The sequence below is a fragment of the Thiohalocapsa sp. genome (assembly GCF_022340605.1).
In the GTDB taxonomy this organism is placed as follows: Bacteria; Pseudomonadota; Gammaproteobacteria; order Chromatiales; family Chromatiaceae; genus Thiohalocapsa.
The window spans coordinates 1-57,671 of sequence record NZ_JAJDNQ010000050.1 but is presented as its reverse complement, the minus strand read 5'-3'; the positions used below and the strand labels follow the sequence as shown (position 1 = coordinate 57,671).

The 57,671-nt window shown below is 67.0% G+C and carries 45 protein-coding genes (1 of these 45 running past the window's edge); 32 read left to right on the top strand and 13 right to left on the bottom strand.

Annotated elements, in window-relative coordinates; all coding sequences use genetic code 11:
• From aprA to LJE69_RS06555, 3 genes are all read left to right on the top strand, one after another.
• Window positions 1-1,640, top strand: partial view of an adenylyl-sulfate reductase subunit alpha gene (gene aprA / locus LJE69_RS06565; protein WP_296922929.1) — the 3' portion only. It extends 340 nt beyond the left edge of the window; the window shows 1,640 of its 1,980 coding nt (coding positions 341-1,980); its start codon lies off the left edge, out of view; its stop codon occupies window positions 1,638-1,640.
• Between the two features lie 268 nt (window positions 1,641-1,908).
• Window positions 1,909-2,181 carry a hypothetical protein gene (locus tag LJE69_RS06560; RefSeq protein ID WP_296922926.1) on the top strand — a complete coding sequence of 91 codons (273 nt, stop codon included), beginning with the start codon at window positions 1,909-1,911 and terminating at the stop codon, window positions 2,179-2,181.
• A gap of 206 nt (window positions 2,182-2,387) precedes the next feature.
• Window positions 2,388-2,939: a DUF1134 domain-containing protein gene (locus tag LJE69_RS06555; RefSeq protein WP_296922923.1), complete on the top strand. Its 552-nt coding sequence runs from the start codon at window positions 2,388-2,390 to the stop codon at window positions 2,937-2,939.
• Between the two features lies 1 nt (window position 2,940).
• On the opposite strand, the gene LJE69_RS06550 is transcribed toward LJE69_RS06555, so the two are convergent.
• Entirely contained in the window at window positions 2,941-3,693 is a 753-nt protein-coding gene (locus LJE69_RS06550; RefSeq protein ID WP_296922920.1) for a CPBP family intramembrane glutamic endopeptidase, read from the bottom strand.
• 711 nt (window positions 3,694-4,404) lie between these two features.
• On the opposite strand from LJE69_RS06550, the gene LJE69_RS06545 reads away from it, so the two are divergent.
• The 5 genes from LJE69_RS06545 (at window position 4,405) to LJE69_RS06525 (ending at window position 8,835) form a co-directional block, all read left to right on the top strand.
• Window positions 4,405-5,496: a trypsin-like peptidase domain-containing protein gene (locus tag LJE69_RS06545; RefSeq protein ID WP_296923061.1), complete on the top strand. Its 1,092-nt coding sequence runs from the start codon at window positions 4,405-4,407 to the stop codon at window positions 5,494-5,496.
• A gap of 256 nt (window positions 5,497-5,752) precedes the next feature.
• Window positions 5,753-6,433 carry a glycosyltransferase gene (locus tag LJE69_RS06540; protein ID WP_296922917.1) on the top strand — a complete coding sequence of 227 codons (681 nt, stop codon included), beginning with the start codon at window positions 5,753-5,755 and terminating at the stop codon, window positions 6,431-6,433.
• On the top strand, window positions 6,430-7,224 hold the full coding sequence (locus tag LJE69_RS06535) for a sterol desaturase family protein (RefSeq protein ID WP_296922915.1): 795 nt from the start codon (window positions 6,430-6,432) through the stop codon (window positions 7,222-7,224). Before LJE69_RS06540 ends, LJE69_RS06535 begins: the two co-directional genes overlap by 4 nt.
• A gap of 27 nt (window positions 7,225-7,251) precedes the next feature.
• Window positions 7,252-8,217: an arsenosugar biosynthesis radical SAM (seleno)protein ArsS gene (arsS, locus tag LJE69_RS06530; RefSeq protein WP_296922912.1), complete on the top strand. Its 966-nt coding sequence runs from the start codon at window positions 7,252-7,254 to the stop codon at window positions 8,215-8,217.
• Window positions 8,218-8,835 carry a TIGR04282 family arsenosugar biosynthesis glycosyltransferase gene (locus LJE69_RS06525; RefSeq protein WP_296922910.1) on the top strand — a complete coding sequence of 206 codons (618 nt, stop codon included), beginning with the start codon at window positions 8,218-8,220 and terminating at the stop codon, window positions 8,833-8,835.
• Window positions 8,836-8,967: 132 nt separating this feature from the next.
• Here the strand turns inward: LJE69_RS06525 and LJE69_RS06520 are convergent, their stop codons facing one another.
• Window positions 8,968-9,867, bottom strand: a complete 900-nt coding sequence (locus LJE69_RS06520; protein ID WP_296922907.1) for a mechanosensitive ion channel family protein — start codon at window positions 9,865-9,867, stop codon at window positions 8,968-8,970.
• A gap of 406 nt (window positions 9,868-10,273) precedes the next feature.
• Between LJE69_RS06520 and LJE69_RS06515 the strand changes: the two genes are divergently transcribed.
• The 3 genes from LJE69_RS06515 to LJE69_RS06505 are packed head-to-tail and all read left to right on the top strand — an operon-like array spanning window position 10,274 to window position 14,969.
• Window positions 10,274-11,251: a diguanylate cyclase gene (locus LJE69_RS06515; RefSeq protein WP_296922903.1), complete on the top strand. Its 978-nt coding sequence runs from the start codon at window positions 10,274-10,276 to the stop codon at window positions 11,249-11,251.
• Window positions 11,252-11,265: 14 nt separating this feature from the next.
• The gene (locus LJE69_RS06510; protein WP_296922900.1) at window positions 11,266-12,471 is read left to right on the top strand and encodes an ABC transporter substrate-binding protein; all 1,206 of its coding nucleotides are present in this window, start codon (window positions 11,266-11,268) and stop codon (window positions 12,469-12,471) included.
• A gap of 35 nt (window positions 12,472-12,506) precedes the next feature.
• Window positions 12,507-14,969 (top strand): ATP-binding protein, encoded by a 2,463-nt coding sequence (locus LJE69_RS06505; RefSeq protein WP_296922898.1) that lies wholly within the window; start codon window positions 12,507-12,509, stop codon window positions 14,967-14,969.
• Window positions 14,970-14,987: 18 nt separating this feature from the next.
• Here LJE69_RS06505 and LJE69_RS06500 read toward each other — a convergent pair whose 3' ends face one another.
• On the bottom strand, window positions 14,988-16,670 hold the full coding sequence (locus LJE69_RS06500; protein ID WP_296922895.1) for a hypothetical protein: 1,683 nt from the start codon (window positions 16,668-16,670) through the stop codon (window positions 14,988-14,990).
• 173 nt (window positions 16,671-16,843) lie between these two features.
• Window positions 16,844-18,697, bottom strand: coding sequence for a hypothetical protein (locus tag LJE69_RS06495; protein ID WP_296922892.1), 1,854 nt, complete (start codon window positions 18,695-18,697; stop codon window positions 16,844-16,846).
• A 280-nt stretch (window positions 18,698-18,977) separates the two neighbouring features.
• Here LJE69_RS06495 and LJE69_RS06490 point away from each other — a divergent pair, with 280 nt between their 5' ends.
• Genes LJE69_RS06490 through LJE69_RS06480 form a run of 3 tightly spaced genes read left to right on the top strand, consistent with a single transcriptional unit; the run spans window position 18,978 to window position 21,488 of the window.
• Window positions 18,978-19,373: a hypothetical protein gene (locus tag LJE69_RS06490; protein ID WP_296922889.1), complete on the top strand. Its 396-nt coding sequence runs from the start codon at window positions 18,978-18,980 to the stop codon at window positions 19,371-19,373.
• The gene (locus tag LJE69_RS06485) at window positions 19,370-20,794 is read left to right on the top strand and encodes an ATP-binding protein (RefSeq protein ID WP_296922886.1); all 1,425 of its coding nucleotides are present in this window, start codon (window positions 19,370-19,372) and stop codon (window positions 20,792-20,794) included. The genes LJE69_RS06490 and LJE69_RS06485 overlap by 4 nt, the downstream gene beginning before the upstream one ends.
• On the top strand, window positions 20,787-21,488 hold the full coding sequence (locus LJE69_RS06480; protein WP_296922883.1) for a response regulator: 702 nt from the start codon (window positions 20,787-20,789) through the stop codon (window positions 21,486-21,488). Before LJE69_RS06485 ends, LJE69_RS06480 begins: the two co-directional genes overlap by 8 nt.
• Window positions 21,489-21,926: 438 nt before the next feature.
• Here LJE69_RS06480 and sufU read toward each other — a convergent pair whose 3' ends face one another.
• The 3 genes from sufU to LJE69_RS06465 all read right to left on the bottom strand — a co-directional run bounded on the left by sufU (window position 21,927) and on the right by LJE69_RS06465 (window position 25,017).
• On the bottom strand, window positions 21,927-22,388 hold the full coding sequence (sufU, locus tag LJE69_RS06475) for a Fe-S cluster assembly sulfur transfer protein SufU (RefSeq protein ID WP_296922881.1): 462 nt from the start codon (window positions 22,386-22,388) through the stop codon (window positions 21,927-21,929).
• Window positions 22,385-23,656: an aminotransferase class V-fold PLP-dependent enzyme gene (locus tag LJE69_RS06470; protein ID WP_296922878.1), complete on the bottom strand. Its 1,272-nt coding sequence runs from the start codon at window positions 23,654-23,656 to the stop codon at window positions 22,385-22,387. Before LJE69_RS06470 ends, sufU begins: the two co-directional genes overlap by 4 nt.
• 929 nt (window positions 23,657-24,585) lie before the next feature.
• Window positions 24,586-25,017 (bottom strand): helix-turn-helix domain-containing protein, encoded by a 432-nt coding sequence (locus LJE69_RS06465; RefSeq protein WP_296922875.1) that lies wholly within the window; start codon window positions 25,015-25,017, stop codon window positions 24,586-24,588.
• Window positions 25,018-25,313: 296 nt separating this feature from the next.
• On the opposite strand from LJE69_RS06465, the gene LJE69_RS06460 reads away from it, so the two are divergent.
• Window positions 25,314-26,432 (top strand): hypothetical protein, encoded by a 1,119-nt coding sequence (locus LJE69_RS06460; protein ID WP_296922872.1) that lies wholly within the window; start codon window positions 25,314-25,316, stop codon window positions 26,430-26,432.
• 97 nt (window positions 26,433-26,529) lie between these two features.
• Here the strand turns inward: LJE69_RS06460 and LJE69_RS06455 are convergent, their stop codons facing one another.
• A complete protein-coding gene (locus LJE69_RS06455; protein ID WP_296922868.1) occupies window positions 26,530-28,095 on the bottom strand; it encodes a phosphatidylserine decarboxylase in 1,566 nt (521 codons plus the stop codon).
• 451 nt (window positions 28,096-28,546) lie between these two features.
• Between LJE69_RS06455 and LJE69_RS06450 the strand changes: the two genes are divergently transcribed.
• Window positions 28,547-30,409: a potassium transporter Kup gene (locus LJE69_RS06450; protein ID WP_296922865.1), complete on the top strand. Its 1,863-nt coding sequence runs from the start codon at window positions 28,547-28,549 to the stop codon at window positions 30,407-30,409.
• A gap of 236 nt (window positions 30,410-30,645) precedes the next feature.
• Here LJE69_RS06450 and LJE69_RS06445 read toward each other — a convergent pair whose 3' ends face one another.
• Entirely contained in the window at window positions 30,646-31,305 is a 660-nt protein-coding gene (locus LJE69_RS06445) for a DUF1345 domain-containing protein (RefSeq protein WP_296922863.1), read from the bottom strand.
• 59 nt (window positions 31,306-31,364) lie between these two features.
• A complete protein-coding gene (locus LJE69_RS06440) occupies window positions 31,365-33,581 on the bottom strand; it encodes a ClcB-like voltage-gated chloride channel protein (RefSeq protein WP_296922860.1) in 2,217 nt (738 codons plus the stop codon).
• Between the two features lie 439 nt (window positions 33,582-34,020).
• Here LJE69_RS06440 and LJE69_RS06435 point away from each other — a divergent pair, with 439 nt between their 5' ends.
• The 3 genes from LJE69_RS06435 to LJE69_RS06425 all read left to right on the top strand — a co-directional run bounded on the left by LJE69_RS06435 (window position 34,021) and on the right by LJE69_RS06425 (window position 36,146).
• On the top strand, window positions 34,021-34,908 hold the full coding sequence (locus tag LJE69_RS06435) for a YkgJ family cysteine cluster protein (protein WP_296922857.1): 888 nt from the start codon (window positions 34,021-34,023) through the stop codon (window positions 34,906-34,908).
• A gap of 67 nt (window positions 34,909-34,975) precedes the next feature.
• A complete protein-coding gene (locus LJE69_RS06430; protein ID WP_296922855.1) occupies window positions 34,976-35,344 on the top strand; it encodes an MbcA/ParS/Xre antitoxin family protein in 369 nt (122 codons plus the stop codon).
• A 109-nt stretch (window positions 35,345-35,453) separates the two neighbouring features.
• Window positions 35,454-36,146, top strand: coding sequence for an RES family NAD+ phosphorylase (locus LJE69_RS06425; RefSeq protein WP_296923059.1), 693 nt, complete (start codon window positions 35,454-35,456; stop codon window positions 36,144-36,146).
• 471 nt (window positions 36,147-36,617) lie between these two features.
• On the opposite strand, the gene LJE69_RS06420 is transcribed toward LJE69_RS06425, so the two are convergent.
• Both LJE69_RS06420 and LJE69_RS06415 read right to left on the bottom strand, forming a co-directional pair.
• Window positions 36,618-37,814, bottom strand: a complete 1,197-nt coding sequence (locus LJE69_RS06420) for an XRE family transcriptional regulator (protein WP_296922852.1) — start codon at window positions 37,812-37,814, stop codon at window positions 36,618-36,620.
• A 15-nt stretch (window positions 37,815-37,829) separates the two neighbouring features.
• Window positions 37,830-38,498, bottom strand: coding sequence for a hypothetical protein (locus LJE69_RS06415; protein ID WP_296922849.1), 669 nt, complete (start codon window positions 38,496-38,498; stop codon window positions 37,830-37,832).
• A 550-nt stretch (window positions 38,499-39,048) separates the two neighbouring features.
• Between LJE69_RS06415 and LJE69_RS06410 the strand changes: the two genes are divergently transcribed.
• The 11 genes from LJE69_RS06410 (at window position 39,049) to LJE69_RS06360 (ending at window position 54,408) form a co-directional block, all read left to right on the top strand.
• Complete coding sequence (locus LJE69_RS06410) at window positions 39,049-40,548, top strand: DUF3375 domain-containing protein (RefSeq protein ID WP_296922846.1); 1,500 nt, start codon at window positions 39,049-39,051, stop codon at window positions 40,546-40,548.
• A 1,069-nt stretch (window positions 40,549-41,617) separates the two neighbouring features.
• A complete protein-coding gene (locus LJE69_RS06405) occupies window positions 41,618-44,392 on the top strand; it encodes a molybdopterin-dependent oxidoreductase (RefSeq protein WP_296922843.1) in 2,775 nt (924 codons plus the stop codon).
• A gap of 14 nt (window positions 44,393-44,406) precedes the next feature.
• Window positions 44,407-45,024, top strand: a complete 618-nt coding sequence (locus tag LJE69_RS06400; protein ID WP_296922841.1) for a 4Fe-4S dicluster domain-containing protein — start codon at window positions 44,407-44,409, stop codon at window positions 45,022-45,024.
• 3 nt (window positions 45,025-45,027) lie between these two features.
• Window positions 45,028-45,987, top strand: coding sequence for an NrfD/PsrC family molybdoenzyme membrane anchor subunit (nrfD, locus tag LJE69_RS06395; protein WP_296922838.1), 960 nt, complete (start codon window positions 45,028-45,030; stop codon window positions 45,985-45,987).
• 15 nt (window positions 45,988-46,002) lie between these two features.
• The gene (locus tag LJE69_RS06390; RefSeq protein ID WP_296922835.1) at window positions 46,003-46,617 is read left to right on the top strand and encodes a molecular chaperone; all 615 of its coding nucleotides are present in this window, start codon (window positions 46,003-46,005) and stop codon (window positions 46,615-46,617) included.
• Window positions 46,601-47,164 (top strand): [NiFe]-hydrogenase assembly chaperone HybE, encoded by a 564-nt coding sequence (gene hybE, locus LJE69_RS06385; protein ID WP_296922834.1) that lies wholly within the window; start codon window positions 46,601-46,603, stop codon window positions 47,162-47,164. The genes LJE69_RS06390 and hybE overlap by 17 nt, the downstream gene beginning before the upstream one ends.
• 224 nt (window positions 47,165-47,388) lie before the next feature.
• On the top strand, window positions 47,389-48,102 hold the full coding sequence (locus tag LJE69_RS06380; protein ID WP_296922831.1) for a DUF4194 domain-containing protein: 714 nt from the start codon (window positions 47,389-47,391) through the stop codon (window positions 48,100-48,102).
• Complete coding sequence (locus LJE69_RS06375) at window positions 48,099-51,689, top strand: ATP-binding protein (RefSeq protein ID WP_296922829.1); 3,591 nt, start codon at window positions 48,099-48,101, stop codon at window positions 51,687-51,689. The genes LJE69_RS06380 and LJE69_RS06375 overlap by 4 nt, the downstream gene beginning before the upstream one ends.
• Window positions 51,690-52,072: 383 nt before the next feature.
• Window positions 52,073-53,524: a DUF3322 and DUF2220 domain-containing protein gene (locus tag LJE69_RS06370; RefSeq protein WP_296922827.1), complete on the top strand. Its 1,452-nt coding sequence runs from the start codon at window positions 52,073-52,075 to the stop codon at window positions 53,522-53,524.
• Window positions 53,412-53,663, top strand: a complete 252-nt coding sequence (locus LJE69_RS06365) for an SEC-C metal-binding domain-containing protein (RefSeq protein ID WP_296922824.1) — start codon at window positions 53,412-53,414, stop codon at window positions 53,661-53,663. Before LJE69_RS06370 ends, LJE69_RS06365 begins: the two co-directional genes overlap by 113 nt.
• 133 nt (window positions 53,664-53,796) lie before the next feature.
• Entirely contained in the window at window positions 53,797-54,408 is a 612-nt protein-coding gene (locus tag LJE69_RS06360; RefSeq protein WP_296922821.1) for a Uma2 family endonuclease, read from the top strand.
• Window positions 54,409-54,648: 240 nt separating this feature from the next.
• Here the strand turns inward: LJE69_RS06360 and LJE69_RS06355 are convergent, their stop codons facing one another.
• Window positions 54,649-55,401, bottom strand: a complete 753-nt coding sequence (locus LJE69_RS06355) for an ERCC4 domain-containing protein (protein ID WP_296922818.1) — start codon at window positions 55,399-55,401, stop codon at window positions 54,649-54,651.
• Window positions 55,402-55,775: 374 nt separating this feature from the next.
• Here LJE69_RS06355 and LJE69_RS06350 point away from each other — a divergent pair, with 374 nt between their 5' ends.
• Together LJE69_RS06350 and LJE69_RS06345 are read left to right on the top strand one after the other, a co-directional pair.
• Window positions 55,776-55,982, top strand: coding sequence for a hypothetical protein (locus LJE69_RS06350; RefSeq protein ID WP_296922816.1), 207 nt, complete (start codon window positions 55,776-55,778; stop codon window positions 55,980-55,982).
• Between the two features lie 111 nt (window positions 55,983-56,093).
• Window positions 56,094-57,347, top strand: coding sequence for a 6-phosphofructokinase (locus LJE69_RS06345; RefSeq protein WP_296922813.1), 1,254 nt, complete (start codon window positions 56,094-56,096; stop codon window positions 57,345-57,347).
• Window positions 57,348-57,671: the final 324 nt, after the last annotated feature.

The window sequence follows — 57,671 nt, the reverse complement described above, 5'->3', positions numbered from 1 at the left end:
AGGAATGGGGCCTGCCCATCTGGAAGCAGCCCGGCGACGAGGGCAAGCCCCTGGTCAAGGGCGGCAAGCCGGTGCGCTCCGGCAAGTGGCAGATCATGATCCACGGCGAGTCCTACAAGTGGATCGTCGCCGAGGCCGCGAAGAAGGCGCTCGGCACCGAGCGCATCCAGGAGCACGTGTTCATCGCCAGGCTGGTCAACGACAAGTACGACGACAACCGCATCGCCGGTGCCGTCGGCTTCTCGGTGCGCGAGAACAAGGTCTTCGTCTACACCTTCAAGGCCTGCCTGCTGGTGGCCGGTGGCTGCGCCAACATCTTCCGCCCGCGCTCCGTCGGCGAGGGCACCGGCCGCGCCTGGTACCCGGTCTGGAACGCCGGCTCCACCTACGCCATGGCCGTCGAGGCCGGCGCCGAGCTGACCATGATGGAGAACCGCTTCGTGCCCGTCCGCTTCAAGGATGGCTACGGCCCGGTCGGCGCCTGGTTTCTGCTGTTCAAGGCCAAGGCGACCAATGCGTTTGGTGAGGTCTACCTGGAGACCAACAAGGCGCTGCTGGACGACTTCCCGCCCTACGGCCAGGCCAAGGTACCGGCATCGTGCCTGCGTGCCCACCTGATGATGAAGGAGATGCGCGAGGGCCGTGGCCCGATCTACATGGATACCGTCACTGCCCTCGGCAAGCTCGCCGAGACCATGACACCGAAGGAGATCAAGCATCTGGAGGCCGAGGCCTGGGAAGACTTCCTCGACATGTGCATCGGCCAGGCCGGCGTCTGGGCGGGTGAGAACATCGAGCCGGAGAAGAAGAACTCCGAGCTCATACCCACCGAGCCCTACCTGCTCGGCTCGCATTCGGGCTGCTGCGGCATCTGGACCTCAGGCCCCGAGGACTTGGGCGCCCCCACCAGCGAGGACCATCCGGACAAGGACAAGATCCCCTCGCACCTGCCGCAAGGCTGGCACTGGGGCTACCGTGGCATGACCACCGTGCGGGGCCTGTTCACCGCCGCCGACGGTGTCGGCGCCTCCGGCCACAAGTTCTCCTCCGGCTCCCATGCCGAGGGGCGCATCGCCGCCAAGGCCATGGTCAAGTTCTGCATGGACAACAAGGACCACAAGCCCGAGCTGGACACCCCGGTGGAGCGGTTGGTGGAACAGATCTACCGCCCGGTGCGCAACTACGTGGACCACCAGGATTACACCACCGCCATCGACGTGAACCCCAACTACATCACGCCGAAGATGCTGCAATTGCGCCTGCAGAAGATCATGGACGAATACGTGGCCGGCGTCTCCACCATGTACCAGACCAATGCCCACATGATGGACGTGGCCGAGCAGAAGCTCGAACTGCTCAAGGAAGACGCCTTGAAGATGCGCGCCAAGGACCTCCACGAGCTGCTGCGGGCGTGGGAGAACTACCACCGTACCCTCACCGCCGAAGCACACATGAAGCACATCCAATTCCGCGAAGAGACCCGCTACCCCGGCTTCTACTACCGGATGGATTACAACTTCATCGACGAAGAGAACTGGAAATGCTTCGTCAACTCGGTCTATGACAAAGAGACCAAGACCTGGACCTGCTTCAAGCGCGCCCACGTCGACCTGGTGGATAAGTCGAAGTTGTTCAAGTAGGCCTGATCCCGCGGGATCTGCGCGCCTGACGGCCTGACCCGCGAGGGTCGGCTGTCAGGTAAACAACAGAAGGCCGGGCCAGCGCGAGGTGGTCGGGCCTTTTTCGTTGGCGCGAGCAAGTACCTCGCCGCGACGCCCCAACCCGCATCGACGCGGCAAACGCGCTGCCCCGTCCGCGCACCCTTTGCGGCGCTGACGTGTACTCCGCCCATGCGGAAACTCGCCGACACCTCGGCTGAAGATCGCCTCCGACCTCGTGCGGCGGCCGGTGGGCCACATCCGCGACAGCGTGGCCGAGCGCGGCGAGGTCAGCGTATGCACGTGCATCGTCATCGCCGCGGAACTGCCCTTCGGCGCGGCCAAGAAGAGCTCCCAGCGACTGACCGCCCAGCTTGAGACAGAGCTGGCCGCGCTGGATATCCTGCCCTTCGACGAGCCTGCCGATCGCTGCGACCCAGAAATCAGACTCAGCCTCGACAACAAGTGCCATGCCAACGAATCGCGCGGTTGGCACTTCGATTGCTTCACGAAGAGACCGTGAAAGTATTGCTCGCAACTTCGAACACGAGCGCATCGTAGGTCGGGTTAGCGCAGCGTAACCCGACGATGGGCGCCAGTCAGGGCGCGAGCAAGCCGTTGATTGTCGGGTTACGCTATCGCCAACCCGACCTACACCGAATACTCTCACAGTCACGAAGCGCACCGATCAAGCCAGACGGGCTCTGGACAAAATTTGGGAATCCCATCATGCGAAGCTCCAGTATCTTCTTGATGCTCTGCGGCCTCGTCGCCGCACCGGCCTTGGCCGCCGATAGCGAGACCTATAGTCGGCAGGAGATCCTGTCTCAGGTGGAGCAGTTCTTCGGGCACGGCGCGAAAGACCTGGCTCAGGTGGTCGAAAAAGTGTTCGCCGATCAGGGTGAGCCGGATGCGTACATCACCGGTGAAGAGGCAGGCGGTGCCGTGGGCATCGGCTTGCGGTACGGTAGTGGAACCTTGCAGACGAAGACTGGTGTTCAACGCAAGGTCTACTGGCAGGGTCCCTCGATCGGCATCGATTTGGGGGGAGCCGCGTCGAAGGTCTTCATGCTGATCTACGCGCTACGCGATCCCGACCAGCTCTTCAAGCGCTATCCCGGGGTGGAGGGTAGTCTGTACTATGTCGGCGGGATCGGGGTCAACTACCTGCGGTCCGGGAAGGTCGTGATCGCTCCGATCCGCTTTGGCGCCGGCTGGCGGCAAGGGGTTAGCGTCGGCTATCTCGACTTCACGCGCAAGCCGAGCATCAATCCGTTCTGACCTAACTTCCGACCAGAAAAGGCAGCAGCACGATGGCGATGAAGTCTTGCAGAAAGTGCATCACCATCGGCGCTATCAGGCTGCCGCGCCACAAGTAGATCAGGGCGAAGAATACCCCCATGACGCCCACCGTAGCGACCCCCACCATACCCTCATAGCCGTGTCCCAGGGCAAAGATAGCTGACGAAAGAACCACGGCCAACACCTTTCCCAGCCCGATGCCCATGAATCGGAGCAAGAGGTAGCCGCGAAAGATGGTTTCCTCTGCAATGGCGACCACAATGACGAGACCCACCGCGAGCCAAAGACTGGACTGTGCGTGTCCGGTGGGCTGGAGAAAGCCGGAAGAGGACTTTGGCGGCGAAGAGAGGCCGATGCCGGTCAGGAACTGCTCCAGCCAGTTGATCCCGAATGTCATCGGGACGAAGAGCAGGATGCCGAGGAGGACCTCCAGTGGCAGCCGCCTGAGCGTCCAGCCGAGCTGACCAAACCCCTCTCCGTTTCGCCAGACGAAGTAGAGTACCAGGCTGACAAGCGCCAGATCACGCACGATGACCAGCACGGCGGTGAGGCGAAATCCTTCGTCTCCTTCTCCCGTGATGAACAGGGACAGCACGAGTGACGGAAGCACAAGAAACAGGAATGCCCCGACTTCGAAGAGCTGGATTTTCCGGCTCACGGGCGCCTTGTCTTGGGTGCGCTTTGGGGAGCGCATTGGGGTGCGCTTCGCATCCTTGAGCGGAACAGCCGCCATCGCTAACTCCCGTTTGCTGTTCGGACGACACGGGGAGCGTGCAATGGCCCCCCTTCCTGCGGTCCAGACCGGATCTCAACCATGTCGCGGAGCTGCCGCGGCCGCCGCGGATTCTCCCCAGGCCTTGGCCCCATTCGCGGCTGCAATGACCCGTGCTTGGGGCAAATCCACCACCTCAAACGTCGTCAGGCAAGCACGCTCGGTGGGGGACCGGCATCAGTAAGCCGGCGGCGCATCGATGTTCTGCGTCTTCAGGGGAGTGGCACCGGTATTCGCCCGCATAGCTGTCCTCCCGATCTGCGGTGTCGCTTCAGGATGTCATTGGCGTGAAAGCTGCAATCCCTGTGCCGGCAGATGGTCTCGGCATCCACGGCTGTGGCTGGAAGCCACCACCGCTCGCCGACGTGCCAGGCTGCCGAGTGCTTTGCTGCGGAAATTCCGGGACTCGGCTCACTCGTTGTCGTGGTCGTAATCGCAGTCGTCATCGAAGAGCCGCACGGTTGGTAGCAAGACCACGATTACGACAACGACAACGATTACGACAACAACGACAGCGACAACGACGACCCGAGTCGGTCTCGGGACAGGGCGATCGGGCATGCCGGTGTCGACGCGTCGGCCAGGCGGTGGGGCAGGGAGACATGTTCAGGAATCGGCCCGTCCGGAAACGGACTGCAAACAGGAGACAGACTTGTGATAGCTCGCGTGTTCATGGCGTTCGTTCTGACCTTGCTGACCGTCGCGGTGGTATTCCTTGGCTATGACTATTTCCAGCGCGCGACCTGCCGCGAAGTCGCGCCGGTGGCGGTGGTCGCCCGTGGCAACCTCGCCGCTATGGAGCGGACGGCGAGTCAGGTCTTTCAGAGGGCCTCGTCGTCGGTGGTGTTTGTCACGACGGTGCAGGAATCCACGCCGAATCCCTTCGGCCCAACGACGGACGAGGTCGGCATGGGCTCGGGCATCGTCTGGGATGCCGCGGGTCACATCGTGACCAACGCCCACGTCTTGCGCGGCGCGCAGCACATCGCCGTTTCGTTTGGCAAGGGCGAGATGCATCGGGCGGCCGTCGTCGGAACGGCACCGGATTACGATTTGGCGGTGCTTTGCCTGAGTGGATCTAATCCGCAGAAAGGCTCCATTGCGATCGGCTCGTCCAAGGACTTGTTTGTCGGCCAGACGGTCTTCGCCATCGGCAACCCCTATGGCCTGACCCGAACGATGACCGAGGGCATCGTCAGTGCGCTGCACCGCAGCCTGCCGACGACTGGAGAGCGGGAGGTTCGGGGCGTGATCCAGACCGACGCGGCCATCAATCCCGGTAACTCCGGCGGCCCGCTCCTGGACTCGGCCGGACGCCTGATCGGCGTCAACAGCGCCATCATCTCCAACAGCGGCGCCTTCGCCGGTGTCGGGTTCGCGATGCCGGTCGACCTGGTCAAGGACGTGGTGACGCGGCTGATCCGCGATGGCCGCGTTCCCCGCCCGGGGATCGGCATCAGTGCCCTCGGCGCGCAGGCCGCGGCCCATCTGGGCGTGAACGGCGTCGTGGTCGCGGCTGTGCTGCCGGGGTCGCCGGCGCAGAAGGCTGGACTCGAGGGAATCGATACGAGCACCGGCCAGCTCGGGGATGTCATCACGCAGGCCGATGGTGAACAGGTCCAGGATATTGCGGACTTGGCCTCGGTACTGGAAAAGGTCGGCGTCGGCAACAGCGTCAAGCTGAGCGTCGAGCGACAGGGACAGCATCGGGCCGTCCAAGTCCAGGTGGAGGACATCTCCCAGCAGCCGGAGAGCCAGCCTTGACTGGGGCGGTGGAGAGATCAGCGACCGGTGCGCAATGCAGCCCCATATGGCCCCGTCTAGACCGGTGAGCCTCTGGTCCAGCGGCCTCGACACGACTCTCGACCAGTCGCGTGCCTTGTGGGAGTGGCGTCCTCGCCGCGAGCGGGTGCTCGTCGCGCCGAGGACGGCGCTCCCACGACACGGTCGGCACCGCGCGGGTTGAATCCGCCGCCGGGACAAGCATTTCCCCACATCCGATCGTTGCCCGCACCGTCCGATGCCGTCCCTGTCCATCATCGTCCCGACCCGCCGCTCGAGCTCGACGCTGTGTGCCAGGCTGTCGCGGCTCGCGCGGGCCTTGCCGGACGCACAGGTCATCGTCGTCGAGCCGGACGACCTGGCGCCGACCGGCGACGAGCCCGCGTTGCCCGCCCACGTCGTCCGGCTGCGCGCACCGCGCGGGCGCGGCACCCAGTGCAACGCCGGCGTGCGGATCGCCCGCGGCGAGCTGCTGATGTTCCTGCATGACGACACGGCGTTGCCTGCCGGAGCCTTTGCTGCCGTCGCGGCGGCGTTTGCCGATCCGCGCACGGCCATGACCTGCTTTCGGCTGCGCTTCGATCGTCGCCATTGGCTGCTCGGGCTCTATGGCTGGTTCTCGCGCTTCGACTCGATCTGGACGACCTTCGGCGACCAGGCGATGGTCGTTCGGCACGACCTGCTCGACGCCGTCGGCGGCCTGCCGGACTGGCCCCTGTACGAGGACGTGGAGCTGGCCCGGCGGATGCGCCGCATCGGGCGCATCGTCAAGCTGCCGCTGACCGTGACGACCTCCGCGGTGCGCTACGCACGCAACGGCATCGTCCGCCAGCAGCTCGCCAATGCCGTCGCGATCACCCGCTTCCTGCTCGGCGCCTCGCCCTGGCGGCTGGCCGCGGCCTACGAGGGCCGGCGATGACCGCGGACGCCTGGGTCGCGCTGGTGGTGCTGCCGCTGCTGTTCCTGCTGGAGGGGCTGCTACCGTTCTACGCGGGCCGCCGCGACCGGCTGCGGCACGATGCCCGCAATCTCGGCCTCGGGGTCATCAGCGGGCTGGTGGGCGCGGCCTTGACGCCGCTGTTGCTGCTGTCGATGGCCGTCGCCGCCCGGCAGGGCTGGGGGCTGGTGTCCTGGCTTGGGCTCGGCGCCGCGTCCGGTGCGCTGCTGGCCTTCGTCGGCTTCGACCTGTGGATGTATCTCTGGCACCGGGCCAATCACCGCATCCCGCTGCTGTGGCGGCTGCACCGCGTCCACCACACCGATCCGGCCATGGATGCGACCACAGCCCTGCGCTTTCATCCCGGCGAGATCCTGCTTTCCAACCTGGCCAACTGCCTCGTACTGCCCCTGCTCGGGATGACCGCCGGGCTGTTTGTGCTGTACAAGGCGGTGATGGTCGCCGTCATCCTGTTCCATCACAGCAACGTCGCCGTGCCGCCGCGGCTCGACCGCGCCTACGGGCTATTGCTCGTGCCGCCGTCGATGCACCGGGTCCACCACTCGGAGCGGCGTGCCGAGACCGATTCCAACTACGGTACTGTTTTCTCCATCTGGGACCGGCTGTTGCGCAGCTTTCGCAGGCGCGACGATGCCGAGCTGATCCGCTTCGGCATCGGCCGCTTCGCCGAGGCCGATTGGCAGCGGCCGCTATGGCTGCTGCGCCTGCCGTTCGTGAGCGATCCGGCTCCGGCCGGCGAGGTCCCGTCATGACTGGTGGGGCTGCCATCCGAGGGCACCATGCACGACCCGCTCCCGCACCTGATCGACACTGACTTTCCCGCCATCCGCCGCGGCCGGCTCAAGACCCTTCAGGTCAATCTGGGCTACCGCTGCAACCTCTCCTGCGTCCATTGCCATGTAGCCGCCGGGCCGAAGCGCACCGAGACGATGGGGCCGGAGACCATCGATGCAGTCCTCGCCGCGCTGGCGACCAATCGCATCGAGACCCTGGACCTGACCGGCGGCGCTCCGGAGCTCAATGCGCACTTCCGCACGCTGGTCCGCCGCGCCCGGGCCCTGGGCGTGCACGTCATCGACCGCTGCAACCTGACCATCCTGCTGGAGCCGGATCAGCAGGACTTGGCCTCGTTCCTGGCCGAGCAGCAGGTAGAGATCATCGCCTCGCTGCCCTGCTACCTGGAAGAGAACGTGGACGGCCAGCGCGGCAAGGGCGTCTATGCCGCCAGCATCGAGGCGCTGCAACGGCTCAACGCCCTCGGCTACGGCCGCGGCGACACCGGCTTGGTGCTGAATCTGATCTACAACCCCCAGGGCCCGGTCCTGCCGCCGCCCCAGTGCCCGCTGGAGGGCGACTACCGGGCGCGGCTTGCCGCCGACCACGGGATCGTCTTCGACCGGCTCTATACCCTGACCAACATGCCGATCCAGCGCTTCGGCAGCCTGCTGATCTCCCAGGGCGCGCTCGGAGACTACTTGGCCCTGCTCAAGTCCGCCCACCGCGACGCCAACCTGGAAACGGTCATGTGCCGCGAGTTGATCAGCATCGACTGGCAGGGCCACGTCTACGACTGCGACTTCAACCAGATGCTCCGCCTGCCGCTGCGGCAAGACGGCAAGGAACGCGTGCACCTGCGCGAGCTGGACCTGGGGCGCCTGGACGGCCTGCCGATCCGCGTCGCTGGCCATTGCTACGGCTGCACCGCCGGCCAGGGCTCGAGCTGCTCCGGCGCGCTGACCGACTGAATGGCGGACAGCCTCGACACCCGGCTGCTGGTCTTCACCCGCGCCCCGGTCCCCGGACAGGTCAAGACGCGGCTGATCCCCGCCCTCGGCGCCGACGCTGCCGCGGACCTGCACCGGCGCCTGACGGAGCAGTGCCTGCGGCAGCTCTGCGCGCCGCCGCTTGTGCCGATGGAGCTTTGGGTCACGCCCGACGCCGGGCACCCGTTTTTCACCGCCCTGGCGAAGCGTTGGCCGCTGACCCTTCAGGTCCAGCAGGGTCGTGATCTGGGGGAGCGTCTGCACCATGCCGCCCGCGCCGCCCTGACCCGAGCCGATGCAGTGATCCTGCTCGGCACGGACTGTCCCGCGCTGGACCGGGCCTATCTGGTCCGGGCCATCGCGCGCCTGGCCGGCGCCGACGCTGTCCTCGGCCCGGCCCACGACGGCGGCTACGTCCTGCTTGGTCTGCGTCGGACCGACCCGAGCCTGTTCGAGGGCATTCCCTGGGGCGGCGATCGCGTCGCGGCCGTCACCCGCTCCCGCCTCGGTGGGCTGGGATGGCGCTGGTCGGAGCTGCCCGCGCTGCCGGACATCGACCGGCCGGAGGATCTCGTCCATCTGGATGCAGCGCCCCGCTGAACGCGCTGTCCGCGCTTGGCGCAGCCCGGTGTTCGGGCCTCCTGCGTCGGCCCGATCTACGACAGCCGCGTGACACACATTCGCAACCGGGTTTCTTCACATCCCCCGGTTCTCGCGTTGTTGCCACGGCCCTCAACCATCGGACGCGGGCGGCTCTCCGCCGGGCCGTCCCTGGTCGGACTGCGCAATTGTCAACGGCTCATGGAAGGTGAGGGTGCGATAGGGGAACGGGATCTCGACACCGGCCTCGTCCAAGGCGCGCTTGATTGACGCGACGACCTCATCGCGCGAGCGGCGGATATCGACCGGGCGCGAGCGGGTCCACCAGGTGACCTCGAAGTTGATGGAGGAGTTGGCGAATTCCTGGGCGAAGACCTGAATCGGTCGACCGGCAGACAACACGGTCGAGCAGCTTTCGACCGCCTTGCGAATGATGTCGCGAGCCTGATCCACGTCCTCGCCATAGGCCACGCCGCAAATGATGGTCGCACGGCGCTGATCTAGGTCGGTGCGAATGGTCAGGGGATTCTTGAAGAGCATGCTGTTTGGAACGATCACCAGCTGACCGTCGGTCTGGCGGATGTGGGTCTCGCGCACCAGGATCTCCTCCACTTGGCCCTCCATGCCCTCGCAATGGACGTAGTCGCCGATGCGCATCTCGCGGCGCAGCAGGATGATGATGCCTGCCAGGAAGTTCTCAAAGATGTCCTTGAAGGCGAAGCCGATGGCCACCGAGCCGATGCCAAGACCGGCAAGCATCTTCGTCGGGGTGAGATTGGGAAAGGCGACGAGGGCGGCCAACATCAGGCCGATGGTCCAGGTGGCCAGAGATAACAAAATGACCAAGAGGCGCTTGAGGCTCTCGCGCAGCCGGGCGCGCCTGAAGATGCGGCGGCTGATCGCCCGGACGATAGCCGCCATCAATGCGGTCACGAGGACGAGGGCGAGCGCGATGCCCAACTGCGGCAGGACCGCGAGCGTCGCGTGCCCCATGTCCTTCAACTTGTCGGCGAAGATGTCTAACGCATTCATGCGGTCGCTGTTGGGTCGGCATGAGCGCGATCAAGCGGAAAGGCGCCGAGCAAATGCAGGGAGGCGACGCACGCGTTGAGCGCGTCTTTGCCTGCTCGCGGAGTCGCCAGGCGGTCGCCCCGAGGCCGAACGCCATCCTGTCTCCGGACTGTCATCGAGGGGAAAGCATCCACCCCGTGGGAGCGGCGTCCTCGCCGCGACGGGCGTGCGGTCGCGGCGAGGACGCCGCTCCCACCTGCGCGTTCTGCTGCCGGCCCGGCAAGCGCCTTCTCGGGTTGCCTGGCCGGACTGCGCTACCATTAGATGGTATTAGGTGATTCACCGATCACCACCATCTGGTCGCCAGGCCCGCTGGCCCCGCTCAGACGACAAGAACGCAGTTTCAAGAGCGCGACGTTCCGTGTCCATGCACCGACCGAGTGTCCTCATCGTGGACGACACGCCGGAGAACCTGGGGCTGCTGAAGCGCCACCTAGCTTCGGAAGAATATGATGTCCGCATTGCGCCGGGCGGTGCGCTTGCGCTGGAAAGCATTGCGGCAAGCCCTCCGGATCTGGTCCTGTTGGATGTCCGCATGCCGGACCTGGACGGCTTCGAGGTCTGCCGGCGGCTCAAGGACGACGAGCGCACGGCGGACATACCGGTGATCTTTCTCACCGCCCTGGACGCGGCGGACGATGAGGAGACCGGCCTGGACCTCGGCGCCGCCGATTACATCGCCAAGCCTTTCAGCCCCGCGCTGGTGCGCGCGCGGGTGCGCAACCACCTCGCCTTCGCAAATCAGCGCAAGCTGCTGGAGCGCCTGGCCCAGCTCGATCCGCTCACCGAGACCGCGAACCGCCGCAGGTTCGAAGCGGCGCTGGACGACGCCTGGATGAGCTGTCGGCGCCAGGGCAGCCATCTGTCCGTGGCGATGATGGATGTGGACGGCTTCAAGCCGTACAACGACAGCATGGGCCACCCTGCCGGCGACCGCGCCTTGCGGCTCATCGCCGCCGCCCTGTCGGGCAGTCTGCGGGGCGACAGCGACCTGGTTGCCCGCTATGGTGGCGACGAATTCGTCGCGCTGCTGCCGGCGGCTTCCCCCGAGCATGCGCTTATCGCAGCACGGCGCATGCTCCGCTCGGTACAGGCACTGGACCTTGGACTCACCGTCGATGGCGTGGTGCGCCGGCTGTCCGTGTCCATGGGCCTGGTGACCATAATTCCGGCCGATGATGGTGCGCCCGCGGCCTTGATCGAGCACGCCGATGCGAATCTCTACTGCTCAAAGCGCGCCGGGCGCTCGCGCTTGACCTGGAGCGGCGCAGACGGGCTCGGCTCCCGCACCGAGCTCATATCAGCGGATACGCCGGCTCTGGAGCCGACATCCCCGGCGCCCTGACGCGAGGACGACGGATGCCTGCCTCCCTGCGCGTGCTCGCAGTGCTGCTGATGGCGGCGCTGATCCTCCCCGCGCGCGTCGTGCCGGCGCACACCGCGGCGCCGGTGCTCATCGGTTTCGATGGCGCATACGGCGTGCTCAACAGCACGTCCGCCCAGGCGATCGAGCGCGGCATCCAGGTCGCGCTGGACGAGATCAACGCCGGCGGCGGTGTCCTGGGCGGGCGCCCGATGACGCTGGTTACCCGGGACAATCGATCCGTCCCTGCCCGCGGTGTGTTCAATATCCGCGAGTTCGCCCGAACCCCCGATCTCGTGGCCGTGGTGGGTGGGCGCTTCAGCCCGGTACAGCTTCAAGAATTGCCCGTGATCCACGAGACGGGAATCATCCTGCTCGATGCCTGGGGCTCCGCCGATGGGATCACCGCGCACGGGTACCGCCCCAGCGACACCTTCCGCCTCTCGCTGCGCGACAGCATCGGCATGCCGGTGATGATCGAGCATGCCAAGCGCAAGGGCGCGCAGACGATCGGCCTGCTGCTTCCCAACACCGGCTGGGGGCGCAGCAACCTGCAGGCGGCCGTGCGTTACGCGGCCGGCGTGGACAGGCCGGAGCTCCTGGAACCGCAGTGGTACAACTGGGGCGAGCAAGACATGCTCAGGCACTACCGCGCCCTGACCGTGGCGGGGGCAGACGCAATCATTCTGGTCGCCAACGACATCGAGGGCGGCCTGCTCGTCCGCCAGCTCGGCGCGGTGGACCCGGGCGAATGGGTGCCCATCATCTCCCACTGGGGCGTGACCGGCGGCCACATGGTGGAGGAGAGCGGCCCGACGCTGTTCGCGCTGGACTTCTCCATGGTGCAGACCTTCAGCCTCTTTCGCGCGGAGCCGGAGATGCGCGACCGGGTCATGGCCGTCGCCCAGCGGCTGTTCGGCATCGGGCGCATCGAAGACATTGCCTCACCCGTGGGGTTCGGCCAAGCCTACGACCTCACCCACCTGCTCGCGCGGGCCATCGACCGCGCTGGCACCACCGATCGCGCCGCCGTGCGCGATGCCCTGGAGCAGTTACGCGACTACCGCGGCCTGACCGGAAACTACCCGCGGCCGTTCTCCCCGGAGCGTCATGACGCCCTCGGCCAGGAACAAGTCTTCATGGCACGTTACCGGAAAGACGGCGTGATCGTGCCCTCGGAAGAGCACGGCGGCTCCCCGTGAGGCCGGCCTTCTGGGAGCGCAGCATCGGCGCCTCCTTGACCTTACAGATCGCCGCCGGGGCCGCGTTACTCGCCTTGATGACGATTCTGGTGCTGGGCACCGCGTCCTTCCTGACCATGCGACGCATGACCGCGGAGCACCTCGAGTCATCCATGACCCGCAGCGCCCGGGAGGCGGCTGCTCTCATCACCGCTCGGCTCACCGCGCTGGACAGCACCGCGGCATCCCTCGCGCAGAACACGCTGATCGGCAACGCGCTTGTGGACGACGTGGGGCGTTCGGTCTATTTACGCAGCTTTCTCGACGACTTCCGCCAAGTCAACGGCATCCCCGTGACCCTGGCCATCACCGACTTTCTCGGCATCCCGTTCGCGCTCAGCCACGGTCGCCCGCGGGTCGACAAGGATTGGACCGTGGTCACCATCAACCAAGGCACGCCGCGGACCACGGTGGTCGGGGGCCACTTGCTGCTGGCGTATCCCATCATCTACGCCAACACGGGAGAGCCCGAGGGCGCCCTGGTACTGCAGGTGGAGCTCCGCGACCTGCTGGATTTTCCCGAGCGGGAACGGTTCCTCAATAACAGGGCGCTGGAACCGGCGATGACGCTGCGCTTCCGCCGGCAAGCGAGCGCCCCGCCAACCACCGAGACGCTCGGCGACAGCCGCCCCGACCTGATCGGCCTCGGCGTGCCGCTTGCAGCACCGCCGATCTTTCAGCCCTTGCGGCTCGAGGTCGAGCTGTTCTCCGACCCGGGGCGCATCACGGCGGCGATGGATACGCTGTTTCGGGCCTACATCGTCGTCGCCGCCGTCTCGCTGGCCTTCGTCATCGGGGCGAGCCTGATCCTCGCTCGCTCATTGACGCGACGGCTCACCGAGCTCGAAACCGCCACCCGTGCCATTTCCATGGACAACATCGACCAGCGCCGCCTGCACGTGCGCGGCGACGACGAGATCAGCCGTCTCGGCAGGACCTTCAACAGCATGCTCGATCGCTTGGACGGCACTTTCGAGCAACTCAAGCGCAACGAGCAAAGCCTGGAGCAGACCATTGCATCCCTGAAACGGGCGCAGCACGCCGCCGAGGCTGCAAACCAGGCAAAGAGCGAGTTCCTGGCCAATATGAGCCATGAGCTGCGCACGCCGCTGAACGCCATCCTGGGCTTCTCCCACATCCTCGCGGACCAGTGCGAACGCTGCCCGCACCAGCAGCAGAACTTGGGGATTGTCATCCGCAGCGGCGAGCACCTGCTAACGCTGATCAACGACGTGCTCGACATGTCGCGCATCGAGGCGGGCCGCATCGACGTCATGTCCGAGCCGGTGGATCTTGCCGACCTCCTCGACGAGGTCGCCGGCATCCTCTCGGAGCAGGCGCGCAGGCGCGGCCTGGGCTTTCGCCAGGAGCGCGCCGCCGACCTGCCCCCGTGGGTGTTCACCGACGCGGGCAAGCTGCGACAAATCCTGCTCAATCTGCTGAGCAATGCAGTGAAATACACGGACGATGGCGAGATCATCCTGCGCCAGGACCACACCGAGACCGGTCCCAAGACCCTGTTGCTGCGGCTCGAAGTGGAGGACACCGGCCGCGGCATCGCCGAGGCGGACCTACCCCGGATTTTCGACAAGTTCGTCCAGGTGGGCGACAGCCGCCGCGACGGCAGCGGGCTAGGTCTCACCATCACCCGCTGCTTCGTCGAGCTGATGGGCGGCGAGATCACCGTACGCAGCCGGCTCGGCAAGGGCTCCTGCTTTACCGTCTCCCTGCCGCTGCGTCGCGCCCCGAGGCCCCGCCTCTCGAACCCGCCGACCGGCGACGGTCCGCTGCTCCTGGGCGCGGGGGCACAAGCGCCACTCATCCTGGTGGCGGACGACGATGAGCAAAACCGTCTGTTGTTGCACAGCATGCTCACCGAGGCAGGCTTTCGGGTCGAAGCGACCCACGACGGCGCCTTGGCCGTGGAAAAGGCGAACGTCCTGCATCCCGACCTGGTGCTCATGGATCTGCGCATGCCAGGCGTGGACGGCTACGAGGCCGCCCGGCGCATCAAGGCATTGCCGGAGGCGGGACGCTGCCCGGTGATCGCGGTGAGCGCCGCGGTGTTCGAACAGGCGGTGGGCCAGCTCGAGGCCGCCGGTATCGACGGCTTCGTCGGCAAGCCGTTCCGGCGCGCGGACATCCGCGAGGTCCTGCACAAGCACCTGGGCGTTCGCTTCCTGACGCAACAGCGCCCGGCACCGGATACGCCGACGCAGAAGCGCGCACGGACGCCTCGGGTCACACCGAACGCGGTTCGAGAACTGCCGGCATCGTGGCGACAACAGCTGCGCCGGGCCACCATCGAGGGACGGGTGGAAGCGATGGAGCGGCTGATCGACGCACTGCGCCCGGAACACGCGCCGGTCGCCGATCACTTGCGCCTGCTGGTGGCGGAGTACCGGTTCGAGAGACTGCTCGGGCTGCTCGGCACCGATGAGTCACCCGGTGCGCGCTGAGGCTCAGCGCGGCGAAGATCAGCCGGGCCGCCGGGCAACCTCATACCAGCCGAGCAGCCCGAGGCCGAACAGGAGCCAGGTCGGCGGCAGCGGGGTCGTGTAGAGCGCGATATCGCCATCTTCCGTGTAGTCGATGTAGACAGCGCGCCTGCTGTCGAAGCGCTTGACCAACGCATTGCCGGCGTAGTTGTCGAACAAGCCGGTGCGCGCGCCACCGACGCCGATCAGCGTAAGCCGCGCGAAGGGCGCATAGCTGAAGCCTTCATCGAACCCGAGCAACAGATCCCCCGCAAGATCGACGCTGCCCAAGATCGTCAGCGGCGGCAGGCCGGCGTAGTCGGTAAAGCTCAACAGCGTGAACGCGAGCGAGCCAGAACCCGTCTGCATGAAGTCCCCGCTGATCAGCGAGGGGTAGAGCGCGGGTACGCCGAGATCGATGCTGCCGGTGTTGGCCAAGTCGATGCCGTCGCCGGCCGTGTTGCTGCCGGCAATGGATAGGTCTCCCTTGAGCGTGCCCGCGTTCTCGATGGCACCGCTGACCGCATCCTCGGCGACGTCGATCGATACCTCGGCATCGATCCTGCCTTCGTTGATCACGCCACCGTCCAGCTCGGCGCCAGCGGCGAGGCTGATACCACGGGCCGCGCGGATGTAGCCCATCGCCCCGTCGATGTCTACTTCCACGCCCCTGATTGCGCCGCCCGTGCCGTTGCGAATGTCGCCGGCGACCAAGGCGCCGCTATCGACCAAGATGCCGCTCCCCTGAACTTGTATTGCGCCGGTGTTGACGACCCCGTCGCCGAAGTCCGTGACATTCAGGCTCAAGCCGTCCCCCGCCGCGGTGATCGTTCCCGAGTTGTCGATGCCGCCGGAGAAAGCGCCGATAGAGAGGACGACGCCGTTCCCATCGCTGCTGGTGATGCTCCCGGTATTCGAGAAGCCGCCGTCAAGGGAATCACCCTGGACGTAGATCCCGTCGTCTCCGCTCGCGATCGTTCCATCGTTGACCAGGCCGTTATTCAGCGTGCCGACCTCCAGATAGACCCCGGTGTCACTGGCAGCACTGACGGTACCGGAGTTTGACACACCCCCGGACAGAGAACCCGCATAGATCTGCATGCCCGCATTGCTGATGGACTGGATGATGCCGGTGTTGTCGATACCGCCATCGAAGTCGCCGCCGTAGCCGGTGTCGCCATCGACGTAGACGTAGACGCCGGCCCCGGCACTCTCGATGCTGCCGCTGTTGGAGATTTCGCCAGAGAAGGATTGCCCGTAGAAATCGACACCCAAGCCGCCGCTGCTGATGCTGCCGCCGTTGACGATGCCACCGGCGAATTCACCGGACCCGGCGTCGATGACCACAGCGGTGTCGACACTGCTCAGGCTGCCGTCATTGCGGATGCCGCCCGCGACGCTGGAGTCGCGAATCTCGATGGTGTAATTGTAGAGGTCGGTCGAGCCGATACTGCCGCCGACGTTGTTCTTGATGGCGCCGGTGACCGCGCTGCCGTCATAGACGCCGATGGCGCTGTAAGCGGCGTTCCCCGCAATGGTGCCGCCCGTGTCGTTCGTGACGTCACCATCCACAGTCGCCGCGTCCATCAGAATGTAATCGATCGCCGTGACATTGGTTTGGGTACCGACGGTTTCGTCGATGAGCTCGATGGCGTCGGCGCCGGCCGTCTCGGCCAGCCCCATGCCCAAAGCAAGTGCTACGAGGGGGCGCACAAGGCGCAATGGCCACCACCGGCCGCAGCACGGCCGATGCTTCTGCGCTGCAAACATGGCTTGAATTCGGAATAGCTGTACGTTGGCGAAGTGCGCTGCCCGGTCAGCGGTTGGCACGGCCGGGCGCGCGGCCCAGGACGCGGTCAATACCCGTCGTCGCGATAGCGGCAGTTGCCGTCTTCGTCACAGGGCCACAGGGTCGTGGTGCTGTTGATCTGTAACAGTGGGTCGCCCGCGTTGGCGCCTGACGCATCCGGGCAATGGTACTTGGGGGTGAGTTGCTCGTCCTCGGGGGGGTCGATCAAGGTCGCCTGATAGCCGAAAAGGTCGATATCGCCCCGCCGCTCGACGATGCGGCGCTTGCCGTTGTCGTCGACGGAGACGTCGAGCACCATGAGATCGAACGCAAAGGTCACGCGTGGGGCATTGCTGGGCGGATTCGGCCGCTCGCCTTGATAGACCGTCGGCAGGTGCTCCTTCAGGCTCTTCATTGCGCACTGCACGGTATCGTCGGCGCTCGGGAAATGGGTCGCGACGGTGAGGCCGGGGAAGGGCGAAATTTGGCTCAGCAGGTAGCCGAAAGCGCCTTGGGGCGTATGCGAGCTGTTCTGGATCTTTTTCACCTCGCAGACGTCCGCATCGGGCACGAGGCTCGGAAAGTCGAGCCTGGCCATCTTCATCGCCCACACCTCCGGGGGGACGCCCATCTCGTGGATGAGGACATCAATGCCTTCACCGTTGTTATTGGCCTGCTCCACGGTGAAACGCTCGGGCTTGGTGTCGCCGGTGAAAATCATGCTCAGGGTCGGCGCGCCCGTCACCAGCGGGTCGGGATTGCGGTATTGCAGCTTGTAGGCGACCGCCCCCTGCCGGCAATGAATGACAGGATAAGCGGTGATCGTGACGCCGGTCAGGGCGTTTTGGTAGACGATGATCTCGGGAGACGAGCCCTCCGTCCAGTCGCTGCCGAAGTCGAACGGGATATCGACCGGAAACAGGGCGTAGCCATCGCTTGGGTCATCGTCGGCATATTGCCCGGCGGGCTGCGCGGGCCGCTGGACTCGGGTCGTGTCGTCCGGGTCCGTCGCGAAACCGAAGTTGTCGGGGTCTTCACACGCCGGCACCGTGCCTGAGGCGGGGACGTAGGCGGTGGACAGAAAGCTCATGGATTCGGAGTGCCAACGGCAGGCGTCACGCAGGTGCGAGCAAAACGCCGCGGTGCCATCGTCATAGTATTCCGGCGCCGAGCCGCCCGGCTGGTAGTTGGGATTGGGCACCTTCGACGGGCCGGGTCCCCAGACCCACAGCGGGGTCTTGCGGTCCGCCGCTGCCCCAAAACAATAGATATGGGTCAGATCGCTCATGTGGTCCGCATGCAGATGGGTCAGGAAGACCTTGTTCATCCTGCGGAAGCTCACGTTCATGGAGTTGTAGGAGCCGCTGCTGCCGGTGCCGCAGTCGAAGACGAAACTGTCCAAGGGCAGTTGGGTGTCTTCATTCCAGCCCACTTCGACGAAGACGCTCATCATCCGCTGCGCCAAATTGCGTGGCGGTACCGCCGTGCCCATCAGGGTGATGCGCATCGCGTTCTTATCGAGCGTTTGCACGGTGGGCTGCGTCGGCAGGGCACCGGCCTTGAAAGGCTGGAATTTGCGCAATCTGTCGTAATACGAGTAGCGCTGGGCCTTGGCGGTGCTCGTCCAATGGCAGCCCAGCGACGACTCGGGGCAGCAGCCCAGATCGCATTGGGAGTCGCCCGCGCAGCAATCCTGGTCCGGTGTGCACGTTCTCGGCGCCAGGTCATCCGCTGCCGTGATGTCCGCCGTGAGACTTGCGATGGCACCTCCAACCGCCAGCCCCCCCAGGCCAAGTCCGGAGAGCTTCAGCGCCTCGCGTCGGGTGAATTGGCGTGGGGCGCCGGTAGTGTCCGCGTCGGAATCATTGGTGACTTTGCCGCCGGGATGCTCCGGGGGGACTTGCGCTTTCGGATCGTTCATTGTCGTCTCTCACCTGTTCCTGTGCGCCGCATGGGACTGCGCGCGGTCGCCCGCCCGAGGCGGACGGTCGCGGCGGCGGCCCTCGTCCCCAGACGGGCTCGAACGGGTCGGATACTAGACGAGAGCGCTTCGTTGTCTATGGCACCAAAGGGCCATCAAAGGGGATCGATTGACGGGGGCACTCTTGCAGGCGCCGAAATGCGCGCTAGCCTTTGGCGGGTCTCGGCCAACGTGCCGGATCCACGGACGCCGGCCATGCGCCGCGCAGGATGGGGATGCGATGTCTCACGGGTTTCCCCTCTCGGCGTCCCGCGGCGTCGTGGCGGTGGTCGATGACGATCCGGAAATCCGCCAGGCGCTCGCTGCCTGGCTTGGGCTGTGCGGGTTGCAAGGTGCCGAGCATCCGTCCGCGGAAAGGCTGCTCGCCGTCTTGTTGGACCAGGACGGGCAACCAGAGCTGCGCGCCGAAGGTGTGCATGCGACGGCGCTGCGGCTGCGGGGGCTTGCACCCGGGTTGCCGCTGGCGCTGGTGACCGCGCTGCCTGAAGATGAGACGGCCCGCTACGGTGCGCCGCCCGCGGGTGTCAGGTGTCTGCGCAAGCCGGTCGAGCTGGATGCGCTAGAGGCGGCCCTCGGCACGCTGTTCCCACCCGGAGCGGGCGAGCCGAAGCGATGATCTTCGACGCCGGCACCGGCTTCCTCTTCGTCGGCGCCCTGAACCTGGTCCTCTCCATTGCGCTCTGGGTCGTGCTGGTCCGGCAGCGCACGCCGGCGCTCGATCTCTGGTGCGGGGGCGGCCTTGTGCTCGCCCTGTCCTTTTTGCTGCTGGCGCTGCGGCCGGTACTGCCCGTGGCGCTCGGCTATACGCTGGCAAGCGTGCTCGCGATCGCCGCAGCGCTGCTCCGCATCAATGCCATCCGGCTGGAGCTGGGCGAGCCCCCCTCGCTCTACGGCACCTTGTCCGCGGTGCTCGCTTTCCTGATCCTGTATGAATGGCTGCGTATAGGCAACAGCGAGTGGCTGCGCTTCTACGTACTGATGACGGTACTGATGGCCATCAGTGCACGTATCGCGCGGTTGGCCTGGCGGCTCGGACGCAGTCAGGCGCGCCGCAGCGCCTATTGGATCGCGGGGGTCCATGTCGCGATGTTCGCGGTGCACGGCGCACGCGTCGGCAATGTGGCCTTGGGTCACTTTCCGCCGCACTTGATGAGTCAGGGCTACGACGCGCTGATGCTGGCGATGATCCTGCTGATTGCGGCGATTGTGATGAACGTCGCCTGGCTCGGTCTCGCGCTGGAGCGCTTGCTCGAGGAGCAGATTGCCGCGGCCGCGGCGCGGGCACGGAGCGAAGAGAATCGCATTCTCGGCGAGCGCATCGCGCATCTGGAGCGCCAACGCAGCCTGGGACTGCTATCGGCGTCGCTGGGACATGAGCTGAAGCAGCCATTGACCGCGGTGCTGGCCAACGCCCAGGTGGCCCGGCGCGGGCTCGCCAGTGGCCGGCTCGAGATCCCGCAGGCGCTCGACTTCCTGGACAAGGTTGTTTACAACACCCGGCGCGCGAGCCGGATCATCGAGCGCATCCGGGGCTATATCCGGCCCGGGGAGTCTCGACACGAGGCCATCGATCTCGGCTCCGTCGTGCAGGAGGTCGCCGAGTTGGTGGCGGCCGAGGCACGGGCGCGGGGCATCCGCTTGCGCCTGCTGCTGCCGTCGCTGCCGGTTCGGGTCACCGGCGACGCGCTCCAGCTCTCGCAGATCGTGCTCAACGTGCTCCGCAACGCGATCGACGCATCGAACAGCGGGGACAGCGCGGTCGAAGTGCGCTTGCAGGAGCGGGCGGGGCTGGTCGTGCTCGAGGTCGAGGACGGCGGCCCCGGGCTCACGGCGGAGGCGCAACGCCTCGCCGGGCAACCATTCTTCACCACCAAGCAGGAGGGGTTGGGCTTGGGTCTCTCGATCTCGCGTGAGATTGCCCGGCAGCACGGGGGCACGCTGCGCTTGCGCAATGCACCCCGCCAGGGTGCGCTGGCCGAGCTGACGCTGCCGCTGGCCCCGCCCGCGAACCCGGGCGCCTTGATCGGCGATGAATGACGCGGCGTATCGGCGGGCGGTGACCGCAGACGAGCGGCGGCTCGCCGAGCGTTCTGCCCGCGGCCGGATCATCATCATCGACGACGACCTCGAAATTCTTGCCGCGCTGCGAGCACTCTTCGAGCTTGAAGGGTACGTGTGCGAGACCTACGCCTCCGCGCTCGCTTATCTCCAAGGGCTGAGCGAGGGGCCTGGGCGTTTTCCCGGACCCTGTTGCCTGCTCTGCGACGTCAAGCTGCCCAGGCTCGACGGCCTGGAGCTGCAACGCCAGTTGGGCGAATTCGACGACACCCCGATGCTGCTCATGAGCGGCGTCAGCGGCGCGCCCGAGGCGGCCTGTGCCTTCCGTGCCGGCGCGCTCGATTTTCTGATCAAGCCCTTGGACGACGAAACCCTGCTCGGGGCGGTCGCGACCGCGCTTGCGGTCAGCGCCGAGCGGCAGCGTGCGTGTGCGCGTCGTCGCGAGCTGCGTGCGTGTCTGGCGACGCTCACGGAGCGGGAGCGCGAGGTCGCGCGCCGGGTGGCCCTCGGCCAGCGCAATCTGGAGATCGCCGACGCGCTCGGGATCGCGCTGCGCACCGTGAAGCGGCATCGCCACCAGGCCATGGAGAAGCTGAAGGCCGAGACACTGGTGGATCTCGTCCACATCTTCGACGAGTCAACGGGGACGGGATCGGAGCCGGACCAACGCTAGTGCTTCGCTGCGGAAATTTCGAGACCGGCCTCCCTCGTGGTCGTGGTCGTAATCGAATATCTGTACGGTTGAGATCACGATTACGACAACGACAACGACCTGAGCCGGTCTCGGGACTGGTGCACTGGTGCACTCATGCGGAAGTATCGAGGCCACTCTCAAGGCCGCCCGTGGCGCTGATCCGTGTCGACCTGGAGGCCGACACTCCGGCCGGCACTCCGGCCGACACTGGCTCGCGTCGGACAGCGAACGGTATCGACAATTCCAAGGCCGTGCGCTAGCGAACTGCTGCCTCGGACCGACAACGGCATGAGGCGGCGAATGCCGCGTCGATCAACTCCTGGCAGGCAACAAGGGCAGAGGCCTGAGGCCTAAAACGCACCCGCACAGCGCCGCGCGACTGCCGTTCCGGCCCTTGGCCCTTTAAGCAAGTCGGCATCATTCCGTGCTGACGATCTCTGCCGCGCCTTCACCGCCCAGGGCCGCCTTCAGCGCGTGCCAGCTCAGGGTCGCGCATTTGACCCGCATCGGATAACGGCGCACGCCGGCCAGGGCGGCGAGGCTGCCGAGGTCGTCGGCGTCATGCGCGTGACCCGGCTCGCCGGTCAGCACCGCGTGCATGGTTTCAAACAGGGCCTCCGCCTCGGCGACGGTGGCGCCCTTCAGGCGCTCGGTCAGCAACGATGCAGACGCCACCGAGATGGCGCAGCCGCTGCCCTGAAAGCTGATGTCGGCGATGCGCCCGCCGTCGAGCTTCAGGAACAGGGTCAGTTGGTCGCCGCAGAGCGGGTTGTCGGCCTCGACGGTGCGGTCCGCAGCCGGCATCGGCCGGAAGTTGGCCGGATGGCGATTGTGGTCGAGGATGATCTCCTGGTAGAGGTCGTCGAGCTCGTCGGTCATGCCAGCACCCCCCGCGCGTAGTCGATGGCGTCGGCCAACCGGTCGATCTCATCTCTGGTGTTGTAGAAGGCGAGCGACGCCCGCGTCGTGGCGGGCACGCCATAGAAGTCCATCAGCGGCATCGCACAGTGGTGGCCGGTGCGCACGGCGACCCCTTTGCGGTCGAGCAGCGTGCCCATGTCGTGCGCATGCACGCCCTCGACAAGGAACGACAGCAGCGGCGCCTTGTGTGCGGCGCGGCCGATCAGGCGCAGGCCGGGGATGGCGTCCAGGCGCTCGGTGGCGTAGGTGAGCAGGTCTTGCTCGTGGTGCGCGAGCGCGTCCCGATCCAGGGTATCCAGGTAGTCGATGGCCGCGGCCAGGCCGATGGCGCCGGCGAAGTCCTGGGTGCCGGCCTCGAAGCGCTGCGGTGGCTGGGCGTAGCGCACCCGCTCGAAGGTGACGCGGCGGATCATCTCGCCGCCTCCCTGCCAAGGCGGCAGCGCGGCGAGCTGCTCAGCCTTGCCGTACAAGGCGCCGATGCCGGTAGGGCCGAACATCTTGTGTCCGGACAAGCAGTAGAAGTCGCAATCCAGGGCCTGGACATCCACGCGCTGATGGGCCAGGGCCTGCGCGCCGTCCACCAGCACCGGGACGTCGTGCGCGTGGGCGATGCGCACGATGTCGGCGATCGGGTTGATGGTGCCCAGCACGTTCGAAACGTGGGTCAGCGCAAGCAGCCGCGTCGGGCGGTCGAGTAGCTCCGGAAGCGCCTGAATGTCCAGCTCGCCGGCCTCGGTGACCGGCAGCACCGCGATCTCGATGCCGGTGCGCTCACGCAGCAGCTGCCAGGGCACGATGTTGGCGTGGTGCTCCATCTGTGTCAGCACCACGCGGTCGGCGGCCGACCAGCCCTCGCCGAGACTGTGGGCGAGCAGATTGATCGCCTCCGTGGTACCGCGCAGAAAAATGACCTCGCTCGCCGAACGGGCGTTGATCCAGCCGCGCACCCGCTCCCGGGCGGCTTCATAGGCCGTCGTCGCCCGCTCCGCCAGCGCATGCACGGCGCGGTGCACATTGGCGTTGTCGTGGCGATAGAAGCGGCCGATGGCATCGATGACGGCCGCCGGCTTCTGTGCCGTTGCGGCGTTGTCCAGGTAGGCGAGCGGCACGCCGTTGACGCGCTGATCCAGGATCGGAAAGTCGCGGCGGATCGCATCCAGGTCCCAGGGACGCGGGCTGGCTGTGTGGGAGGCGCCGGCGGCGCTGATCTCGGCGGCTGGGGTCATGGGCTCCTCGGGCGGTGGCTACTTAAACCTCGTAGTTTGGTCGGAGTTTAGACCCGGAGTTTCGTTCAAAGAAGGGCGTCGACCTGTGGAGAACCCTGACGAGCTGACTGTGGATAACTTGTGAGCGCTTCCGGAGGGCCGATTTGTCGACAACTTATCCACAAGCCAGGCGAGGCCTGGCCAACAGGTTTCCTTATCTGCAAGCCTCTAACTATATTAAGAAAAATGCACACTGGAAAGTTTTCCGCAGGCCTTATTACAACTACGAATTGGATATCTAAGAGACAGTAATAGGCACCCCCATCATCTGTGCTCACATGTTGCCCAACCCACGGGCCTGAGCAAAAAAATAAACAGAAAAAACAAATGGTTGTGAGATCAACACGACTGGCACGAGGTGCTCCGGCGCGCTATGCCGGGTATGGCCGGGGACTGGCGGTTGGTGGGGAGCCTTGAGGGTTGGCACAGGTCCGACGGTCAGCCTCGATCAACGCTCAAGGTGGGGTTAGCGCAGCGTAACCCGACGCTGGGCGTCGGTACGTCGTTGATGGTCGGGGTACGCTATCGCTAACCCGACCTACGCCGAAGATTCGCCCAGGCTCACGCTGTCAGCTTTTCTTACAGTTTTCGCTGATCCAAACGCCCGCAGGAAGCGGCGGCGCAATTGAATCGTGTCCGATCAATGGCGTGCGATCACTGCTGGAAAAAGATAAATGCCTGAAGTAATGACCAAAAAATCCAGTCTGGCTGGCCTGGGTAATGCACTAATCGTGTTCGATGCGCGTCAGTGCCGCGTCACCGGGCACGTGTTTCGCCCGATACCGTCAGGAAATTTTACACTTGCGGGGATGTGACCTGCGGGCCGCACACTCGTCGTGGCCGAGCCGCGACAAAAGCTGTCGGGCTGCGCATGGCTGTCGGGGACCGGCTCATTCCTGGCGCCCCAACAATTGCTCGATGGCTGCCCCATCCCGCGCTCGCGCCAGCAGCCGCTGACATTGGCGCACGCCGAGCTCGAGGCGGAATTGCCGCTTCAGGTAATCCTGGAGCAGACGGCCGGACCAGACCTCAGCGTTCAATCCGACCGCCGCGGGTGATTGGCGCAGCGCACCCATCAGCAGCTCCGCCTCCGCCGGACGCAGATGACTCGGCCGCCCCCGGCGCAGTCCGGAGGCAAGCCCCGCCGCCCCGGCGGTGCGATGCACGGCGAGCCACCGGTGCACCGAGCGCTCGCTCACGGCCAGCGACTCGCCCACCTCGCGCGGCCGCAATCCGGCCAGCACCAGATTGACGCAACACAAGCGGAATACGTAGGACGTCTTCGGGCTCGCGTCCCGCGTGTGCCGCAAGGCTCGCCGCAAGCACCCGTCTCCCGCACCGATCCTGGGCGCGCTCATCGAACCCCTCCAGTCAGCGCTATCTCCATGGCAATGCTGGTACCAATTTCAGTCGAAAGACGCGAGGCCTGCAAGGTTAAGTCGCGGCCCGGTCTAGGCGGGGCTCATGGTCTGGCGGTTGCATTTTCGACACCGAGCGCCCGGATCGGCGCGCGGTGTCGCCTCGCGGATTGCTCTGTCCCCGATGTTCCAGAATATCGCTGACGCATGGTTCAATGGGGGCAGAGAGGCTCGCTGCGGCAGAGCGCATCGAGGCGCGCTTGCACCGACCCGAGCCCGTCAACGGCCATCGCCAAGCTGGCAGTTTGCAGGGCAAGGCCGCAGGAGGCGACGGCGATATCGAAGCAAACCCGGAGCATCAGCGCAGACCCCGCGCCTTTGCAATCCGGACCCAGCCCGAGGCAGATGACATGACCCCAGCACGCCAAGACACCATTGCTCATCGCGGAGACCAGCGCCACGAAGGCAACCGGCATGCCGATCACGGCGCCGCGCGAGCCCGCGCCTTTCCGGGACTCCTGATCGCGGCCACCCTTGCCGCCGGGATGTCAGTGCACGGTCCGGTGGCGGCCGCCTACGCCTACAGCGTGGACTTCGATTCCGTCACCGATCTGACCGACGCGTTCGACGAGGTGGTACACAATTTCGACGGGGTCTATTCCAATGGCAACGACCTCTGGTTCAACCGTCCGGGTCCCCAGAGCCAATGGTCCAGTACTACGCCCAACATCTACGCCTTCACCGGGGACTCCGGCAGCGGGCCGATGCGGTTCAGCGCGGCGACGGCCTCCGTGCAGCAGTATCTCAACTACCCCAGCAGCATTCGCGGGATCTTCATTGCGACGGGCTTCTATCTGTTCGATCCGGACCTCGCCTCGGGTGCGCTCGGCGCCATCGACAACCCCTATGCCTGGGGGAGGTTCTATCAGTACGAATGGGCCGCTGTACAGGGACGCGAGCTGCACGTGGCGGACGGCGATGTCGGCGATCAGACGGATAGCGGGGAGAGCCGCCCATTCACGGCGGAGGGGGTGTGGACGGTGGTTTCGATGGCGTTCGAGCCGAGCGCGGGCGGTGGCTACGACATCATGCAGGTTGTCGATGGCAGCAAAGGCAGCTTCACCTTCAGCGATCACAGCCCCTACGATCTGTCGAACGTGGCACTTGGCCTGTCCATCTGGTACGGCGAGTTCATGGATGGGTCGGGCTACACCGCCTATGTCGACGACTTTGCCATCGGTGCCGGCGACTCCACCGTTCCAGCACCGGGAACCTTCTGGTTGCTGGCGCTGGGGCTCATCCGCTTGGCGCTGGGTCCGGCGTCCAAGGGCCATCGGCGCGAAATCGGCCTGACCGGGCTGGCTCCCTGCCCGCGGTAGCGATGAGCGCCCCGGTCGCTGTTCGCGGACGGCGACCGGGCGTCCCCGTCCGCCGCGATCCGTGCCGCGCCCGTCGTGCCTGTCTCGGCAACCTCGATCAATGCGGCGCGAATAACGCCGGGGCCTTGCCGGCGTTGAGGGTATTGATCTGGTTGCCCAGCCGCGTTTGCACCGTGGGCGAGGCAATGTCCTTGGAAAACAGGATGATGTTCAGCGACCCACCGTAGCGGAAGCCGCCGAGCCGGGTGACGCCCTTCTTGACCGCCGCGCCGGCGACCGTGGACTCGTCGAAGGTGACGGAGCCGATGGTATTGAGCCCGACCGGGATCAGCGCGACGTAGCCGGTGACCTGATCGTCCGGAGCCGTGCCGGTGTAGGTGGTCTTGATGATGATGATGCCGCGCTGAAAGACCTCGAATTGGGAGAAGTCGGTGCCGGGCTGGGCGACATTGCCATTGGCCGGCAGCCAGTTGGGGAAGTCGTAATAGCCGTAGGTGCCGGCGGCGGAGCCGTCGCCGATCTTGACGATCTCGGCGTACTCGATGGTGCCGTCCACGGGGGCGTGGTAGTGGTGGTAGGTGTTGGGCATCAGGATGCAGCTCAAGCCGGAGCCGCCCACGAACTGTTGCTTCAGCGCGTCCGGCGCATTGCCCAGCAGCCGGTCCAGCAAGAGCGGGTAGCGCTTCACGTCGATGACCGTGTCGAGCGTCAGCGGGTTGTCGATGAGTGCGCGGACCTGGCCGCGGTCGGCGTCCAGGTTCAGGGTTTGCACCAGCGGGTTCATGATGCAGTCGGTGGGCGAGACCACCACCCAGGTACGCTCCGGCAAGGTGACCGGGCGCGACGGGATGCTGCCGTCGGCAGCCGTTGTCAGCTCCCGGGTGAAGAAGGCGTTCCAGCTCCGGTACTTGGCGGCCTGCTGAACCTTGTAGTCCTCGATTTCGATGCGCGGATCATCGATCCATTGGCGCACGTAGCGGGTCGAGGCCGGACTGTCCATGAACCGGCCGCGCTGGTCCGAGAATTCCTTCAGAAAGTTCGCCAGCACGCGGTCCGGCTCCCCGGTCAACGGGTTGATGCCCTGGGTGAAGGCCTGCGCCGGCGGGTTCTGGTAGTAGAGCCAGCCAATCTTCTGGATGAAGGCGAGACCGGTGTCCTCATCACCCTGGATCTCGGGCAGGAACACACACCAGTCGGTGAAGAAGTCGGCCATGTGCGCCAGCAGTCCCGCGAACGGCTCGGTGCCCAGCGGGACCTGCCACATGTTCGGCCCGTTGCTCGGATCGAAGCCCACCGGCGGTGGCGTAAAGCCCGCATTGATGACCGCCAGCAGCGGCGCATACCGGTCGCGGCCCTCGGCCATCGCATTCTGAAAGTCGATCAGCGCGGCGGCGCAAGGTGAGCCGGCCATGCGCGAGACCTGCGCTTCGCTCAGCACACCGGCCTGGAGGCTGGGCATCGCGGCTTGCAGGTTGGACTGGTAGTCGACCTCGCTGACAATCGCGCGCAGGGGCTCCGGCACCGCTTCGCCGTAAGGCAACACCCGCGCCGCGGCGGGGAGGCTCCAGACAAGGGCGGCTGACGCCATGGCGACGACCCGGCCGACGCGCAAGGCGGCGCGGGCAACGCCTGCGGGTGGAGCGTGTGAAAGCCAAGCTGTCATTTCGATGTCCTCGTTGGTATGCGCAATGGCGATGCAGAACGGCGATGCCCAAATGCGATTGGACGCAGTCGATGAGTATCGATGGTAAGGGCGCGACTCCTCGACCTGCCATGACCGTCGGGTGGGCCGGCCGGCTGAGGTCCACCGGCGGTGGCGCCGCGCTGGCTCGCGCGGTGCTCGCGCTTGGTGGTATCGCTCGCGCCCGCCTGGACCGGGGCTCGCTGCGCTGACCGCTGGCGGGCTAAACGCGGCTCGCTGTACCGCGCCGCGCGATTGACTGCACCGGCGTTGGCGAGCATGGTGGTCGCGCACAGCGCACAGCCCGCGCCCGCCGCCCCGCAGGTGCGGCATTACCAGCGGCAAGCCGCCAGGCGCAGGGTGCAGAACCGGATAGTGGTATTCGCTCGTGCGCCGTGGGCGGCCGGACGCTGAGATCAGGGGGCTTGTGGAGATGCGGTCATTTTCTTTACGAGACTCCCTGCTGCTGACGGCGCTGGGCGTCGTCTATGGCGACATCGGCACCAGCCCGATCTACACCATGAACATCGTGTTCTCGCCGGCGGGGGGCCTCCCCGTCAATGGCGTGAACGTGCTCGGCATCCTGTCGCTGGTGTTCTGGTCGCTGTTCCTGGTGGTGAGCGTCAAGTACATGCTCTTCGTCCTGTCCGCCGACAATGACGGCGATGGCGGCGTCATCGCGCTGGCCACGCTGCTGCGCCGCATCGGTGGCCAGCGCGCCCGCTCGCTGTTCCTGCTGCTCGGTGTCGTCGCCAGCGCGCTGCTGGTGGGCGACGGCATGTTGACGCCGGCCATCTCGGTGCTGAGCGCGGTGCAGGGCCTGGAGCTGCTGTCGCCGGGCTTCGCGCCCTGGGTGCCGGAGCTGACGGTGGTGGTCCTGCTCGCGCTGTTCGCGATCCAGCATCGCGGCACGGCCACGATCGGCGCGGTGTTCGGGCCGGTGATGCTGGCCTGGTTTCTTGTGCTCGCGGTCACTGGGTTGCTTTGGGCGCTCAAGGCGCCGCTGATCTTCACCGCCCTCGACCCGCGCTATGCGCTGCTGTTCTTCATCGACAACGGCTGGGCGGGCTTCGTCATCCTCGGCACCGTGTTCCTGGTGGTGACCGGCTCCGAGGCCCTGTACGCGGACCTGGGGCACTTCGGCCGCGCGCCGATCCGCCGCACCTGGCTGTTCCTGGTGTGGCCGGCGCTGATGCTGAACTATCTGGGCCAGGGAGCGCTGCTGCTGGCGGCGCCAAGCCACCCGGGCAACAGCTTCTTCGCCATGGTGCCGCACAATGCCCTGCCGGCGCTGATCCTGCTGGCGACCCTGGCCACCATCATCGCCTCCCAGGCCATCATCAGCGGGCTGTTCTCGCTGTTCCGGCAACTGAGCGAGCTCGACTACTACCCGCCGATCGGGGTCCGTCACACCTCGGCGCGGCACGAGGGACAGATCTACATCGACTCGGTGAACTGGCTGATCATGGCCGGCACCATCGCGCTGGTGCTGCTGTTCCAGTCCTCCGGGGGGCTCGCCAACGCCTATGGGCTGGCCATCGGCGGCGTCACGCTGATCACCTCGCTGTTGTTTCTGGCCTATTTGCGGCGGGTGCGCGGCCGTGGCTGGCTCGCGTTGGTCCTGCTCGGCGTGTTGCTGCTCGGTGTCGATCTCGCTTTCCTGACGGCGCTGTTGACGAAGCTGTTCTCCGGGGCACAGGTGATCCTGGTCATCAGCGGCGCCCTGCTGTTGGTCATGCTCACCTGGCGCTGGGGGCAGGAGCGCGTACATGAGCGCAATCGGCTGGCATCGCCGATGCTTGCGGACTTCCTTTGCAGCGAGGAGGTCGAGCGGGCCGAGCGCGTCCCAGGCACCGCCATCTTCCTGAGCAGCACGCCCAGTGTCGTGCCGCGAAGCCTGCTGCACAACTTCCGTCACAATCAGATCCTGCACCGCGAGACCTATCTGCTCCGGCTACGCGTGGAAGACGTCCCACGCGTGCCGCTCAAGCACAAGCTCACCGTGGAGAGCCTCGGCGCCGGCGTGTTTAGCGCCCTGCTGCGGCTCGGCTATATGGAACTGCCGCGCCACGACAATATTCTCACCCTGCTCGGCCACAGCGCCTATCCGCCCAGCAGCGAGCAGCCGAGCCTGTTCCTCAGCCGTGCCCGCATCGACCTCAGCTCGGTGCGGCCGGCGGCCCGCTGGCGGGCCAGGCTCTATGCGTTTATGCAGCGCAACACGCCGAGCCCCTCCCTGCTGCTCGACGCGCCGCCGCAGCAGGTGATCGAGATCGGCGTCCAGCACAAGCTTTGAACCTAGAAAGGCAAGCATTGGTCACAATGCCGAAAATGGAGCGGATCGTAGGTCGGGTTAGCGATAGCGTAACCCGACAATCAACGCCGCCGATCGCGGCACCAAGCGTGCCGCTCCCACAAGAGCTGCTACGCTGAGTACTTGGCCAATCTCTCCGCGTGGTGGGAGTTGCCATCAATCCCCGCACCCCGCACTGCGTACTTCCATCCCATCAACCCACCCCCGGGCCGCGCCAATCAATCCAGAATGCTTCCGGCGATGTTGATGGTCAGCGCCAACAGCGCCGTATTGAAGAAGAATGCGATCATGGAATGGAAGCTGACCAGCCGGCGCATCGCCGTCGTCGTGACGGCCACATCGGAGGTCTGCGAGGTCATGCCCACGACCAGTGCGAAGTACAGAAAGTCCATGTAAACCGGCGGTCGGCCGCGCGGGAATTCCAGCGCGCCGCTGCCCTCCGGCGTCTGCGACGCGTAGAACTGGCTGGCGTAGTGTGACGCGAACGCCGTATGCACGAGCAACCAGGACACGAGCAGCGTTGCGGCGACCAAGCCGATATGCAGGTCTTGCTGCTGCGTGGGCAGGTCGTTCAGTCCGGACAGCTCGATGAGGATGGCCGCGAGGCTCGCCACCGCCGCGGACACGGTCAGGAACAGGACCATCACCGCACCGTCATGCTGAATCCGCGCCCCCCAGCGGGTGCGCGACAGCGATGCTCGCAACATCAGCGACCAGGCGAGCAACAGGTACAGCGCGGCGCTGACGTCCCAGGTGATCAGCGCGCGGGTGGAAGCGGGTAATTGCTGCGGCAGCGCGAAGAACGTCGCCGGCGCCGCGACGAGGGCGGTAATCAGCCGAATGCGGGCGCGGATCAGGAGCAGGACCCTGTGGAACATCGCGCGGGCTCTCCTCGCGGGATCTGTAACGACGGCACCGGCAGCGGGTGCCCGGTAGGTCAGGCCGGAGCCTCTCTCGGCATTAGCGAATCGGCGTACATCGGCCGCACACCAGCATACCCCCTGGCGGTGTAGTGAGCGGCAATGACGGCCAGCATCAGCGGAAGCACGATCTGATAATCCAGCGTCAGCTCGAACACCATTAGGATGGACATCAACGGCGCATGGGTGGCGCCCGCCAGCATCGCCCCCATGCCCACCAGCGCATAGGCGCTCGGCGACGCCGTGCCGGCCGGCAGCAGCGTGTGCGCCGCGGTGCCGAACAGAGCGCCCACCATGGCGCCGACGAATATGGTCGGCGTAAAGGCACCGCCGACGGCGCCGGAGCCGTGTGTGGCCGCCGTTGCGAACATCTTCAGCACCAGCACGGTCAGCAGCGCCTGCCAGGCCCAGGGATCGTGCAGCACCGAGTTGACGACGCTGTAGCCATTGCCCCAAACCTGCGGCTCGTAGACGGAGATTACGCCCACCACCAGGCCGCCCAGCCCCAAGCGCAAGGCCAAGATCCGCGGCAGCCGTCCGAACAGCTCGCGGCCACGCTCCAGCATGCCCATAAAGAAAGGCGCCACGTGGCCGGCGATGACGCCCAGCACCAGGTACAGCGCGAGCTCCCAGTCGCTGACTAGGCTGAACGGGGGTATGCGATAGGCCGGGGCATAGCCGAAGACTTCGTGCACCGTGGCGCTGGAGATGACCGCGGCGATGATCAGCGGGCCGATGTACTCCAGCGCGATGGAGCCGAGCACGATCTCGGCGATGAACAGCGTTGCGGCGATGGGGGCGTTGTAGGCGGCGGCGAGCCCGGCGGCGGCGCCGGCGGCCACCAGCAGGCGCAGGCGATCGCGCGGAAAGTTGCTGACCCGGCCCAACGCCGAGGCGACCATGGCCGCCAACTGGACCATCGCACCCTCGCGGCCGATGGAGCCCCCGGAGCCCACCGTGACCAGTGACGAGCCGGACTTGACCAGGCTGTGGCGGACGCTGATCCAGCCGTCGCCGACCGCGATCGCCTCCATGTAATCCGTGACGGAGCGCCCGCGCAGCCAGCCGCCGATTTGCTGCAGGATGAGCCCGGCGACCAGGCCGCCCGCGGCCGGCAGCACGAGTCGCTGCCAAGGCGCGAGGCTCTCGGCCTCGAACACCACGCCCGTGCTCTGGCCGCTAAACAGCCACTCCATGCCGCGGATGCCCTCGCGGAACATGACCGTGACCAGCGCGCCGAGAAACCCGGCGACGGCGGACAGCAGCAGCAGCTGGGATACGCCGAGCCGTCCCGGCGCCAGCAGCAACGAGGCCCGCGCCGGAATCTTCGCGGTGGCCTGCAAGATGCCCCCCGTGGGCCGTCTGGGGTCGGGCGGCGGCGCGTGTCGTTCCCAGCGCAGCAGCGTCGCCGCGATCAGCACCAGCAACAAGGCAGCCACCGCCCACGTCGGCGCGCGCGGCCCCGGCGACAGCGGCGCGCCTCCCCGCTCGCCTAGATTGAGCAACGGCGGCGGGCCAGGCGATGTGGCCGGCGCCATGCCCGCGGCCTGCGACGGGGGCTGCGTTGCGGATTCGGCTGGCTGCGCGGCCCGCGGCTGCGGGGTGCTCGGCGCTGCGGGTGCTGTTGCTCCGGAGGGCTGGCCTGAAGGCTGAGCGGGCGGCTGGCTCGGCGGCTGATTCGGCGGCTGGGCGGGTTGTTGGGCGGGTTGTTGGGCGGACGCCTGGGGCGCGGCACCGGCCTCGGCGGTGGGGGGCGACGGCGACGGCCGCGAAGTCGTCTTTGCCGCCGTCTCAGCCGATGGTGGCTGTGCCGGTGCCGTGGGCGAGACCTCGGGCGCCGCCGCGCATACCACAGGCCGGCCGCTGCGGCGGTGCTCGGCCCAATCTTGCGCCTGTCGCTCGACCCTGCGCCGCGCGCTCGCGGCATCCACGGCCGCGACCTGCTCGCTGGACGGCAAACTCAGCTTGGCCCCCACGTGCAGGATGCCGTAGAGGTTGCAGGACGGCGAAAACGCCTGGGGGTTGGCCTGGAGCAGGGCCAGCATGATTTGGTCCCGGCTCAGATCGGTGCCCGCGTAGAGCCGCCCCGCGATCTGCCATAGGGTTTCGCCGGGACGCACCGGTCCGTATTCCGGTGCCGCCGACACCCACATCGCGAACAGCGCGAGCCAGAGGCCGGATACGCCCGCGAGACCTGTCCGGATGCGCCGCGATCGGCTTGCAGCCCGCCTCATGTGACTCCAGTGCTTCAGCGGACTACCTCGTGTCGCCGACTCCAACACGCCGGTGATGCTAGGCGGGCGATACCGGCAGGTCAACGCGCCCGCTCAGTTCGGCGCCCGATACCGGCGGCGTTCTGCCGATACACGCCCTGCACGATGGGGCAGAGCCGGCGGGGATACAAGGGCCGGCAAGGGCTTGCCATCGTCTTCGGAAAGCGCGACATTGACCTGTCAGCCGCACCTCGCGTCCACCCATCCCGGCTGGCCGACCAGCAGCGGCGCGCAGCCCTTCCCATCGCGTTTGCCATCGCCTGACGGCAAAGGCTTGGCACACCTCCAACCGCGCCCGCATCTCCGCCGTCCGCTATAGGGAGCCGAAGTCTGCGGCGTGGCCGCAGCGGACGCAACCTGCTCATCGCGGCGCGAGACCTCGTTCGGAGACCCCATCCAGATGAGCATCCCCACCTTCGACATCCCCTTCAAGAGCGCCGTGAGTCCCGAGGTGCTGGATGGCGACACCAAGCTCAACTTCCGCTGCCACAAGGGGATCGCCTGCTTCAATGCCTGCTGCAAGCAGGCCGACGTCACGCTCGCGCCCTACGACGTGATTCGGCTCAAGCGCCGGCTCGGTCTCTCCAGTTCCGAGTTCCTGGCCCAATACACCGTGCCCTTCCAGATGGACGCCGACGGCACGCCGGGCATCAAGCTCAAGACCGATGACAACGGCACCTGCCTGCAGCTCGACGGCGACAGCGGCTGCGGCGTCTACGCCGACCGGCCCACGGTCTGCCGCTACTATCCGCTCGCCTTCCTCGCGCTGCGCGAGAAGGGCGCGACGGCGGCGACGGAGCAGTTCACGCTGGTCAGGGAGGCCCACTGCAAGGGCCATGACGAGCCCCGCGCGAGCAGCATCGACGACTACCGCGCCGAGCAGCAGGTGCAAGCCTTCGACGAGCACAACCGCGAGTGGTACCAGCTCATCCTCAAGAAGCGGTCCGCCGGCCCCACCGTCGGCAAGCCGCCGGCGACCAGCCTGCAGCTCTTCTTCATGGCCAGCTACGACATCGACCGCTTCCGCCGCTTCGTGCTGAGCGACAACTTCCGCGGCACCTACCAACTCACCGACGACTCCTACGCCGAGCTCGAGCGCTCCGACGAGGCGCTGCTGCGCTTCGCCTACCGCTTCCTGCGTCAGGTCCTGTTCGGCGAGCACACCGTGCAGGAGGCCGCGGACGCCTGGGAGAAGCGCGTCGCCCGGCGCAAGGCGGTCTGGGACGCCCGCCGCGAGCTCGAGCTAGCCCGCCGCGCCAAGGCCGAGGACGACAAGTACCGGAGGTAGCTGTTGCAAATTACGCATTCGTTCTCTATACGTTGCATATGCAACAGTTGACGAGGGAGTCCCAAGCATGCTGGCCGCCGCTCAGATCGCCCCCCAGGCCGTTCCAGACAGCCGCGCCGTCCTGACCAAGGCGCTGCTCAATGCCGGCACGGCGCTGGGCCTGTCCCGGGAGCGACTCGGCGAGATCGTCGGCCGCGACCGCGCCGCCTTCAGCCGCGGCCTCGACCCGGCCAGCAAGGCCGGCGAGCTGGCGCTGCTGCTGATCCGCTGCTACCGCAGTCTCTACGCACTGGTGGGCGGCGACCCGGCGGCGATGCGCCACTGGATGCGCACCGCAAACCGCGACACCGGCGGCGTGCCGGCCGAGCAGGTGCGCTCGGTGCAGGGGTTGGTCACGGTGGTCGAATACCTCGATGCCATGCGCGGCCATGGCTGACGGCTGACGCTCGTCGCCGGCACCGAGCTCGATGACCGACCAGCCTGATGCAGACCTTTGGGCCGCCTGCGAGCAAGCGCTGCGCATCGCGCCCCTGGCCGGCGACCTGATGCGAATCGTCGAGAGCCAAGAGCAGATCGCCACGCTGGCGCTGGTGGACGACCTCGCCGAGCAGGCTGTCCTGGAGGAACTGCTGGAGCAGGCCAAGCCGCCCGTTCCTGCTGGCGCCGAGCGGCTGCACTACCTGCTCTCCACCCCTTTTCGCTATCCGCCGCTGCGCCACGGCTCCCGCTTTGGCCGGCGGTTCGAGCCGAGCCTCTTCTACGGTGCCCGCCGGCTGCCGACCCTGCTGGCCGAGGCCGCCTACTACCGCTTCGTGTTCTGGACCGCCATGGCTGAGCCGCCCCCGTCCGGGCGCCTACGCACCCAGCACAGCATCTTCCGCGCCCGGTTTCGCGGCGCCCGCGGCGCGCGCTTGCAGCAGCCACCATGCGCCGCCCATGCCGCCATGCTGCGTCATCCCATCGACTACGGCCCGACCCAGCGCCTGGGCAGCGCCCTGCGTGGTGCCGGCATCGATGTCTTCGAGTATCCCTCCGCCCGCGACCGCGATGCGGGCCTCAATGTCGCCCTGTTCCACCCCGCCGCGCTGGTCAGCCGCCGCCCGCTGGACCTCAGCCCCTGGTTGTGCGAGACCCGCGCCGAGCAGGTGACCTTCGCCCCGGAGGCCGCGCCGGACTTGCACCGGTTTGCGCTCACGGATTTCACCGCCGACGGGCGCCTGCCGCTGCCGGCCGCCTGAGACCGTCGCCAGCAACCGTCGCCAGCAACCGCGACGCACCACGGTTAGGAACAGTTCAAAAACAACCGCGACGTCGCGGAAGTAGGGTGGATCAGCGAAGAGACCGTGAACGTATTCGGGCGGTCGGGTTAGCGCAGCGCAACCCGACGCTGGGCGCCAGTCAGGGCGCGAGTAAGCCATTCATTGTCGGGTTAGCCTATCGCTAACCCGACCTACGATGCTTGAAGGGCCGAAATCTTTGCAGACGCGTCAAGTTTTGTATGCACCGCAGCACCGATCAGAAAGGGCGAAGGGCTGAGGACTTAGGGCCAAGGGCCGGAGCAGCAGTCGACGGTACCTCTGCGGGCGCGTTTTGGCGCTCGGCCCTTGTTGCATGCCGCGCGGAGATCGACGCGACATTTGCCGCCTCATGCCGTTGTCGGTCGGAGGCAGCGCCTCGCTAGGGTATTTTCGTTGCTTCTGAATCGTTACTTATTGCCTCCGGCGCAGGGGGACGATAGGCGCCGGCCGCGCCCCGCGATCCGTGCGCTTGAGGGTCGGGGTCGGCAGTAGGGCGACGTTGTCGCCGCGAGACAGCATGCCCGCCGGCAGCCCCGTCAGCGGCTCCACGTCGCTCGCATACAGGCGCAGCTCCGACAACAGCGACTCTTGCGACCATCCCCCGCGTGTCATGAGCAGGCGCAGGCCGCGCTCGAGCAATCGCGGGCGCTCCGGCTCCAGGATGTCGTCGAGCGGCTCGCGGGCATTCCATCCCCTTGCGCTCAAATACTTGTAGAGACGTACGGCATAGGCGTCCGACATCAGGTCCAGGTCCCGACAGCGCTGGATCATCGCCTTTACCGAGACACGCCAGCGCGACTTCAGCGCCACGAACGCATCGAGGGACAGGTGTTGCACCTCGTTGGCGAACCCCTCCGCCGGCAGCAAGAAGGCCGCCGCGAAGCGGTGCGCCTGGTTTTCGATCAGCGCAAAGGTCTCGCCGTCTGCCATGTCCTGCTGACTCGCCCGCCGGTGCAGCAGCAGGTGCGCCAGCTCGTGCGCGGCATCAAAGCGGCTGCGCACCGCCGTACGCTTGTCGCTCGCCGTGAGCACGTAGGGCCGGTCGTCGATCTTCGACCAGCGCGAGACGCCGTCGATGGACGGTGTCCCGAACTCATCCCGCGCGCTGACCACGCCGGCATTCTCCAGCACCAGCAGCATGTCCGGGATCGGCGCCCGGCCAAGCCCCCAGTGCTGGCGGCAGGCCTGTGCGGCCTGCTCGACATCCTCGTCGCTGAGCCGACGAAAGCTCTCCACGCCCAGGTCCGGCAGCCCGAGGTCCGGTAGGTCGAGCCACTGTTGCAGGTCCCAGGAAATCGTCTGCAGCCAGCCAAGCCGCACCTCGAGACGCGCCCTGGAGCGCTTTGTGGCATTGGCCATCGAGCGGAAGAAGATCGGGGCATCGCCCAAGTCCAGCGGCGGCCGGAAAAAGTACTCCCGTGGCACGTTCAAGGCATCCGCGAGCGGCCCGATCACGTCGGGGTTCGGGGTTTGCTGCCCGCTTTCCCACTTCGAGACACTCGACTTCGCGCGTCCGAGCTGCAGAGAGAGCGCCGTCTGGGTCAGACTGCGCGCGGTCCTTGCCTCGGCCAGCCGGACACGCTGGAAGCCCGGGGAGCTCGCTCTCATGGATGTTGCCTCGTTCTACTCGCGTTGCGGCTTCTTGTGGCCAGCCCCGGTATTGTTTTTCGAGTCGCGCTGCGCGCGCCTGAGCACGGGGTATGCCTTGTCGCTCAGGATGTCGTCGTGCGCCGGGAAGGTCAGCAGCTCGTCAAGCGTTGTCAGCATGACCCAATCGTCCAGGGTGGACGTCGGCACGCCGAAACCGATCTTTGCCGGAACCGACGGATCTTCGGTCGCCTCTGGGTATTCGATGCACAGCAATCCGTACATTGGGTCGTGCACGTGCTGGCAACTCGCCGAGAACAGCGAGCCTTGCCGTCCATCGGGCGGGTTGTGCTTTGCCAGCTCGAGCTTGTAGTCCTTATCTTCGACCGAGCCTCGCCACGGCGAAAGCCGCGTGTGCCCGACAACAAACCGCCCAATGCGCAGGTGCGGCAACGGCATGGAGCCTGCCATCAGATAAACGAGCTCGACCCCTTCGCCCGCACAAAGCCTCCCGAGCGCCTCGATGGCATTGGCGCGCGTCCAGAAGCGCTGCGTGCCCAACTCGTGGACGTAGGTCGGGTTGTCAACCGGCTTGCCGCCGATTCGGCGCACCGCCGCCGGACACGACGCGGTGAGCAGGTCCTGCGCCTGCAGCCACACTTCTCGGGGGATGTCGGCGGCGACGAATTCAAGCACATCAGACATGTGAAATCACTCCGGCGAGCGTCCTCTCCTGCTGGGATTTGAGGTTTCGCGAAGAATGATATTCCCCACGAAAAGTTGCGCAATGCCGGATTCGGTTGGCAAGCACTCGTCATGGGCCTGCTGGTGCAGCAGCCCTTGTGGGAGCGGCACTCTTGGTGCCGCGACCGGCGCCAAGGCAGCCCACCACACCACGCGTAACCGCCAAGCGGCGGGCAGCCGCGGCCGCGATCGCGCCACAAAATGCAGTGGCGCTCCCACGGTGCCGGTTGGCCTGGAGCAGCCGTCGTGGTGTCTTTCGGGCACCGGGCCAAGCGTTCCGCGCAGATGCCGAGCGTCGTGCAGCTGGCAGCGTTCTCGGCGGAGTCGAGGGCGATCTGCCTGTCGCGGCGTTTGGTGCGGGCTCACGCCTTGAGCTACCCGCCGGCCGATACTCGCGGTCAGCGCATCCTCCGGCTCGCCCGGCTTCGCAACTTGACGCGACCAGCGGACGCCGGGATGTTGAACCCCAGGCCGCCCGCGCCGCTGATCACCGGTCCTCGCTCAGCCCACAATGCACCCCACCACCCACGCCGCCGCCTTGCGCCAGTTGCGCCAGCAGCCCACCTGGAAGTTGCTGTCGGCGGAGAACGCGCCGGCGGTGATGGCGCTGATCCAGGCGCATCTGCTCGATGGTCCGCGGCGGCTGCCGGCGTCGCTGCTGGTGGAGCGCATCGGGCGCGACCTGGAGCGCTTCCGCGCCGAAGGTTTCGACCTGCCGCAGCCGGCCAGCGCCTATCTGGCGGACTGGCTCGCGGCGGGCTGGCTGGAGCGCGGCCTGTCGGCGGAGGGCGAGGAGGAATACGAGGCCAGCGCCGCGGCGGCGCAGGCGATTCGCTTCACCCGTGATCTCTCTGCGCAGCGCACCGTGGCCACCGAGAGCCGGCTTGGCCTGGTGATCGGCCAGCTCGTGCAGCTCGCCGAGGAGTCGGAGCCGGACCCGGAGGTCCGCGCGCGCCGGCTATTGCGCGAGCGCGAGCGCATCGACGAGCGCATCGCCGCGGTGCGCGCCGGGCGCCTGGAGCCGCTGCCGGCCGACCGCGCGCTGGAGCGGCTGCGCGAGATCCTTTCCCTGAGCGACGAGCTGGCCGGCGACTTTCGGCGCGTGCGCGACGACTTCCGCACCCTGAACCGGGAGCTGCGCGAGCGCATCGTCGACAACGACGGCAGCCGCGGCGACGTGCTCGACGCGGTCTTCGCCGACGTGGACCTGATCGCCGACAGCGACGCCGGCAAAACCTTCCGCGCCTTCTGGCGCCTGCTCACCGACCCGCAGCAGAGCGGCGAGTTGGAGGCGGCCCTGGAGGCGGTGCTGGACCGGGACTTCGCCGCGCGTCTCAGCCGGCGCGAGCGTCGCGACCTGTCCGGCCTCACCGGCACGCTGCTCGAGCGCGGCGGCGAGGTGCACGACGTGCTCTACCAGTTCGCCCGCGGCCTGAAGCAGTTCGTGCAAAGCCGCGAGTACCGGGAGCAGCGGCGCATGAGCACGCTGGTGAAGACCGCGCAGCGCCGCTCGCTGGCGGTGAAGGACCGGCTGCGCCCGCAGCAGTCCATTGGCCGGGACCTCATCCTGTCCAGCGCGTCGCTGCGCTCGGTGTCGCAGTTGCGCCTGCACGACCCGAGTCTGGATGCCGTGAACGCCGGCATCGCCGATGCGGCCGAATCGGTCATCGGCTTAGAGACCATCGCGGAGCTGGTGGCCCAGTCCGAGATCGATTTCCGCACGCTGGAAGAGCATATCGCCACGTTGCTCGCAGACCGAGGCCAGCTCACGGTCGCCGAGCTGCTGCGCGAGTTTCCTGCCGAACAGGGCCTCGGCACCGTCGTCGGCTACCTCGCACTCGGCGTGCGCGATGGCATCATTGTCGAGGGCACAGACCGGGTGAGCTGGCGTGGGCGCGACGGCATCGAACGCTCGGCGCGGATTCCGCGGATCTACTTCGTCGGCCACTCGGAGCATCGCGCCCGCTCCTCGGGCCGCGACGATCGGGTCGCCGAAGATGCGGGCGGGTGATGACGGATTGGGCCTTGATCATAACTCCGACCAAGCGCTCGCCCTGTAGGCGCGGCGTCCCCGCCGCGACCGGGCGCCCGTCGCGCCGAGAACGGCGCTCCCAGGGCGGTGGGCGGACTTATCATTAAGGCCCGGAATGGCGTCGGTCACAACCCCGACCAGAGCGGTGGCGCTGGCTCCCACGCTCCGGAGACTGTGAAAGCATTCGGTGTAGCAGCGGTTACAGGAGCAGCCCTTGTGGGAGCAGCACTCTCGGTGCCGCGACCGGCGCCGAAGCAGAGCACCCCGCGCCCGAGCAACTGCCAAGCGCCAGGCTGCTGCGCGGCCGTCATCGCGCCACAAAAGGCAGTGGCGCTCCCACGATATCCGCGCGCCCAGAGCAGCGGTTATGGGAGGTCGAGTTAGCGCAGCGTAACCCGACGATGGGCGTCGGTGTGCCGTTGATTGTCTGGTTACGCTATCGCTAACCCGACCTACGATCCGCTGGTTTTCGGCGTTGCGAGCAATACTTTCACGGTCTCTTTGCTTATCCACCCTACTTCGGCGACGTTTCAGTTGTTCTTGAAGCGTCGCTGAACATAGGCTTGCTCGTGTCCAAACTGGATGTTGATCAACGACAACGACAACGAGTGAAAACGCATTGATCGTTGGCCGCCGTTCGCTCCAAGAATCGAATGGAATGACGCGGTGTCGTCACTGCCGTTTGCGCGGCAGCGAAAGCCGCACGCCGTGTTGCCATCAATAAAGGTCCAGCGCTTTTGGCTACGGGACGTGGACTCTGCTGCGGCCCATCGAGACGGCGGCCGCACGAGCGGGCGTCAATTCCCTCCTATTTCGGTCTGGATTGAGCGTTCGGCGAGAACGCCGATCAACAATGATCGGCCGTCGCAGCCCCGCTCCATGCCACTCGATTGATAGATATCAAGAGATCAGGATATTCTGATGGAGGGCCTCCGGGGCTTTGTCTTAGCTTGTCGTGAGCATCTTCGCTCGCCGCAGTAGAAGAGCAAGACAACAGGTCCCGCGGCTATGGACCCGGGACCGTCACGACCACCCTGGAGGTCCTGCCATGGCCTGGAGTATTCCGCGCCTGTCCCGCCGTGCGTTCCTGAAAACCTCAGGTTATGGCGCCGCCGGGCTAACGCTCCTTTCCCCCATCTCGCACGCCCTTAGGGAGGCCGTGGCGGACGCGGGGGTGACCGAAGAGGTCAGCTACAGCATCTGCAACTTCTGCTCGTCGCTGTGCAACCTGAAGGTGACGAGCCACACCAAGGACGGCGACAAGCGCGTCGTCAAGCTCGACGGCAATCCGCACTCGACGCTGAACCGCGGCAAGATCTGCGCCCGCGGGCAGTCCGGTCTCCGCCAGACCTATGACACCGACCGGCTGAAGACGCCGCTGATCCGGGTCGAGGGCAGCAAGCGCGGCGAATATGCGTTCCGCGCCGCGAGCTGGGAGGAGGCCTACCAATACATCGCCGACAAGACCCAGGCCGCCGAGATCAAGCCCTGGGAATGGACCATGGTCGGCGGCTGGACCTCCTGCATCTTCTACATGAACTGGGCCGTCCCCTTCGCGATGGCCAACGAGATCCCGAACATCGTCGCCTCGCCGATGCAGCATTGCGTGACCACCGGCCATATCGGCACCGACCTGGTCACGGGCAACTTCAACATTCATGACGAGGTGCTGCCGGACTTCGACAACGCCAAGTACATCCTGTTCATGGGCAACAACGCCTCCATCGGCGGCGTCTCCACCTGCCGCATGGTGCGTTTTGCCCAGGGACGCAAGAAAGGCGCGAAGATCGTCTCGCTCGACCCGCGCCGCTCCGAGACCGCCGCCAAGGCCGACGAATGGTTCGCGATCCGCCCCGGCACCGACCTGGCCTTTCTGCTCGCGATGATGCGTATCCTGATGGACGAGGGCCTCTATGACGCCAACTTCCTGCGGCACCATACCAACATGCCCTTCCTGGCCTATCACGACGACGACGGCGAGCTGCGGCTGCTCACCGACGCCGACGGCCATCCGCAGGTGCTGGTGGAGGGCACCGGCGAGGTCCGACCGCTGAAGGCCTTCACCAACGACAACGGCAAGGACCTCGACGGCAACACCTTCACGCCGGCGCTGCTGAGTCCCGAGGCCTTCAGCCTGGACGGGCGCGCGGCGATGACCGTCTTCGAGGCCCAGCTTGGCGCGCTGTCCCCGTATACGCCGGAGTGGGCGGCCGACATCACCGGCATCCCGAGCCAGGACATCGCGCGCATCGCCCACGAGTTCGGCACCACCCGCCCCGCCATCATCGATCCGGGCTGGCATGGCGCGCGCTGGGGCAGCATCATGATGCAGCGCCGCGTACAGGCGATGATCCAGGCCCTGACCGGCGGACTCGATCGCACCGGCGGCTGGATGAACTCCGGCGAGGTGCACCACAAGGCCGCCCACATGTACGAGGCCATGGAGCACGGCTACGAGATGGGTTCGCCGCTGGCGACTTTGGCCGGCATGGCCTTCGCGAAGATGGTGATCGGCGCCCTCTCCAAGCCGGAGAATTTCTCGCACGGCCACCCCGGCTGGACCTGGGTCTGGAACGAGCAGGAAAAGGCGGCGGGCCGCTTCAATGTCGCCCTGCCGGTCATGACCGAGTCCGGGCTCAAGGAATCGGTCGAGGGGCGCGTCAAGCTCAACGACGAGCCCTATCTGACCCGCGCCTTCCTGATCAACGCATCCAACCCGGTGCGGCACTACTACCCGGACACGCGCTGGAAGGAGACCCTGTCGCACGACAACGTCGAGCTGGTCGTGATGCTCGAGGTCCTGCCCTCGGACACCGCCCCCTACGCGGACGTGATCCTGCCGAACACGACCTACCTGGAGCGCGACGAGCCGACCCTCTACGGCAACGGCGTCAACCACGACCTGGCGCTCACGACCCGCTACGCGGCGATTCCGCCGCTCTACGACACCGAGGAAACGAACGACATCCTGCTGCGCATGACCGAGATCGTCTCGGGCAACACCGACACGTATCACGAGTGGGTCGAGAAGCTGACCGGGCTGAAGGCCGAGCCCGTCAAGGCGGCGCTGGAGCGCAACCGCCAGACCATGAAGAAGGGCGCCTACCAGGCCGCGTGCCGCGAGGTGGCCTTCGCCCAGACCGCCGACCGCCTGGGCGTGACGCCGGAGCATATCGACGAGGTGCTGCGCACCAAGGGCATCTATCACGAGCATGAGCGCGAGCACATGCTGGATAAGTACGCGATGCCGTCGCAAATGCCGGTGCCGACCGAGAGCGGCCGCGTGGAGTTCTTCTCGACGCTGATGCGCCAGCTGCGCGACGGCGGACACGAGGAGCCGAACTTCAGCGTGCTCGCGACCTACATCCCGATCAAGCTGCGCTCGGGCTCCCCCGAGGAAATCGCCGCCCCGATGGCCAAGGACGAGTTCTACTTCACCTATGGCAAGACGCCGACCGTCTCGCATGCCTCGACCAACAACAACAACCCGGTCCTGGCCGCGATCAACGAGTTCAAGAGCGACGTCTACAAGGGGGTCTGGATCCATCCCGACCGGGCCGGCGCGCTCGGCATCGGCATGGGCGACGCCATCCATCTGACCAACACCCAGTCCGGGCAGCAGGCCGCGGGCCACGCCTACGTGACACGCCTGGTGCACCCGGACGTCATCTTCATCTACAGCTCGTTCGGGGTCGAGAACAAGGCACTGTCGCGCACCCACGGCGACGGCACCGCCACCAGCAAGCTCATCCCCTACCAGCTCGAGCCCGTGGTCGGCGGATTCCGCTCGCAGGAATTCACCATTCGCGTCGCCAAGGCTTGAGGGAGGATTGAACCATGACACATTTCGCGATGGTCATCGACCTCAATACCTGTGTCGGCTGCAATGCCTGCATGGCGGCCTGCGCAATGGAGAACCAGAGCCCGGTCTGGGACGCACGCAAATGGCGCACCTATGTGCATGACAAGGAGATCGGCCTGGGCTCGGACGTCAACCGCCGGTTCTTCCCGCGGCTGTGCAATCACTGCGACAACCCGCCCTGCATGACGGTCTGCCCGACCGGCGCGACGCAGAAGAAGGCCAACGGCATCGTCTTCGTCGATCAGGACCTCTGCATGGGCTGCCGTGCCTGCGCGATGGCCTGCCCCTACCATGCTCGGGTGGCGATCACCCACGCCGATATCCGCGAGGGCCGCGAGTTCTACGGCTCCGACTACCACCGCACCAGCGCGAGCATGGACAAGTGCTCGTTCTGCGACCACCGCGTGGAGGAGGGCCGCAAGCCGGCCTGCGTCGAGACCTGCGTCGGCTCGGCGCGCATGTTCGGCGATCTCGACGACCCGAACGACCCCGTGGCACAAATCGTCGCGAGCGGTGCGGCTCGGCCGCTGATGCCCCACATCGGGACCCGGCCGAATGTCTATTACATCGACGACATCAAGTGGAGGGGCTGAGCCATGGAAGTCAACATGACCTATGCCACCCAGGACATCTGGACCTGGTGGATCGCCATCTACCTGTATTTCGGCGGCCTGGGCGCCGCGACGCTGGCGGTGACCTTCCTGACCGACATGTACCTGAAGCCGCATCGCCACCTGGTCATTTGGGGCGCGGGTGCGGGCGTCGTGCTGCTGGCCCTTGGCTCGATGATGCTGTTCGGGCACCTGCTCGACAAGCCGGCCGTGTTGGCGGTGCTGAATCCGCTGATCCTGTTCCGCAAGCCGGACGCCTGGATCGCGTGGGGCACCCAATTCATCATCTGGATGATGGTGTGGGGCGTGCTCTACGCCCTGCCCTACGTGCGCGAGACCGAGTTCCCGCGCAAGGTGCCGCTCATCAAGGGCCTCATCGACCGCCCCTTCGTTGTCACCATCGCCAAGCTGGTCCAGCGCTTCCATCGCACCGTCGGCTGGTTGGCGGTCATCAACGGGGTTGGTGTCGCGGTCTATACCGGCCTGTTGCTGCAGTCGTTCCCGGCTGTCGCGCTCTGGCACAACCCGGCCGTGCCGCTGCTGTTCACCGTGTCGGCCTTCTCGACCGCCATGGCCTTCCTGCTGCTGCTGATGTACACGCTGATCAACGACCAGGCGGACGAGCACATCCGCGTCCTGTATGAGCGCATCGACCTGGTCCTCATCGCCGGCGAGCTGGTGCTGTTGTTCTCGCTCTACCAGTACCTGAAGAACGGCTCGGAGTCCGCGGTGCGCTCGCTGCAGCTGCTGTGGAACGACTACGGGTGGGTGATCGGCTTCATCGGCTTCGGGCTCATCGTGCCCTTCCTCCTGGAGCTCAAGGGTGTCACCAGGGGCTGGTCGACGCGTGTGCCGATTCTCACGGCCTCCGTCCTCGTCCTTGGCGGCGGCTATCTGCTCCGGCACTATTTCATGTACGCCGGTGTCTACGCCTATCCCTGGTAGAGCGAGAGGCGCGTGATGGGCACAGGCAGCGACACGACGCGGCTGGGAGCAGGCCAGGACGCCGCGCAGCTGCGCCTGCTCGCCGCCCTGCTCGCGATGCCGGAGGCGGAATCGCTCGACGCGCTGCGTGAGCTTGTGCCGCGGGCGCTTTGGATCGCCGAGGCGGTCGACGAGCTCGCGGCGCTGCCGCTGGATCGCTGGCAGGCTGAGCACACCCGGCTGTTCGTCAACGGCTATCCGAAGACGCCCTGCATCCCGTTCGAGTCTGCCTATCGACAGGGTCAGATGGGCGGCACCAGTGCCCAGGACCTTCGAGGTCTGTATCGCAAGGCCGGCCTACAGACCGAGGACATGCCGGCGGATTACCTGGGGACCGAGCTCGAGTTCGCCGCCTTTCTGGCCGACACTCGTCTGGCCGACGCTGGTCTGGCCGGCGTTGGGCACGGCGGTGACGACTGTCTGATCGAAGCCCTGCAAGCCGAGCTCTGGCGCGAGCACCTGGCACATTGGCTGCCGCGCTTCGCACAGGACCTGCGCGAGCACGCACGGCTGCTGCTCTACCGCCGGCTCGGCGAGCAGCTCGCCGGCCTGGCCCTGGCCCCGAACCTGCCCCATGCCCGCGAAGACTGATTCCGCCTGGCAGCTCTGCCCGCCGAAGCTGGCCAGGGACGAGGCCCTAGTGGCGGAAGTCGTCGCCGTCCACGAGGCGATCCTGAACGGACCGCTCGGCCAGGACCCGACGCTCAACCTGGCCCTGCCGATCGAGTCGCGCGCCCTGCGGCGCATCGAAGATTGGCGGGTATTGCTGCTCCTCACACCCTGGATGCTGGCCCGGCTTCTGTTTCCGGATCGATCGCCCGTACCGAGCCTCCCCGCCGGCTGGAGCGCCGAGGAACGCGCGGACGCCGACTACCTCGTGCTCGGTCCGAGGGTCGGCGTGGCGCTGCTCGGACAGCCGCAGCAGGCACATCTGAACCACCATCCGCGGCTGGGCCACTATCTCACCCAACCCATTTGCCTCGATATGCAGTCCTATCGGGATGCCGAGTCGGTCTTCGAGGATTGGAATCAGGTCATCCGCACCCGCGACGAGAACATGGAAAAGGCGCGCAGGGACTGTCCTCTGCAAAAAGAGATCTCCCGCCGCGAGCTCTTCCGCGGCCTGAGGAACGGCTAAAGCAACCCACCTGCCGACACGGCGCTGGAGCGCCGGAAGATGTGTGGCGACGCTGGAACGTCGTCACGGGCATATCCTCGGGTGCGAATATGAACCGGGCTCATGCAATGAGCCACTGGCCGGCACACACTGCTCCCCAACGTCTCTCCCAAACCGGCGCCGCCCTTGACGCTGCCGGCCGGCAGGGGGGATGGTGGAGCAATCGAGATGAGGCAGGTTGCATCATGGCGGATACGACGAGCACTGCACAGGAACGGATGCGCGCGGGTGGCGATGTTGTCTTTCGCGAGCCGCCTGACGGCGCGCCGACAGACGCCGGCGAGGCACCCAACGCCGCCGGACTCTACCCCGGCGACACCGGCCTGCTGCCGGAGGTGGCGCGGCGCGCGCTCGTGCAGCTCCTGTCCGGGCCTTCGCTGGAACAGCGCCGTCATCCGCGGCTGTGGCCGGTGCTGTTGCAGCACGAGACGGTTATCCGCTCGCGTCTGGCCGACCTCTTCCTGGAACTGATCCTGGACCCGGACCGCGGCATCGCCTTCAGCCGCCAGGCCGACACCGGCGAGCTGGAGACGCCGATCCTGCTGCGCCGCTCGCCGCTGACTTTCATTGACTCGGTGCTGCTGTTGTATCTGCGCCAGGTGTTGGTGGAGGCGGAGCTGCGCGGACAGCCGGCACTGGTGGACCGCGACGAGCTGGCCGAGCAGTTGCGACTGTACGAATCCGCCGACAACACCGACCGCGCCGGCTTCGAGAAGCGCATCAACAACGCCATTGAGAAGGCGAAGAAAAACAGCCTGCTCTCCGCGCTGAAGGGCAACGCGGACCGCTTCGAGGTGTCGGCGAGCCTGAAGCTGATCTTCGGCCCGGAAGAAGTCGAGCAGTTGACCGCAATCTATTCGGCGATGGCCGCCGAGCCTGGCCGGGAGGATGCGCAATGACCGACTGGAGCCATGCCGACACGCCTTTGGATGCTACCGGCGCCGCGAGCCAATCCGGCGACATGCTCGGCTGGACGCCCGGTGAGGACCCCGCCTGGACCGACTCCGACCGCCGCGAGCAATTCCGCCTCGCCAAGCTCAGCCTGTTCAACTGGGGCACCTTCGCCGGCCTGCACGAGGTGCCCATCGCGCCGGACGGGTTTCTGATCGTCGGCCGTTCCGGCTCCGGCAAGTCCACGCTGCTGGACGCCTACACGGCGCTGCTGATCCCGCCGCGCTGGACCAGCTTCAACGCCGCCGCCCGCGAGGGCGACCGCTCCCGCACCGACCGCAACTTGGTCACCTACGTGCGCGGCGCCTGGGCCGACCAGTCCAGCGCCGACACCGGTGAGATCGCCTCGCGCACCCTGCGCTCCGGCACCACCTGGTCGGCGCTGGCCGCGGAATATGCGGACGGCAGCGGGTCGGTCGTGACGCTGATCCAGGTGTTCTGGATCCGCGGCACCGGTAACGCGACGCAGGACCTGAAGCGTCACTACATGATCGCGGACCGGCCCTTCAACGTGCGCCGCGAGCTGGCCGGCTTCGCCGAGGACCTGGACCTGCGCGGCCTCAAGCGCGACTTGCCCGACCTCAGCCACTTCAGCGAGTACGCCCGCTACGGCGAGCGCCTGCGCCTTAAACTTCGCATCGACTCCGAGATGGCGCTGAAGCTGCTGCACAAGACCCAGTCGGCGAAGAACTTGGGCGACCTGAACACCTTCCTTCGGGAGTTCATGCTCGACCCACCCGGCACCTTCGCGGTCGCCGACCGCCTGGTGGAGGAGTTCGGCGAGCTGGACCAGGCCCACCGCGCCGTCGTCACCGCCCGCGAGCAGATCGAGGTGCTGGCCCCGGCGCGCGACGCCTGCGCCGCGCACACCGAAACCGGGCGGCAATTGCTGGACCTGGACCGCCAACTCAACGCCATCGACCCCTTTCTGAAGCAGCGCCGCCGCGAGCTGCTTGAGGCAGACCTCGCCCGGCTGGTAGCGGACGACCGCGCCCTGGCTGGCCGCGAGGCGACGCAGCAGGCCCGCGTCGACCAGGACTACGCTCAGCTCGACCGGCTCCAGGAGCGCCACCGGGCCCAAGGCGGCGGGCGCATCGAGCAACTGGAGCGCGACATCGATCACGCCGGGCGCGAGCGCGACCGCCGGCTCGGCAACCGCAACGCGGCCGAGCGCCTGTGTCGCAACCTGGAGTGGACCCTGCCCGACTCGCCCGAGACCCTGGCGGCGCTCACCGACCGCGCCCGCGACGTCGTCGAGCGCTGGCAGCAGCAACAGGAGCAGATGGAGCACGAGCGCGACGGCGTTCGGGATCAGCACAAGGCCGCCGTCGCCGAGCTGACCGACGCCGAGGCCGAGCTCACCGCCCTACTGCGCCAGCCGTCCAACATCCCGGCGCGCATGCTGGCGCTGCGCACGCAGATCGCGGAGAACCTCGGCCTGCCGGAAGAAGCCCTGCCCTTCGTCGGCGAGCTGGTACAGGTGAAGCCCGAGGCGGCCGACTGGCGCGGCGCCATCGAGCGCGTGCTGCACAACTTCGCGCTGTCGCTGATCGTGGATCAGCGCCACTACGCTGCCGTCTCCCGCTACATCAACGAGACCCATCTCGGTCAGCGCGTGGTCTATCACCGGGTCGAGCGCGATGCGCCGCGCACCACGGCGCGGCTCAGCCCGTCTTCGCTGGTGGCCAAGCTTGACCTCAAGGCGTCGCCCTACCGCGACTGGCTATTCGACGAGCTGAGCCGGCGCTTCGACTACCAGTGCGCGCCGAGCCTGCGCGCCTTCCAGGACGCCGAGCGCGCGGTCACCATCACCGGCCAGGTCAAGCACAACCGCGGCCGCCACGAGAAGGACGACCGCCACCGCATCGACGACCGCAGCCGCTGGGTGCTCGGCTTCGACAACCGCGACAAGCTGGAGCACTTCCGCGCGGTGGTGACGCGGCTGCAGGCCGAGCGCACCCGGCTCCAGCAGCAGCTCGAGGCGCTCGGCGCCCGCCGCGACCAGGGCGGCCAGCATGCGCTGTCCTGCCAGAGCCTGATGAACCTGCGCTGGGAAGACCTCGACGCCGCGAGCCAGCTCGACCTGATCGACGGCCTCCAGACCGAGCTGCGCCAACTGCGCGACGGCGACCGCGACCTGGCCGAGCTGGGCCGGCAGATCGAGGCCGCGAAGGTCGCGCTGCGCGATGCCGAGACGGCGCTGAGCCGGCTGCGCGGCCAGCGCGCCGACATCGAGCGTCGCCGCAACGACCACAACTTGGCACTGGCGGAGCTGGACCGGGACTTGGCCGATCAGCACGTCGAGCCGGCACCGCTGGCCGCGCTCACTGCCCGCTTCGAGGTCCCACAGGCACCTCTGACCTTGGCCAATCTCGACGCCCGCGCCCGCCAGGTGGAGCGCGAGCTGCACACCGAGCGCAGCGCCGCGGAGAACGAGCGCAACCGCCTCACGAGCCTGATCGAGCGCCAGCTCGGCGCGTTCAAGCGAAGCTGGCCTATGGCCGCCGGCGACCTGGACGAGACCCTGGCCTCGGCGCCCGAGTACCTGCGCCTTTTGACCGGCATCGAGCAAGACGGCCTGCCGCGCTTCGAGGAGCGCTTCGCCGCCCTGCTCAAGGACCAGAGCACCGAGAACCTCGCCGCGCTGAGCCGCCACGTGGACGAGGCCCGCCGCCAGATCCGCGAGCGCATGGCCCTGGTCAACGAGGGGCTCGCCGAGGCCGAGTTCAACACTGGCACGCATCTGCAGATCCAGGTCAGCGAGCGCCAGCTACCGGACGTGCTGGTATTCCGCGAGCAGGTGCGCGAGGTGCTGGAGCATGTCTGGACCACGGCGCTGGACGCCGCCGACGCCGAGGCCCGGTTCAAGACCCTGGCCGCCATCGTCGCGCGCCTCGCCGGTGAGGAGCCCGACGACAAGCGCTGGCGGGCGCAGGTGCTCGACGTGCGCCTGCACGTCGAGTTCATCGGCCGCGAGCTCGACGCCGACGGCCGCGAGTTGGAGGTCTACCGCTCCGGTGCCGGCAAGTCCGGCGGCCAGCGCGAGAAGCTCGCCACCACCTGCCTCGCCGCCGCCCTGCGCTACCAGCTCGGCGCCTCGGACAGAAGGGGCGACGGCGGCCTGCCGCTCTACGCCCCGGTCATCCTCGACGAGGCCTTCGGCAAGGCCGACAACGAGTTCACCGAGCTCGCCATGCGCATCTTCGAGCGCTTCGGCTTCCAGATGATCGTCGCCACGCCGCTCAAGTCCGTCATGACCCTCGAACCCTTCATCGGCGGCGCCTGCTTCATCGCCATCGAAGACCGCAAGCACTCGACGACGCTCCAGATCGAGTACGACCACGCCCGCAAGCGCCTCGCGTTGCCCGAGAGCCAGCGACAAGGGCAGCACCCACAACCTCCCGCGCCCGCCGCGACCTCGGACCTGACCTCCACCTGGTCCGTCGCCAAAGGGCCTGCTCTGGCCCCGCCAAGGGACCAATCAAGAACACCTGCGACGCGGGGATTCCAGGCTGAATCGGCGACGAGACCGTGAACCTATTCGGTGTAGGTCAGGTTAGCGATAGCGTAAATAACGTAACCCGACGACCAACGGCTTGCCGACGCCCATCGTCGGGTTACGCTGCGCTAACCCCACCACGATCCGCTGTTGGGGGGCCGAGCCTGCCCGCCGGGCTGATTGCCGGGCCGCCCCGGACCCGTAGCGGGCTCGAATGACCTGTCCGTCGGCTCGTCTCTCATTTGACGCCGCCCGGCAAACGGCAAACCGTGTTCCACGGAATCCTCGACGAGCCGCTCCGACGTAGGATGGGCAAAGCGAAGCGTGACCATCGATCAGCCGGCCGACTGGCCGATGGCGCCGATTCCGATGGCTGCTCCGCCCCTGCCAGCATTGGCAATTTGAAGTCAGCTAACCCGATGACCGACTCACGCCGCCTCGATCCCGGCGCCGTCGCCGCGCTGCTGCGCCGGCGCTGGAACGGCCAGCATCGCCGCTGGCTCGACGGCGATGGCAGCTGGCCGCTGACCATCCTGCTGCACGCGCCCACCGAGCGCGAGACCGCGCGGGACCTCGCCGGCGTCCGCGACTGGATCGAGCGCTGGGCCGCGGCGACGGCCGATGCCGGGCGCCCCGGCGAGCTCATCTGGACCGAGCGCCAATGGCCCGGCCTCGGCCGGCAGCGGCTGCCGGAGCGTTTGCTGCTGGCCGGGCCCGCGCAGGTCGCGGCCTGGGTCCATGAGCAGGCTCGTTGGGCGCTCGCGTGCGAGCGCGCCGCGTCCGTTCGCAGGCTCTTGGTGCCGGCGACGGGGCTGGCTGGGACTGTAAGGTCCGCTTCGCGGACCGTTCACCGTGCGCCGGGCCGGGACGAGCACCTTGCAGACACCGACGCCCCAGCACGAGCCGAACGGTCCGCGGAGCGGACCCCACGGCGCCACGATGCAGCAGATCCCGATGCGCCTGGCTCCTCCGCTCCAGCGGGGGAGCAAGAGCAGACGCTCCGCGTCCCGAGCCCCGACCCCGCGCTCTGCGACGATCGCGACAGAGCCGCGTCGCCTGATCAGCCGCCCCAGCTCGGGCGTCATTTCAGCTGGCTCGCCGAGGCACCGCCCGCCGATTTCGAGCGCCTGCTGGCTGTGCTGCGCTGGCTCATCGATCACGCCGACTCCGGCCTCTACATCCGCCAGCTCCCGATTCCCGGCATCGACACCAAGTGGGTAGGCGCCAACCGCGGCCGGCTCGTGGACCTGCTCGCCCAGCACCAGCGGCGGCAAGCCGGGGCGGGAGCCTCGCGCGAAACCGACCTGCATCGCCTCGCCGGCCTGCGCCGCGAGCCCGATCTGATGCGCCTGCGCATCCTCGATCCGGCGCTCCGCGCCGCCACCGGCGGCCTCGGGGACATCACCGCGCCCATCGAGCAGATTGCCGCGCTGCCGCTCCAGCCGGCCCGGGTCTTCATCGTCGAGAACCTTCAAACCGGCCTCGCCTTCGACGACCTCCCCGGCGCCGTCTGCTGTATGGCCCGCGGCTACGCGGTGGATGCCTTCGCTGCCATCCCCTGGCTGCGCGATCGCCCCGTCCACTACTGGGGCGACCTCGACACTCACGGCTTCGCCATCCTCAACCGCCTGCGCCAATATCTGCCCGACGCTCGCTCGCTGCTGATGGACGCCGACACCCTGCTGCGCCACCGCGACCTCTGGCAGCGCGAGGACAAGCCCGCCGCCGGGCCACTGGAGCACCTCACGGCCGCGGAGCATGCCGTTTTCGAGAGCCTGCTCACCGACCGCTGGGGCGAGCGCGTGCGGCTGGAGCAGGAGCGGATCGACTGGGACCACGCGTGGCAGCAGGTCCGTTCGGCAGGGGATTGATCCGGACCCGAGAGCCGCAGACATCCGAGCCGCAACCGCGCGCTCGGGCGTGTCCGTGTTCAAGGACAAAGAGGTCGGCCGCAACGACCCTTGCCCCTGCGGCAGCGGCAGGAAGTACAAGAAGTGCTGCATGAATTGAGCTCTTTGTCGGGTTACGCTATCGCTAACCCGATCTACGATCTTCCTGCGGCGCGGCACTCGTAGGATGGGCAAAGCGAAGCCTGCCCATCTTTTGGGTTTGCCCGGTTGCTTCCCCCACGGAGACATGGCCTATGACCCAACCCGCCCTGAAGATCGGCCAATTCACCTACGGCGACTACCGCCGCTGGCCCGAGGAGGAGCGCTGGGAGCTCATCGACGGCGAGGCCTGGGATATGTCCCCGGCGCCTACGCGAGCGCACCAGCAGATGGTCGTGGAGCTGACCCGCCAGATCGGCAACTTTCTGCTCGGCAAGCCCTGCGAGGTCTACGCGGCGCCCTTCGACGTGCGCCTGCCGCGGGCGGACGAGGCCGACGACCGGGTGGAGAGCGTTGTGCAGCCGGACGTTGCGGTGATCTGCGACTCGTCCAAGCTGGACGACGCCGGCTGCCGCGGGGCGCCGGACTGGATCATCGAGGTGCTGTCCAGGCGCACCGCGGTGAAGGACCACACCGTGAAGCGCGACCTCTACGAGCGCCACGGCGTGCAGGAGTACTGGCTCGTGCACCCGACGGACCGGGTGCTGACCATCTACCGGCTGGTGGACGGTGCCTACGGCAAGCCTGACGTGCAGGCGCTGACGGGAGAGACGCCGGTGCGCGTGATCGATGGCCTCGGCATCCAGTGGGGAGAAGACCCCGACGCGGATGTGACCTTGGAGACCGGGGAGGCCGCGGGCGGCTGAGCGCGAGCGCCGTAGGATGGGCAAAGCGCAGCGTGCCCATCTCTTGAGCTTCGCCGGCGCCGTCGAGCATCGATTCGCGCACCCATGTGGGAGCGCCGTCTTCGGCGCGACGGGCATGCGGTCGCCGCGGGGAAGCCGCTCCCACGAGCGCAGCGACCAGCCCGAATGATGCTCCTAGTAAAGAGCAGTTGACCGCTTCCAAGCGCATCGATGCAGTGGGCGACCGCACCATCCTGTTGATCAACTGCTTGTGACCGGCGCGGCCAACCCGCGGCGGAGCCGCGCCGACCGGTATTCGGCGGGTGGCTCCTCTACGGCCCAGCGGATGGCCGCCGCGGTGGCTTTGCCGATACCCGCGACCGTGGTGAGCTTCTCGGCGGATGCGGTGATCACGGCCTCGACGCTGCCGAAGCGTTCGATGAGGTGCCGGGCGCGGCTCGCGCCAATGCCGGGCAGCCCTTGCAGGATGTGGCTCTGCAGCCGTTCTTTGCCGCGTGGGCGGCGGCCGTGGCGGGGCGGCGCACCGCTGGCCCAGGCGCGGCGCTGGCGCGCCGCGAGCAGGATCAGGGCGGCGGTTTCGTCGGCGTCGGCGGCGCGCAGCAGCGGCAGGCCCATCTGCACCGTCAGCATGGCCAGCGCGCCTTGGATGGCTTCGCGGCGCATATGGCTGGCGGCCAGATCGCGGCCGCGGCCCTCGAGGATGATAGCGGCCTGAAGCGGCTCGTTCAGCAGCCGCAAAGCCTGGCCGAAGAGGCGTCCGTCCTTGATGGACTGGGCCAGGTCCGGGAGCGTCTTGCGCTCGAACAGCAGCAACTCGTCGACGCGATAGTCGCCGATGGGCAGGCGCTCCACGCGGAGCTCGACGTGCGGATGGCGTTGTAGGGCGGCAGAGACGGCGGCCGCGGGCTCGCGGTCGTCGACAACGATGCGAACGCGTGGTCGCGGGGCGGTTCCGGGCGTGGATGCTGCGACTTCGGTGGTGGGCTCGGGCAAGGCAGTCGTCCTCCTGTGGCCGCGAGGCTCAGGCCGGCTCGCACCGCCGGCAGGGCCTACCGCAACACCTGCGCGATGCTTTGCTCGGTCAGGATGCGGCCGGGCCAGCCGGCCCGCGGCGTCGAATCTAACTGCGCTGGCAAGCATACACGAAAAGTGTCTCTATCGCCGCCGCACCGGTACAAACCCCAACGCGAATCGACCCCTTCGATGGGCTCATCAATGGATTTCGGTGCGCGCGCGGCGCCGTTCTTGTACGCTTGGCGGCTAACGCGGCCGGCGCTGCAACGTGCTCCCCGCACCTTGCGGGCGCCGACGCCGGCGCTCCGTTCCAGTCCTGCGCGCCGCAGTCTCACGCATCGGATCACCCGCCCATGCCAGAGCGCAGCATTCCCGACAGCACCGACACCGAGCGCTGGCTCATCGAATGCTTATACGAGCCCGGCAAGCAGGTGGGCACTGGCGTGCACGCGTATGACGACCTCGCCGAGTGCGCCGTGTCGCTGCTCCAGGCGCAGGCCGACCACGTCGCGCAGGACCGCAGCGACCTGCCCCAGTCCAAGCAACGGATTAGCAACTGATCCATCCCGGCGCCGCGCCGCCCCCTGCCGGCAATCCGCCGGGGGTGTTCCGGGGCGGCATCGGGTTCCACTCAACGACCGCTTCGACGAATAACACGAGAGGGGACAGCCATGACCGCGAAGAACGCCTTCTACGCCCAGTCCGGCGGTGTGACGGCCGTGATCAACGCCTCTGCCTGCGGCGTCATCGAGACCGCCCGGCAGCACACCGACAAGATCGCCAACGTCTACGCCGGCCGCAACGGCATCATCGGTGCACTCACCGAGGACCTCATCGACACCAGCCAGGAGTCCGCCGAGAACATCGCCGCGCTCCGGCACACGCCGTCCGGCGGCTTCGGCTCCTGCCGCTACAAGCTGAAGAGCCTGGAGGCCAACCAGCGCGAGTACGAGCGCCTGATCGAGGTGTTCAAGGCCCACGACATCGGCTACTTCTTCTACAACGGCGGCGGCGACTCCGCCGACACCTGCTACAAGGTGAGCCAGCTGTCGGAGAAGATGGGCTACCCGGTGCAGGCTGTCCACGTGCCCAAGACCGTGGACAACGATCTGCCCATTACCGACAACTGCCCGGGCTTCGGCTCCGTGGCCAAGTACATCGCCACCTCCACGCTGGAGGCGAGCTTCGACGTGCGCTCCATGTGCGCCACCTCCACCAAGCTCTTCGTGCTCGAGGTCATGGGCCGCCATGCCGGCTGGATCGCCGCCGCTGGCGCGCTGGTGGCGGACCAGGGCATCCCGGTGCTGACCCTGTTCCCGGAGGTCGAATTCGACCAGGACAAGTTCATGGCCGCCGTCAAGGCCAAGGTGGAGGAGCACGGCTACTGCAGCGTCGTCGTCTCCGAGGGCTGCCACTGGCCGGACGGGCGCTTCCTGGCCGAGCAGGGCACCCGCGACGCCTTCGGCCATGCGCAGCTCGGCGGTGCCGCGCCAGTGGTGGCCAACATGGTCAAGGAGGCGCTGGGCTACAAGTTCCACTGGGCGGTGGCGGATTATCTCCAGCGCGCCGCGCGCCACCTCGCGTCCAAGTCCGACGTGGAGCAGGCCTACGCGCTGGGCAAGGCCGCGGTGGAGTACGCGCTCCAGGGCCACAACGCCATCATGCCCACCGTGGTGCGCAAGTCCTCCGACCCCTACGTCTGGGAGATCGGCGAGGCGCCGCTGTCCGAGGTGGCCAACGTCGAGAAGTTCATGCCCCGGGACTTCATCAGCGAGGACGGCTACGGCATCACCGACAAGTGCCGCGAGTACCTGTACCCGCTGATCTCCGGCGAGGATTACCCGCCCTACGAGAACGGCCTGCCCAAGTACGTGACGCTGGAAAACGCCGCGGTGCCGAAGAAGCTCGGGCCGTTCGAGGTCTGACGCAGGCGGCGTCGGCTTGTGGGAGCGGCACTCTTGGTGCCGCGACCCGCGGCAAGGCAGCACACAACGCCTTGGGGAGCGTAGGTCGGGTTAACGATAGCGTAACCCGACAATCAAGGGCTTACGGGCGCCCATCGTCGGATTACGCTGCGCTAACCCAACCTGCACCGAATACTTTCACAGTCTCAATAACGTGCCCACCAGGGGCTGACGCCAATCGCCTGAAAGATGGGCACGCTCCGCTTTGCCCATCCTACGCCGAGATCCGCTCCGAGCGGTGATTGTGGCTCAGCGGTCGGGCCGCCGAAGAATCGGAGCGTTAGC

Bases quoted from the DNA above. Each gene is read 5' to 3' on its own strand.
- LJE69_RS06555 (WP_296922923.1), top strand. From the start codon at position 2,388: ATGCGAAGCTCCAGTATCTTCTTGATGCTCTGCGGCCTCGTCGCCGCA.
- LJE69_RS06550 (WP_296922920.1), bottom strand. From the start codon at position 3,693: ATGGCGGCTGTTCCGCTCAAGGATGCGAAGCGCACCCCAATGCGCTCC.
- LJE69_RS06545 (WP_296923061.1), top strand. From the start codon at position 4,405: ATGGCGTTCGTTCTGACCTTGCTGACCGTCGCGGTGGTATTCCTTGGC.
- LJE69_RS06540 (WP_296922917.1), top strand. From the start codon at position 5,753: ATGCCGTCCCTGTCCATCATCGTCCCGACCCGCCGCTCGAGCTCGACG.
- LJE69_RS06535 (WP_296922915.1), top strand. From the start codon at position 6,430: ATGACCGCGGACGCCTGGGTCGCGCTGGTGGTGCTGCCGCTGCTGTTC.
- arsS (WP_296922912.1), top strand. From the start codon at position 7,252: ATGCACGACCCGCTCCCGCACCTGATCGACACTGACTTTCCCGCCATC.
- LJE69_RS06525 (WP_296922910.1), top strand. From the start codon at position 8,218: ATGGCGGACAGCCTCGACACCCGGCTGCTGGTCTTCACCCGCGCCCCG.
- LJE69_RS06520 (WP_296922907.1), bottom strand. From the start codon at position 9,867: ATGAATGCGTTAGACATCTTCGCCGACAAGTTGAAGGACATGGGGCAC.
- LJE69_RS06515 (WP_296922903.1), top strand. From the start codon at position 10,274: ATGCACCGACCGAGTGTCCTCATCGTGGACGACACGCCGGAGAACCTG.
- LJE69_RS06510 (WP_296922900.1), top strand. From the start codon at position 11,266: ATGCCTGCCTCCCTGCGCGTGCTCGCAGTGCTGCTGATGGCGGCGCTG.
- LJE69_RS06500 (WP_296922895.1), bottom strand. From the start codon at position 16,670: ATGGGGCTGGCCGAGACGGCCGGCGCCGACGCCATCGAGCTCATCGAC.
- LJE69_RS06495 (WP_296922892.1), bottom strand. From the start codon at position 18,697: ATGAACGATCCGAAAGCGCAAGTCCCCCCGGAGCATCCCGGCGGCAAA.
- LJE69_RS06490 (WP_296922889.1), top strand. From the start codon at position 18,978: ATGTCTCACGGGTTTCCCCTCTCGGCGTCCCGCGGCGTCGTGGCGGTG.
- LJE69_RS06485 (WP_296922886.1), top strand. From the start codon at position 19,370: ATGATCTTCGACGCCGGCACCGGCTTCCTCTTCGTCGGCGCCCTGAAC.
- LJE69_RS06480 (WP_296922883.1), top strand. From the start codon at position 20,787: ATGAATGACGCGGCGTATCGGCGGGCGGTGACCGCAGACGAGCGGCGG.
- sufU (WP_296922881.1), bottom strand. From the start codon at position 22,388: ATGACCGACGAGCTCGACGACCTCTACCAGGAGATCATCCTCGACCAC.
- LJE69_RS06470 (WP_296922878.1), bottom strand. From the start codon at position 23,656: ATGACCCCAGCCGCCGAGATCAGCGCCGCCGGCGCCTCCCACACAGCC.
- LJE69_RS06455 (WP_296922868.1), bottom strand. From the start codon at position 28,095: ATGACAGCTTGGCTTTCACACGCTCCACCCGCAGGCGTTGCCCGCGCC.
- LJE69_RS06450 (WP_296922865.1), top strand. From the start codon at position 28,547: ATGCGGTCATTTTCTTTACGAGACTCCCTGCTGCTGACGGCGCTGGGC.
- LJE69_RS06445 (WP_296922863.1), bottom strand. From the start codon at position 31,305: ATGTTCCACAGGGTCCTGCTCCTGATCCGCGCCCGCATTCGGCTGATT.
- LJE69_RS06440 (WP_296922860.1), bottom strand. From the start codon at position 33,581: ATGAGGCGGGCTGCAAGCCGATCGCGGCGCATCCGGACAGGTCTCGCG.
- LJE69_RS06435 (WP_296922857.1), top strand. From the start codon at position 34,021: ATGAGCATCCCCACCTTCGACATCCCCTTCAAGAGCGCCGTGAGTCCC.
- LJE69_RS06430 (WP_296922855.1), top strand. From the start codon at position 34,976: ATGCTGGCCGCCGCTCAGATCGCCCCCCAGGCCGTTCCAGACAGCCGC.
- LJE69_RS06425 (WP_296923059.1), top strand. From the start codon at position 35,454: ATGCGAATCGTCGAGAGCCAAGAGCAGATCGCCACGCTGGCGCTGGTG.
- LJE69_RS06420 (WP_296922852.1), bottom strand. From the start codon at position 37,814: ATGAGAGCGAGCTCCCCGGGCTTCCAGCGTGTCCGGCTGGCCGAGGCA.
- LJE69_RS06415 (WP_296922849.1), bottom strand. From the start codon at position 38,498: ATGTCTGATGTGCTTGAATTCGTCGCCGCCGACATCCCCCGAGAAGTG.
- LJE69_RS06410 (WP_296922846.1), top strand. From the start codon at position 39,049: ATGCACCCCACCACCCACGCCGCCGCCTTGCGCCAGTTGCGCCAGCAG.
- LJE69_RS06405 (WP_296922843.1), top strand. From the start codon at position 41,618: ATGGCCTGGAGTATTCCGCGCCTGTCCCGCCGTGCGTTCCTGAAAACC.
- LJE69_RS06400 (WP_296922841.1), top strand. From the start codon at position 44,407: ATGACACATTTCGCGATGGTCATCGACCTCAATACCTGTGTCGGCTGC.
- nrfD (WP_296922838.1), top strand. From the start codon at position 45,028: ATGGAAGTCAACATGACCTATGCCACCCAGGACATCTGGACCTGGTGG.
- LJE69_RS06390 (WP_296922835.1), top strand. From the start codon at position 46,003: ATGGGCACAGGCAGCGACACGACGCGGCTGGGAGCAGGCCAGGACGCC.
- hybE (WP_296922834.1), top strand. From the start codon at position 46,601: ATGCCCGCGAAGACTGATTCCGCCTGGCAGCTCTGCCCGCCGAAGCTG.
- LJE69_RS06380 (WP_296922831.1), top strand. From the start codon at position 47,389: ATGGCGGATACGACGAGCACTGCACAGGAACGGATGCGCGCGGGTGGC.
- LJE69_RS06375 (WP_296922829.1), top strand. From the start codon at position 48,099: ATGACCGACTGGAGCCATGCCGACACGCCTTTGGATGCTACCGGCGCC.
- LJE69_RS06370 (WP_296922827.1), top strand. From the start codon at position 52,073: ATGACCGACTCACGCCGCCTCGATCCCGGCGCCGTCGCCGCGCTGCTG.
- LJE69_RS06365 (WP_296922824.1), top strand. From the start codon at position 53,412: ATGCCGTTTTCGAGAGCCTGCTCACCGACCGCTGGGGCGAGCGCGTGC.
- LJE69_RS06360 (WP_296922821.1), top strand. From the start codon at position 53,797: ATGACCCAACCCGCCCTGAAGATCGGCCAATTCACCTACGGCGACTAC.
- LJE69_RS06350 (WP_296922816.1), top strand. From the start codon at position 55,776: ATGCCAGAGCGCAGCATTCCCGACAGCACCGACACCGAGCGCTGGCTC.
- LJE69_RS06345 (WP_296922813.1), top strand. From the start codon at position 56,094: ATGACCGCGAAGAACGCCTTCTACGCCCAGTCCGGCGGTGTGACGGCC.